46 protein-coding genes and 1 riboswitch (1 of these 47 running past the window's edge) are annotated in these 57,671 nt (G+C 71.9%); of the genes, 24 read left to right on the top strand and 22 right to left on the bottom strand.

Annotated elements, in window-relative coordinates; genetic code table 11:
- On the bottom strand, positions 1 to 321 hold the 5' end (the start) of the coding sequence (locus tag Ade02nite_RS26040; protein WP_203769183.1) for a CBM96 family carbohydrate-binding protein. Its footprint begins 1,227 nt before the window's first position; the window shows 321 of its 1,548 coding nt (coding positions 1-321); its start codon is at positions 319 to 321; its stop codon lies beyond the left edge, outside the window.
- Positions 322 to 497: 176 nt separating this feature from the next.
- Here Ade02nite_RS26040 and Ade02nite_RS26035 point away from each other — a divergent pair, with 176 nt between their 5' ends.
- The gene (locus Ade02nite_RS26035) at positions 498 to 1,673 is read left to right on the top strand and encodes a dipeptidase (RefSeq protein WP_203769169.1); all 1,176 of its coding nucleotides are present in this window, start codon (positions 498 to 500) and stop codon (positions 1,671 to 1,673) included.
- Positions 1,674 to 1,914: 241 nt separating this feature from the next.
- On the opposite strand, the gene Ade02nite_RS26030 is transcribed toward Ade02nite_RS26035, so the two are convergent.
- The 4 genes from Ade02nite_RS26030 to Ade02nite_RS26020 form a co-directional block, all read right to left on the bottom strand.
- Positions 1,915 to 2,580: a pyridoxamine 5'-phosphate oxidase family protein gene (locus tag Ade02nite_RS26030; protein ID WP_239169056.1), complete on the bottom strand. Its 666-nt coding sequence runs from the start codon at positions 2,578 to 2,580 to the stop codon at positions 1,915 to 1,917.
- Between the two features lie 342 nt (positions 2,581 to 2,922).
- Positions 2,923 to 3,618, bottom strand: a complete 696-nt coding sequence (locus Ade02nite_RS26025; protein ID WP_275409943.1) for a response regulator transcription factor — start codon at positions 3,616 to 3,618, stop codon at positions 2,923 to 2,925.
- 107 nt (positions 3,619 to 3,725) lie between these two features.
- Positions 3,726 to 4,052, bottom strand: coding sequence for a hypothetical protein (locus Ade02nite_RS50770; RefSeq protein ID WP_369076670.1), 327 nt, complete (start codon positions 4,050 to 4,052; stop codon positions 3,726 to 3,728).
- 142 nt (positions 4,053 to 4,194) lie between these two features.
- A complete protein-coding gene (locus Ade02nite_RS26020; protein WP_239169055.1) occupies positions 4,195 to 5,427 on the bottom strand; it encodes a sensor histidine kinase in 1,233 nt (410 codons plus the stop codon).
- 130 nt (positions 5,428 to 5,557) lie between these two features.
- Between Ade02nite_RS26020 and Ade02nite_RS26015 the strand changes: the two genes are divergently transcribed.
- The 4 genes from Ade02nite_RS26015 to Ade02nite_RS26000 all read left to right on the top strand — a co-directional run bounded on the left by Ade02nite_RS26015 (position 5,558) and on the right by Ade02nite_RS26000 (position 9,765).
- Positions 5,558 to 6,457, top strand: coding sequence for an ABC transporter ATP-binding protein (locus tag Ade02nite_RS26015; protein WP_203769168.1), 900 nt, complete (start codon positions 5,558 to 5,560; stop codon positions 6,455 to 6,457).
- Positions 6,454 to 7,236 (top strand): ABC transporter permease, encoded by a 783-nt coding sequence (locus Ade02nite_RS26010; RefSeq protein WP_203769163.1) that lies wholly within the window; start codon positions 6,454 to 6,456, stop codon positions 7,234 to 7,236. Before Ade02nite_RS26015 ends, Ade02nite_RS26010 begins: the two co-directional genes overlap by 4 nt.
- A gap of 33 nt (positions 7,237 to 7,269) precedes the next feature.
- Entirely contained in the window at positions 7,270 to 7,536 is a 267-nt protein-coding gene (locus tag Ade02nite_RS26005) for a hypothetical protein (RefSeq protein WP_203769161.1), read from the top strand.
- Positions 7,537 to 7,665: 129 nt separating this feature from the next.
- Positions 7,666 to 9,765, top strand: a complete 2,100-nt coding sequence (locus Ade02nite_RS26000) for a M6 family metallopeptidase (protein ID WP_239169054.1) — start codon at positions 7,666 to 7,668, stop codon at positions 9,763 to 9,765.
- Here Ade02nite_RS26000 and Ade02nite_RS25995 read toward each other — a convergent pair.
- Positions 9,738 to 10,472: a cyclase family protein gene (locus Ade02nite_RS25995; protein WP_203769151.1), complete on the bottom strand. Its 735-nt coding sequence runs from the start codon at positions 10,470 to 10,472 to the stop codon at positions 9,738 to 9,740. The genes Ade02nite_RS26000 and Ade02nite_RS25995 overlap by 28 nt on opposite strands.
- Positions 10,473 to 10,518: 46 nt before the next feature.
- Here Ade02nite_RS25995 and Ade02nite_RS25990 point away from each other — a divergent pair, with 46 nt between their 5' ends.
- The 4 genes from Ade02nite_RS25990 (at position 10,519) to Ade02nite_RS25975 (ending at position 16,855) form a co-directional block, all read left to right on the top strand.
- Complete coding sequence (locus tag Ade02nite_RS25990; RefSeq protein ID WP_203769149.1) at positions 10,519 to 11,142, top strand: MerR family transcriptional regulator; 624 nt, start codon at positions 10,519 to 10,521, stop codon at positions 11,140 to 11,142.
- Positions 11,139 to 13,577: a VIT domain-containing protein gene (locus Ade02nite_RS25985; protein WP_203769147.1), complete on the top strand. Its 2,439-nt coding sequence runs from the start codon at positions 11,139 to 11,141 to the stop codon at positions 13,575 to 13,577. Before Ade02nite_RS25990 ends, Ade02nite_RS25985 begins: the two co-directional genes overlap by 4 nt.
- A gap of 696 nt (positions 13,578 to 14,273) precedes the next feature.
- Positions 14,274 to 15,368, top strand: coding sequence for a ricin-type beta-trefoil lectin domain protein (locus tag Ade02nite_RS25980; protein WP_203769145.1), 1,095 nt, complete (start codon positions 14,274 to 14,276; stop codon positions 15,366 to 15,368).
- 782 nt (positions 15,369 to 16,150) lie between these two features.
- Complete coding sequence (locus Ade02nite_RS25975) at positions 16,151 to 16,855, top strand: hypothetical protein (protein ID WP_203769143.1); 705 nt, start codon at positions 16,151 to 16,153, stop codon at positions 16,853 to 16,855.
- 37 nt (positions 16,856 to 16,892) lie between these two features.
- Here Ade02nite_RS25975 and Ade02nite_RS25970 read toward each other — a convergent pair whose 3' ends face one another.
- On the bottom strand, positions 16,893 to 18,554 hold the full coding sequence (locus Ade02nite_RS25970; RefSeq protein ID WP_203769141.1) for an FAD-binding dehydrogenase: 1,662 nt from the start codon (positions 18,552 to 18,554) through the stop codon (positions 16,893 to 16,895).
- Positions 18,555 to 18,758: 204 nt separating this feature from the next.
- Between Ade02nite_RS25970 and Ade02nite_RS25965 the strand changes: the two genes are divergently transcribed.
- From Ade02nite_RS25965 to Ade02nite_RS25945, 5 genes are all read left to right on the top strand, one after another.
- Positions 18,759 to 19,934, top strand: a complete 1,176-nt coding sequence (locus tag Ade02nite_RS25965; protein WP_203769139.1) for an alginate lyase family protein — start codon at positions 18,759 to 18,761, stop codon at positions 19,932 to 19,934.
- Positions 19,935 to 19,942: 8 nt separating this feature from the next.
- The gene (locus Ade02nite_RS25960) at positions 19,943 to 22,093 is read left to right on the top strand and encodes an RICIN domain-containing protein (RefSeq protein WP_239169053.1); all 2,151 of its coding nucleotides are present in this window, start codon (positions 19,943 to 19,945) and stop codon (positions 22,091 to 22,093) included.
- Positions 22,094 to 22,540: 447 nt separating this feature from the next.
- The gene (locus Ade02nite_RS25955; RefSeq protein WP_203769135.1) at positions 22,541 to 23,983 is read left to right on the top strand and encodes a hypothetical protein; all 1,443 of its coding nucleotides are present in this window, start codon (positions 22,541 to 22,543) and stop codon (positions 23,981 to 23,983) included.
- Positions 23,984 to 24,023: 40 nt separating this feature from the next.
- Positions 24,024 to 24,806, top strand: a complete 783-nt coding sequence (locus tag Ade02nite_RS25950) for an FAD binding domain-containing protein (protein WP_203769133.1) — start codon at positions 24,024 to 24,026, stop codon at positions 24,804 to 24,806.
- A complete protein-coding gene (locus tag Ade02nite_RS25945) occupies positions 24,803 to 27,343 on the top strand; it encodes a molybdopterin-dependent oxidoreductase (protein WP_203769131.1) in 2,541 nt (846 codons plus the stop codon). The genes Ade02nite_RS25950 and Ade02nite_RS25945 overlap by 4 nt, the downstream gene beginning before the upstream one ends.
- Here the strand turns inward: Ade02nite_RS25945 and Ade02nite_RS25940 are convergent.
- The 3 genes from Ade02nite_RS25940 to Ade02nite_RS25930 all read right to left on the bottom strand — a co-directional run bounded on the left by Ade02nite_RS25940 (position 27,297) and on the right by Ade02nite_RS25930 (position 32,662).
- On the bottom strand, positions 27,297 to 29,264 hold the full coding sequence (locus tag Ade02nite_RS25940) for an ATP-binding protein (RefSeq protein WP_203769126.1): 1,968 nt from the start codon (positions 29,262 to 29,264) through the stop codon (positions 27,297 to 27,299). The genes Ade02nite_RS25945 and Ade02nite_RS25940 overlap by 47 nt on opposite strands.
- On the bottom strand, positions 29,261 to 30,526 hold the full coding sequence (locus tag Ade02nite_RS25935; RefSeq protein ID WP_203769125.1) for a sensor histidine kinase: 1,266 nt from the start codon (positions 30,524 to 30,526) through the stop codon (positions 29,261 to 29,263). The genes Ade02nite_RS25940 and Ade02nite_RS25935 overlap by 4 nt, the downstream gene beginning before the upstream one ends.
- 66 nt (positions 30,527 to 30,592) lie before the next feature.
- Positions 30,593 to 32,662: a transglycosylase domain-containing protein gene (locus Ade02nite_RS25930; RefSeq protein ID WP_203769124.1), complete on the bottom strand. Its 2,070-nt coding sequence runs from the start codon at positions 32,660 to 32,662 to the stop codon at positions 30,593 to 30,595.
- A gap of 330 nt (positions 32,663 to 32,992) precedes the next feature.
- Between Ade02nite_RS25930 and Ade02nite_RS25925 the strand changes: the two genes are divergently transcribed.
- Complete coding sequence (locus tag Ade02nite_RS25925; protein WP_203769122.1) at positions 32,993 to 33,637, top strand: DUF6230 family protein; 645 nt, start codon at positions 32,993 to 32,995, stop codon at positions 33,635 to 33,637.
- Positions 33,638 to 33,721: 84 nt separating this feature from the next.
- Positions 33,722 to 35,368, top strand: a complete 1,647-nt coding sequence (locus Ade02nite_RS25920) for a DUF6114 domain-containing protein (protein ID WP_203769120.1) — start codon at positions 33,722 to 33,724, stop codon at positions 35,366 to 35,368.
- On the opposite strand, the gene Ade02nite_RS25915 is transcribed toward Ade02nite_RS25920, so the two are convergent.
- Both Ade02nite_RS25915 and Ade02nite_RS49560 read right to left on the bottom strand, forming a co-directional pair.
- Positions 35,357 to 35,749, bottom strand: coding sequence for a DnaJ family domain-containing protein (locus Ade02nite_RS25915; protein ID WP_203769118.1), 393 nt, complete (start codon positions 35,747 to 35,749; stop codon positions 35,357 to 35,359). The two genes, Ade02nite_RS25920 and Ade02nite_RS25915, sit on opposite strands and share 12 nt — an antisense overlap.
- 10 nt (positions 35,750 to 35,759) lie before the next feature.
- Positions 35,760 to 36,650 (bottom strand): isocitrate lyase/PEP mutase family protein, encoded by an 891-nt coding sequence (locus Ade02nite_RS49560; protein ID WP_239169052.1) that lies wholly within the window; start codon positions 36,648 to 36,650, stop codon positions 35,760 to 35,762.
- Positions 36,651 to 36,755: 105 nt separating this feature from the next.
- Here Ade02nite_RS49560 and Ade02nite_RS25905 point away from each other — a divergent pair, with 105 nt between their 5' ends.
- Positions 36,756 to 37,025: a DUF2277 domain-containing protein gene (locus tag Ade02nite_RS25905; protein ID WP_203769116.1), complete on the top strand. Its 270-nt coding sequence runs from the start codon at positions 36,756 to 36,758 to the stop codon at positions 37,023 to 37,025.
- 580 nt (positions 37,026 to 37,605) lie between these two features.
- Here the strand turns inward: Ade02nite_RS25905 and Ade02nite_RS25900 are convergent.
- From Ade02nite_RS25900 to Ade02nite_RS25880, 5 genes are all read right to left on the bottom strand, one after another.
- Entirely contained in the window at positions 37,606 to 38,370 is a 765-nt protein-coding gene (locus tag Ade02nite_RS25900) for a class I SAM-dependent methyltransferase (protein ID WP_203769114.1), read from the bottom strand.
- Between the two features lie 248 nt (positions 38,371 to 38,618).
- Positions 38,619 to 39,335: a GntR family transcriptional regulator gene (locus Ade02nite_RS25895; RefSeq protein WP_239169051.1), complete on the bottom strand. Its 717-nt coding sequence runs from the start codon at positions 39,333 to 39,335 to the stop codon at positions 38,619 to 38,621.
- Positions 39,322 to 40,098, bottom strand: coding sequence for a tryptophan synthase subunit alpha (trpA, locus tag Ade02nite_RS25890; RefSeq protein ID WP_203769112.1), 777 nt, complete (start codon positions 40,096 to 40,098; stop codon positions 39,322 to 39,324). Before trpA ends, Ade02nite_RS25895 begins: the two co-directional genes overlap by 14 nt.
- A complete protein-coding gene (trpB, locus tag Ade02nite_RS25885) occupies positions 40,095 to 41,249 on the bottom strand; it encodes a tryptophan synthase subunit beta (protein WP_203769110.1) in 1,155 nt (384 codons plus the stop codon). Before trpB ends, trpA begins: the two co-directional genes overlap by 4 nt.
- 66 nt (positions 41,250 to 41,315) lie before the next feature.
- Positions 41,316 to 42,431, bottom strand: a complete 1,116-nt coding sequence (locus Ade02nite_RS25880; protein WP_203769108.1) for a LolA family protein — start codon at positions 42,429 to 42,431, stop codon at positions 41,316 to 41,318.
- A gap of 104 nt (positions 42,432 to 42,535) precedes the next feature.
- On the opposite strand from Ade02nite_RS25880, the gene Ade02nite_RS25875 reads away from it, so the two are divergent.
- The 4 genes from Ade02nite_RS25875 to Ade02nite_RS25860 all read left to right on the top strand — a co-directional run bounded on the left by Ade02nite_RS25875 (position 42,536) and on the right by Ade02nite_RS25860 (position 46,433).
- The gene (locus Ade02nite_RS25875; protein WP_203769106.1) at positions 42,536 to 43,204 is read left to right on the top strand and encodes a response regulator transcription factor; all 669 of its coding nucleotides are present in this window, start codon (positions 42,536 to 42,538) and stop codon (positions 43,202 to 43,204) included.
- The gene (locus Ade02nite_RS25870) at positions 43,204 to 44,559 is read left to right on the top strand and encodes a sensor histidine kinase (RefSeq protein ID WP_203769104.1); all 1,356 of its coding nucleotides are present in this window, start codon (positions 43,204 to 43,206) and stop codon (positions 44,557 to 44,559) included. Before Ade02nite_RS25875 ends, Ade02nite_RS25870 begins: the two co-directional genes overlap by 1 nt.
- A gap of 384 nt (positions 44,560 to 44,943) precedes the next feature.
- Positions 44,944 to 45,681: a YcnI family copper-binding membrane protein gene (locus tag Ade02nite_RS25865; protein ID WP_203769102.1), complete on the top strand. Its 738-nt coding sequence runs from the start codon at positions 44,944 to 44,946 to the stop codon at positions 45,679 to 45,681.
- 77 nt (positions 45,682 to 45,758) lie between these two features.
- Complete coding sequence (locus tag Ade02nite_RS25860) at positions 45,759 to 46,433, top strand: Pr6Pr family membrane protein (RefSeq protein WP_203769100.1); 675 nt, start codon at positions 45,759 to 45,761, stop codon at positions 46,431 to 46,433.
- Positions 46,434 to 46,547: 114 nt separating this feature from the next.
- On the opposite strand, the gene Ade02nite_RS25855 is transcribed toward Ade02nite_RS25860, so the two are convergent.
- The 5 genes from Ade02nite_RS25855 to Ade02nite_RS25835 all read right to left on the bottom strand — a co-directional run bounded on the left by Ade02nite_RS25855 (position 46,548) and on the right by Ade02nite_RS25835 (position 51,937).
- Positions 46,548 to 47,882, bottom strand: coding sequence for a tetratricopeptide repeat protein (locus tag Ade02nite_RS25855; protein WP_203769098.1), 1,335 nt, complete (start codon positions 47,880 to 47,882; stop codon positions 46,548 to 46,550).
- 96 nt (positions 47,883 to 47,978) lie between these two features.
- Positions 47,979 to 49,223, bottom strand: a complete 1,245-nt coding sequence (locus Ade02nite_RS25850; protein WP_203769096.1) for an AAA family ATPase — start codon at positions 49,221 to 49,223, stop codon at positions 47,979 to 47,981.
- Positions 49,224 to 49,411: 188 nt separating this feature from the next.
- Complete coding sequence (locus tag Ade02nite_RS25845; RefSeq protein WP_203769089.1) at positions 49,412 to 50,407, bottom strand: C40 family peptidase; 996 nt, start codon at positions 50,405 to 50,407, stop codon at positions 49,412 to 49,414.
- A gap of 15 nt (positions 50,408 to 50,422) precedes the next feature.
- Positions 50,423 to 50,562, bottom strand: a riboswitch (cyclic di-AMP (ydaO/yuaA leader).
- 122 nt (positions 50,563 to 50,684) lie between these two features.
- Positions 50,685 to 51,593 carry a M56 family metallopeptidase gene (locus tag Ade02nite_RS25840; protein ID WP_203769087.1) on the bottom strand — a complete coding sequence of 303 codons (909 nt, stop codon included), beginning with the start codon at positions 51,591 to 51,593 and terminating at the stop codon, positions 50,685 to 50,687.
- Positions 51,590 to 51,937, bottom strand: a complete 348-nt coding sequence (locus tag Ade02nite_RS25835) for a BlaI/MecI/CopY family transcriptional regulator (protein WP_203769085.1) — start codon at positions 51,935 to 51,937, stop codon at positions 51,590 to 51,592. Before Ade02nite_RS25835 ends, Ade02nite_RS25840 begins: the two co-directional genes overlap by 4 nt.
- An 85-nt stretch (positions 51,938 to 52,022) precedes the next feature.
- Here Ade02nite_RS25835 and Ade02nite_RS25830 point away from each other — a divergent pair, with 85 nt between their 5' ends.
- The 3 genes from Ade02nite_RS25830 to Ade02nite_RS25820 form a co-directional block, all read left to right on the top strand.
- On the top strand, positions 52,023 to 53,387 hold the full coding sequence (locus tag Ade02nite_RS25830; RefSeq protein ID WP_203769083.1) for a cytochrome ubiquinol oxidase subunit I: 1,365 nt from the start codon (positions 52,023 to 52,025) through the stop codon (positions 53,385 to 53,387).
- A 9-nt stretch (positions 53,388 to 53,396) separates the two neighbouring features.
- Positions 53,397 to 54,377, top strand: coding sequence for a cytochrome d ubiquinol oxidase subunit II (gene cydB / locus Ade02nite_RS25825; RefSeq protein WP_203769081.1), 981 nt, complete (start codon positions 53,397 to 53,399; stop codon positions 54,375 to 54,377).
- Between the two features lie 128 nt (positions 54,378 to 54,505).
- Positions 54,506 to 57,671: ABC transporter transmembrane domain-containing protein (locus tag Ade02nite_RS25820; RefSeq protein WP_239169050.1), on the top strand; the 3,166-nt coding region annotated here is incomplete at its 3' end.

Here is a 57,671-nt window from a genome sequence, read left to right as displayed (position 1 = left end):
GAGCTGGCCGGTGGCCTTCGCCTGCGCCGTGAGGGTCAGGCGGGCGGACGCCACCTTGGTGCCGGCCGGCACGGCGAACTTGAGGAACGAGGTCTTCACCTCGGTGCCGAGCTTGCCCGTGACCAGCTTCGCCTCGGTGCCGAAGACGGCGCCGGTGCGCGTGCTGGAGACGTACGTGTCGTCACCGGCCGCCAGCTTGATCGTCTTGCTGGCGCCGGCCGTGGTCGCGGCGCCGGCCGTGGTCGCGGTGAGAGCGGTGACGCTCACGCCCGCGAGGGCGGCGGTCAGGACCGTGTACCTGTGCAGCTTCGAACGACGCAACTTGAGAACATCCCCCCGCTGTGTCCGGCACCGTTGTGGCCGGGCATGCGAAAGAGATTCCGGGGCCGGCGGTGCGCGGCGGGTGCCCGTGCCGGTGCGGTCAGGTTGCGGCGCTCGTTTTCCTCAACTCTCGTTCCGACTTGCGTTCTGGTTGCCTGCTCGGGTAGCCAGTGAGCATGATGCCGATCATCGACGGGCACAACGACCTGCCCATGCAGCTGCGCGGACGCTACGGTTACGACGTCTCGGGCCTGGACGAGCCGCGCCCGGAGCTGCACACGGACATCCCGAGGCTGCGCGCCGGCGGGGTGGGCGGGCAGTTCTGGTCGGTGTACGTGCCCGGCGACCTGGACGAGCCGTCCGCGGTGGTGGCGACGATGGAGCAGATCGACGCCGTGTACCGGATGGCGGCGGCGTATCCGGACGACTTCGCGATCGCCTACAGCGCCGACGACGTGACCCGCGCCCTCGAAGCGGGCCGGATCGCGTCGCTGATCGGCATCGAGGGCGGGCACAGCCTGGCGACGTCGCTGGGCGTGCTGCGATCGTTCGCCCGCCTCGGCGTGCGGTATGTGACCCTCACGCACAACGAGAACCTGTCGTGGGCCGACTCGGCGGTCCGGGAGCCCCGGGTGGGCGGCCTCAACGACGAGGGCCGAGCGGTCGTACGCGAGATGCAGCGCATCGGCGTGCTGGTCGACCTGTCGCACGTCGCCCCCGTGACGATGCACGCGGCCCTGGACACGGCCTTCGCCCCGGTGATCTTCAGCCATTCCGGCGTCCGCGCCCTGCACGACCACCCGCGCAACGTCCCCGACGACGTGCTGACCCGCCTGCGCGACAACGGCGGCGTGATCCAGCTGACGTTCGTGGCCCCGTTCGTCTCGGCCGAGGCCCGGGCGTGGTCGGTGGCCGCCGAGGAGGAGCTGGAACGCTTGGGCGTGCCGACGTCGGAGGGCTGGCCGCGGGCTCCCCGCCCCGGCGAGGACCCGTCCACGGTGCAGACCTGGCCCGGCGCCGACCCGCTGGCCGCCCCGTCGTTCGCCGCGTGGCTGGAGGCGAACCCGCGCCCACCGGTCACGGCCGCCCAGGTGGCCGACCACGTGGACCACGCCCGCGACGTGGCCGGCGTCGACCACGTCGGCCTGGGCGGCGACTTCGACGGCACCACCGACCTACCGGACGACATGCGCGACGTGGCGTCCTACCCCCGCCTCCTGGCCGAGCTGTCAGCCCGAGGCTGGTCCGAGGCCGACCTGGACAAACTGGCCGGCGCCAACATCCTCCGCGTCCTCCGCGAATCGGAACGCCTGGCCCAGGAGCCCCTCTGGCCCCTGTCCCCGGCCCGCTGAAGTCCCTGCCCGGCCGCTAAGTCCTTGCCCGGCCCGCTGAAGTCAGGGCGGCAGCGCCCGCCGGGGCGCCGCCGCCCTTGCGGCCCTGCCTTCGCCGCGCTCGAGCGCTGTCCACCTGCACCGCGCTCTGCGCCCACGCACCCAATCCTGCGGCGACCCATTCCCTGCCGCGCGGTGTCGCCCGCGCACCCTCCCCCTCCGCGCCTTCACCCCTGCCACCGCGCTCCTGCCGAGGCCCGCGCTATTCGCGGTGTTCGCAGGCCGTTTCGAGCGCTTTGTCGGCTTTACCATCGCAGGCGGTGAGTCCGCGGGGCGGCGCCGGCACGAAGTAGTCGCTCTTCTTGGGCTGCTCGACGGCGAGGTCCCGGCCGCGCTGCCGCGGGATCCGGATCATGCGCGGGATGCGCTTCGCGCAGTGGATGTATGCCTCCTGCACCCGCGCCACGACCCACAGCTGCGCGCGCTGCCCCGGCGGCACATCCGCCTGCACGCCCGGATCCTCGACGATCTCGGCCGTGCCGTTCACGTGCAGCCCGATCACGTCACGGAAGTCGATGAACAGCAGCCCGACATGCCCGTTCTCGGTGATGTTGCCCAGGCTCGCCATGACCCCGTTGCCCCGGTATTCCGGCCAGCTCAGGTGCTCGTCGTCCAGCACCCGCACGAACCCGGGCGGCCCCGCCCGGAAGGTGCTGTCACAGCCACCCCCGGCGTCCGCCGTGGCCAGGAACATCATCTCCTGCCGCCCGATGAACCGCCGCATCCTGTCGTTGAGGCGGTCCAGGGTCTGCCTGCCGGCGAAGGCGTCGGCCCGCTCCCGAGTGCCAAGCCTGTCCTGCAGTTGCCGCTCACCGTGGTTCATGATGGCCCTCCAGCTCCGGAAACCTCCCGTGCGCGACAGTTTCACACCGTGTTCACGTGATCGCACCGAGTGACCCCGCCTCCGACAGTCGCCCGCCGAATGCCCGGATCATCACCGTTGACCCAGCTCAGAGCACCTGCTCCCCGATCACACATGGTGACCACCCGTCACTCGATCGGGTGACATGAGAGAACCGCTCACCCCCAAGGCGCCTCCCACGCACGGCCCCATGATCCGAACGGCCGCTACAGCCGTCGGGCTCCGTGCCTCGCTCACCCCACCATCGCCGACCAGGCACGACTCCCGCCCACCGTGGACGTCCGGACCCGGGCGATCCGGCTCGGCTCGGCCGTGCACTCGCGGCCATCGCGCGGCCGCGGTCCTGCGTCAGGCGAGGCCGGCGTCGTGGACGAGGAGGGCGACCTGCACGCGGTTGTTCAGCTCCAGCTTGATCAGCAGCCGGGAGACGTGGGCCTTCACCGTGGCGACGGACATGTGCAGGTCGGTGGAGATCTCCGCGTTGGACCGCCCCTGCCCGAGCGCCAGGGCGACCTCGCGCTCCCGCTCGCTGAGCCGGCCGAGCCGCTCGAGGGCGCGCAGTTGTGACGGCTGCGCCGGCGCCGCCACATGCGCGATCAGCCGGCGCGTCACCGTAGGCGACAGCATCGCCTCTCCCTGCGCGACCCGCCGAACCGCCCGCAGAATCTCCGCCGGCGGCGTGTCCTTGAGCAGGAACCCGCTGGCCCCCGCCCGCAAAGCCCGCAGCACATACTCGTCGGCGTCGAACGTCGTCAGCACGATCACCTCGGGCGCCCCCGCACGCGACCGCAAGGTCTCGGTAGCCGCCAGCCCATCGACCTTCGGCATCCGAATGTCCATCAGCACCACGTCAGGCCGATGCGCAGCCACCGCCCCAGGCACTTCCGCCCCATCGGACGCCTCGCCCACCACGACCACGTCAGCCGCCGCCGACAAAATCATCGTGAGACCCGCCCGCACAAGCGCGTCGTCATCGACGATCAACACCCGAACCGGCCCGGACCACTCCCCCGCCGGTGTCTCCGACCCCGCATCCGTACTCACCGATGCCGCTCCCCCACACCCGCACCGCAGCCAAGAACCTCCCCCACCCTAGGAGCCAGTCGCTTCAACCACCGCACCCGTCCCGCCACGCCGACACACCGGCACCCTCAGCTGCACGGGCCAAGCCAACCCCGCCGCACCAAATCACGCCGGACCCGACCAGACCGGGCCGGAACAGACCGGACCCGAACCGGCCGGACCCGAACCGGCCGCACCCCAACCGGCCACACCCCAACCGGCCACACCCCAACCGGCCACACCCCAACCAGCCGCACCCCAACCGGCCGCCGCTCCACACAGCGCCATTCCAACCGGCGCCACTCCAATCGGAGGCACCCTAACCAGCCCAACCCAATCGGCGCCGCCCCAACCAGCCGCGCCCCAACCAGCCGCGCCCCAACCAGCCGCGCCCCAACCAGCCGCGCCCCAACCAGCCGCGCCCCAATCGGCCCCGCAGCAACCAGCGCCGCCCGAACCAGCCCCGCCCAGCCGGCCCCACCCCAACCGGCGGGCCGGAGCCGGCCTCAGATTCGGGACCGGACCGCGGGCCGGGTCCGGATCGGGGTCGGTCGCGGCTCAGGGCGGCCAGGGGAGCCAGGCGGTCAGGGCGAACTGGTTGTCGGCGGTGCGGCCGTGTTTCAGGCGGCCGCCGGCCAGAGTGGCGCGCTCGGTGAGGCCGATCAAGCCGGTGCCGGTGCCGGGGATGGCCACCGGCGGGTTGATGATGGGCCACGGGTTGCGGATGTCGATGGTGAGGCCGTCGCCGGCGGATCCGTCGACCGCCACCTCGACGGTTGCGCCGGGCGCGTGCTTGCGGGCGTTGGTCAGGCCCTCCTGGACGATGCGGTAGGCCGTGCGGCCCGTGCCGTCGGGCACGCTCGTAGGCTCGATGCGGACGTCGAGGCGGACCTTGACGCCGGCCGAGCGTGACTCGTCGGCCAGGGCGGGCAGGGCGCCGAGCGTCGGCTGCGGCGGCTCGGGCGCACCCTCCGGCCCGTCGGCGCGCAGGACGCCGATCACCTCGCGGAGGTCCTGCAGCGCCTGATGTGCGCTGGCCCGGATGACGCCGGCCGCGGTCGCCACGTCCTGCGGCGCCGCGTCGGGGCGGATCTCCAGCGCGCCCGCGTGCAGGCTGAGCAGCGAGATGCGGTGGGCGAGCACGTCGTGCATCTCGCGGGCGATGCGGTTGCGCTCGAGGGAGCGCGCCTGGGCGACGCGCAGCTGCTGCTCCGACTCGGCCCGCTCGGCGCGGTCGCGCAGCGACAGCACGAGCTGACGCCGGGAACGGACCACCATGCCCCACAGGCAGACGATCACGATGAAGACCGTGCCCCACGCCATCGTCTCCCAGTAGGGCCTCTCGCCCTCGGGCCGGATCAACGGGAAAACGGCGTTGGTGACCATCGCCCCACCGGCGAACACGACCATGACCGCGAACCGCCGGTGCACCGCCACCGTGAACAGAACGATCAGGCACGTGATCCCGGCGGCGACCGCGAACAGCGAGACAAGGGTGCAGAAGACGGCCAGCGGGACAAGCCATCGGCCGCGCCGCCACCACAGCCCGAGCGCCGCGACCGTGCCCACGGCGAAGTCGAGCCAGATCAACCAGGCGGGCGCGCCCTCCCACTCGGGCACCACCGTCGGGTGGGGCCGCAACAGGTCGATCGTGGCAAGCAGCGTGAAACCGTAGCCGAGCACGAAGCAGATCACGTCGATGACCCAGTCGCGGGTCGACCGCCGTTTCGGAGCGACCGAGTCCAGCGCCGCAGGCAACAGCCACTGGTACTCCGGCTTCAGCTTTCCCACGGATCCGACTCTACGAGCGGCCCCGGTCCGGCCGATACCGACCAAAGTAGGTGTTGGCCATATACCAAGGTTCTCCGCCGGCGACCTCCGGCCGAAGCGCGTACCCACTCGGCACCGCGACGCTGGAAGCATGATCACGGTCGAACATCTCACGAAGAGGTACGGCAACCATCCCGCCGTCGACAACGTGTCCTTCACCTGCGAACCCGGCACGGTGACCGGCTTCCTCGGCCCGAACGGCGCCGGCAAGTCGACCACCATGCGAATGATCTGCGGGCTCACCCCGCCCACGGCCGGCACGGCAACCGTCAGCGGTGTCCCGTACCGGCGTCTCGGGAATCCCGGCCGCCACGTCGGCGTGCTGCTGGACGCCTCGGCCCAGCACGCCGGGCGGACCGGCCGCGAGGTGCTCAGCCTCGCCGCGCTCACCATGGGCATCGACACCCGCGAGGTGCCCAAGGCGCTGGACCGGGTGGGCCTCAACGCGACCGCGGCCAAGCGCCGGGTACGGGCGTACTCGCTCGGCATGCGGCAGCGGCTGGGCCTGGCCCTGGCCCTGCTGGGCGACCCGGCCGTGCTGATCCTGGACGAGCCGGCGAACGGCCTCGACCCGGAGGGCATCTTCTGGATGCGCGGCCTGCTGCGCGACTTCGCCGACCGCGGCGGCACGGTGCTGCTCTCCTCCCACCTGCTGCGCGAGGTGGAGGCGGTGGCCGACCAGCTGGTGGTGATCGGCGGCGGCCGCGTCGTCGCCCAGGGAAGCAAGGCGGAGCTGCTCGCCGCCTCGGGCACCCTGGTCCGCGCACTCGACGCGGCCGCGCTCGAGCTGGTGCTCAAGCGCGCCGGCCTGTCCGGCACGAAGACAACCGACGGGGGCGTCGTCGTGCAGGCGAGCGCGGAGACCATCGGCCGGGCCGCGGCCGACGCCGGGCTCGTCCTGGTCGAGCTGCGCCCGGCCGGCGGTGGCGGGCTCGAGCAGATGTTCCTCACCCTGACCGCCGGCGATTCCGTGAAGGAGGCCGTCCGATGACCGCCGTGCTGGAGACCCCGCCGCAGATCGAGCGCGCCGGCACCCGCGCGGTGCCGATGACCCGCCTCACCCTGATCGAGCTGCGCAAGCTCGCCGACACCCGGGCCGGCCTGTGGCTGCTCATCGTGATCGGCTTCGCCACGGTGGCGACCTCGGCCATCATGATCGGCTGGGCCCCGGACGACGAGCAGACGCTCCAGGGCTTCTTCCAGTTCGGCCTGCTCCCGTCGTCGGTGCTCCTGCCCGTGCTGGGCATCCTGTCGATGACCGGGGAGTGGTCGCAGCGCACCGCGCTCACCACCTTCACCCTGGTGCCGGCCCGCGGCCGGATCATCGTCGCCAAGCTGGCCGCCGGGGTGCTGATCGCGATCGCGTCGACGGCGGCGGCGCTGGCGCTGAGCGCCGGGGCGAACCTGATCGGCGCCGCGCTCGGCGGCGACGGCTCCTGGGACATCGCCGGCTCGCTGATCTGGCAGGGCGTCGCGTTGCAGGTGCTCTTCGTCCTGATGGGCATCGGCTTCGGCGCCCTGCTGCTCAACACGCCGCTGGCGATCGTCACCTATTTCGCCCTGCCGATGGTCTGGTCGATCCTCGGCGGCACGATCAAGGCGCTGAAGACGGCGGCCGAGTGGCTCGACATGAACGTCACGACGACCGCCATGTCGGAGCCGGGCATGACCTCGGGCGAGTGGGCCCGGGTGGGCGTCTCCGCCGCGGTGTGGGTGGTGCTGCCCCTCGCGCTCGGGGTGTGGCGCGTCCTGCGGCGCGAGGTCTCGTAGTTCGCCGCCGGCCGGGCGGAGGTACCGTTGTACATGCCTATCGGTGCCCAGCCGCCCGGCCGCCGCGGCACGGTCGACCAGCCGTACAGCGCGCTCAATCTGCGGCTCGTCCTCGCCGCCTTCGGCTTCGTCGTCTGCACGGTGCTCGCGGTCCTGCTGTTCCGCTCCGGCTGGACCGTGCCCGGCTGGCTGCTGCTGGCCTGGGCGGTCGTCGCCGTGGTCGACATGATCGTCGTCCAGTTGCGCCGCCGGGCCCGCCGCCGCGCCGAGGGCGACCGGGACCACTCGATCTTCGAATAGGTCCTGCCACCCGGGCTCGTCGAATCGCCGCATGTTGGCCGCCCTGCCGTCGTGCGCAGGGTAGCGTCCCTTTTCATGGACCGCGCCCGATTCGCAGCCTTTGCGGTAATAGTTGCGCTTGTTCCCTTGATGGCCGCGCCCGCGGCGGCTTCCGCCGAGGCCCAGCTTGCGACGGCCACGACGGTGGCTACCCCGGTGCGCGGGCACGCGGAGGACGCCCGCGACCTCGGCCGCACCCGCTTCACGCTGGACGGCCGCCGGCTCCCGGAAGGGCAGCGCTATCGGCCCGATGCCGCGCCGGGCGTGCGATCGCGGGCGGCGAAGGAGCCGAAACCGACTCCCCCGGCCGGCACCGTCCGGGAATGGCTCGGTCTCGACGACACGACGGGCAAGTTCTATCGCAAGAAGTACACGCTGCGCGCGGTCGGCCGGCACATCGAGGTGTGGGTGGCGCACGACATCGCCTTTCCGGCGAAGGACTGCCGGAAGGGCTCCGTGGAGGTCACGGACGCGCAGGTGGCCGAGCTGATCAGCGAGTTCGACCGGAAGATCTACCCGCGGGAGACGGCCGTCTTCAGCACGCCGCCCGACCGCGACGGCACCAAGGCCACCACGCCCGGCGATTTCACCGGCGACGGCGACAAGACCGTCACCCTGGTGGACAACGTCCGCGACGCGAACTACTTCACCTTTCCCAAGGCGGTCACCTACACGTCCGGTTTCTTCACGCCCCAGCTCAACGAGCTCTTCGACCGCAACGTGATGACCATCGACGCGTACGACTGGAAGCACCGCCTCGGCGCGGCACCGGCCGACGACCCGACCGACGACCTGTGCACGAGCCGCCCGGCCCGGCCCCGCATGTACGAGTCGACCTTCGCCCACGAGTGGCAGCACCTGCTCGAGTACTACGCCGACCCGGACGAGGCCACCTGGCTGAACGAGGGCCTGGCCGATTTTGCCCAGACGCTCGTCGGCTATGTGGACGGCCGGGTCACCGTCGACCAGCCCGGCAACGACACCCACCTCGTGTGCTACCAGGGCTTCGGGACGGTCAAGACGCGCTACAACGCGAACCCGCGCGACTGCGGCGGCCCGCAGAACTCGCCGAACCTGTGGAACGAGGGAACGCCCAGCGAGGTGCTGGCCGACTACGGCCTCGCCTATCAGCTCATGCTCTACCTGCGGGACCGCTTCGGTCTGAAGACCATCACGGTGCTGCACCGCGACGGCATCCGGCAGGGCATGGGCGCCGTGCAGGCCGCACTGCCCACCGGCGTGCCCCTCTATGAGGTGCTGCACGACTTCCAGACGATGACGCTGGTGGACCGGATCGCCGGCGAGCCGGGCGCCGAGGTGATCGGGGCGGCGGCGGACAGGGTCACCGCCAAGAGCCTGCGTTCCACGGTCAACCTCGACAACGACTCCTCGTACGCCGAGCCGGGCGCGGCACCGAACGGCGCCGACTACGTGCCGTTGCCCACGCCCGTCCGGTCGCTCCACTTCGCCGGGGCGGCACACCTGCCGCCGCTGCCCACCGGCTGGAAGGTGGTCGAGAAGACGCTGTTCTCGGGCAACACCGACGACCTCGACTCGCACGCCGTGCGGCAGGTCACCGTCCCGGCGGGCAAACCGGTCCTCACCCTCGAGACCTCGTACGCGCTGGAGGACCGCTACGACTACGGCTACGTGACAGTGTCGACGGACGGCGGGCGCACCTATACCGCGCTGAGCGGCGACCGCACGAGAGTCGGGCCGCTCGGCTTCGGGATCACGGGGGCGAGCAAGGGCGTGGTCACCGCGTCGTACGACCTCACCTCGTACGAGGGAAAGAAGGTCTTGCTCGGCCTGCGTTTCGTCAGCGACGGCGCGGAGGCCGAGGGCGGCTGGCGCATCGGCACGATCAAGCTGAGCGGCACGACGCTGAGCGACGGCTCCACGCTGGACGGATGGACCTCGCCCACCTCGATCAGGCCGACGCCCGTGCACAACTGGCACGTGCGGCTCGTCGGGATGGGCAAGGAGCGGGTCGAGATCGTGCCCCCGGAGAAGTTCGCGCGGCTCAGCGGCTATCCGAAGGTCGTCGCCATCGTGTCCTACGACGAGCCGACCGAGGCGGTGAAGCAGTACGCACCGTACCGCCTCGTGGTCAACGGCGTGCTGCAACCGGGCGGAGGCACGCCCCGGACCGGCGAACGACCTCAGCCGGCGGGCGGCAGCAAGCCGTAGATGAGCGCGGTGGATCCCGACCCCGCCTTGTTGATCTGGCCGCCGCAGAGCACGAACGCGCCCGCCGGCGGCAGCGCGGCGAGGTTGGCCAGCACCTCCAGGCTGATCCGATGGCGCCGATAGACCAGCCGGGAGACCGCGTAGCTGTCGTCGCGGCCCGGGTCGGGGCCGAACGTGTCCGTCCCCGTGCCGCCCCGACGGCCGAGCCGGCCCGTGTCGACGAGCCAGCGCACCGTCTCGAGGGCGAAGCCCGGCTGGTGCATCACCCCGCGGTCGTCCCGGTTGAGGAAGGCCTCGGTGCCCCAGCGCGCGTCCCAGCCCGTCCAGATGATCACCATCGCCTCGTCCGGGATGCGGCCGTGGCGCCGCTCCCACCGCTGGAGGTCGGCGATCGTCACCTCGTAATCCGGGTCGGCGGCGCACTGCTCGCGCACGTCGATCCGTACCGCCGGAAGGCATAGGTCCTCCACGTCGAGCTCGTCGGCCAGCGGCTGGCCGGGGTTGAAGTGGCCGGGCGCACCCCAATGGGTGCCGGTGTGCTCGCCCTCGCGCACGAAGCGCAGGTAATAGCCCTGCTGCTCGACGGTGGCCACCGTCTCGAGCTCGAAGGCCGGGTCGCCGGGATAGACCAGCGTGGTCGCGGGGTCGTTGAGATGGGACAGGCTGATCAGTCGTGGCCGAGCCCATCGGCCGGCGGCTGGGGTCATGCGGACACATTGACACTGTCACGATGACAGTGTCAAACTTGTTGGCATGTGGACGATCGACGAGCTGGTGGAACGGGTACGTGAGGCCCTGGCGGCCGAGTACCCGGGAGCGCCCAACGGCCGCGTCCGCGACGTGCCCGATCGCCGGGCGATCCGCTGGTACACGACGATCGGCCTGGTCGACAAGCCGCTGGGCATGCGCGGGCGCACCGCCCTCTACGGACCTCGCCACCTGCAACAGCTGGTGGCCATCAAGCGCCGCCAGGCGCTCGGCGAGAGCCTCTCGAAGATCCAGACGGACTTCGCCTGGCTCTCCCCCGAAGCGCTGAGCGACCTCGCCCAGGTGCCCGACCGCCTGCTCGAGGGCGGCGGCTGGGAGATAACCACACCCGATGCCTCCGCGTCCCGCCTCCGCTTCTGGGCCGATCCGCCCGCCATCGCGGAGAGTTCCTGCGAACCACCGTCATCGCCGGACAGACAACCGGCCACCCCGGCGCCGCGGCACGACGTGACCACCCAGACGCTGACCGGCGTCACCCTCGGGGGCGGCGTCCTGCTGCTGGTTCCGCAGACCCTGACCGAGCGCGATCGCGACGAGATCGCCGCGGCCGCCGCACCCCTGATCGACCTGCTTGCCGCGCGTGGCCTTACTGATGGGAGCTCGTCATGACCTTCTCCGTCGCCCCGATGGGTCCCGGCGAGATCAGCCGGATCCGGATCCTGCCCGATGCCGGCTTCGGCTGCCTCCGCACCGACCGAGGCGCCCTTCCGCTCGACGTCCTCGACGTGCGGGCGCACCTCAGCGGCCTGGTCGCCCGCACGGTGGTGCTGACCGAATTCGTCAATGTGCACGAGGTCGCGCTCGAGGCGACCTACGTCTTCCCCCTGCCCGACCGCGCCGCCGTGATCGGCATGACGATGACCGCCGACGACCGCACGGTCGAGGCGGAGCTCCAGGAGCGGGCCGCCGCCCGCGAGACGTACGACAAGGCCGTCGCGTCCGGCCGGCGCGCGTCCATCGCCGAGGAGGAGCGGCCGGATGTCTTCACCATGCGGGTGGGCAACATCCTGCCCGGCGAGCGGGTGACGATCCGGCTCAGCCTCGTCGGCCCGCTGCCGTTCGAGGACGGCGCCGCCACGTTCCGCTTCCCGCTGGTGGTCGCCCCGCGCTACATCCCCGGCACGCCGCTGGCCGGGCCCCCGGCCGGCGACGGGCAGGCACAGGACACCGACGCGGTGCCCGACGCCTCCCGCATCACTCCTCCGGTGCTGCTGCCCGGCTTCCCCAACCCGCTGCGGCTGTCGATCGGCGTCGACATCGACCCGGCCGGCCTCACCCTCGGCGAGGTCAAGTCCAGTCTGCACGCGGTCACCGACCACGACGGCACGCTCACCATCGCGCCCGGCGAGCGGGCCGACCGCGACTTCATCCTGCGCCTGCCGTACGAGGGCGGCGGCGAAACGGCGATCGCCGTGCCCGACGAGAGCGGCGACCAGGCCGGCGGCGTCTACCAGCTGGTGGTGCTCCCACCGGCCGGCACGGCCGCCGCCCGGCCCAAGGACGTCGTGCTGCTGCTCGACCGCTCGGGCAGCATGGGCGGCTGGAAGATGGTGGCCGCCCGGCGTGCCGCCGCCCGGGTCGTCGACACGCTGACCAGCGACGACCGCTTCGCCGTGCTCACCTTCGACCACCAGGTCGACCACCCTGCCGACCTCGGCGAGGGCCTGGTCGAGGCGTCCGACCGCAACCGGTTCCGCGCGGTGGAGCACCTCGCCCACGCCACCGCCCGCGGCGGCACCGAGTTGCTCAGCCCGCTGACGCAAGGGCTCGGCCTGTTGCGCGCGAGCGAGGACCGCGACCGGGTGCTCGTGCTGGTCACCGACGGGCAGGTCGGTAATGAGGACCAGATCGTTCACGACATCACGCCGCTGATCGGCACGACCCGGGTCCACACGATCGGCATCGACCGGGCCGTCAACGCGGGCTTCCTGGGCAGGCTGGCGGCACTGGGCGCCGGCCGGGCCGAGCTCGTGGAGAGCGAGGACAGGCTCGACGAGGCGATGGAACACATCCACCGCCGGATCGGCGCTCCGGTCGTCACCGGCCTGCGCGTCACCGCCGACGGCCCGACCCTGCTCGACGACGAGCGCACCCCGGCCCGTCTGCCCGGCCTCTACCCGGGCGTGCCGCTGGTGGTGAGCGGCCGCTACACCGGCTCCGCCACCGGTGGCGGGCTCACCGTGACCGGCCGCACCCGCGACGACCGCGAGTTCACCACGACGGTCGCGCTGCAGGAACGGCCGGAGCCGGCGATCACCGCGCAGTGGGCACGGGCACGGCTGCGCGACCTCGAGGACGCGTACGCCGCCGGCGACCACACTCTCGAGAAGCGCATCGTGGACACCTCCCTGCGATACGGGGTGCTGTGCCGGTTCACCGCGTTCGTCGCGGTGGACAGCCGCGTCGTCAACGAGGGCGGCAGCACCCGCCGGGTGACCCAGCCGGTCGAGCTGCCCCAGGGCTGGGAGGCGCCGGGCAACGTCGCGCCGGCGATGATCCAGATGGCGTCCGCCTCCATCGCTCCTCCCGCACCGCCGGCCGCGCCCGGCGCACCGTCCCTGATGAGCTTCGACGGCACCGCGGAGTCCCAGGCCGGTGCCGGGCCCGCTGTCGGAGGCCGCCGGACGGGCGCCTTCTCCACCTTCGCCGCACCGCGCGCTCGCACCATGCTGTCCAAGGTGGCCGGATCGGCCGGCGCACCCCCGTCCGTCGACGAGATGCGCGTCCTGGCGGCCACCGAGGCCCAGCGCCTCCGCGACGCGGCCGGACTCCCGGTGTGGGAACGGCGCGAGCTCCTCGACGACCTCGCCAGCCGCCTGGACGTCCTGATCGGCTCGGCCACCGACGAGGCCTTCCGGCCACTGATCGACCTGCTGGCCCGGCTGCGCGCCGACACGCCGGTCGACGAGCGCTGGGAGGGGGCACTCCAGACCCTGACCGCCTTCGCCGGCCCGGCGACGCCGCCCGGCCCGGGCGCCGAACCCACCCCGCCTGCCGCCGGGCCCGGCCAGGTTCCCACCCGCAAGGCCTTCTGGAAACGGTGACCCACCACCTGGCCCCGTCCCTCAGTTCGCGGGACGGGGCCGGGACAGACCTCAACGGCAGCTCACCGCGGGCAGGCGTCGCCGCAGGCAACGGCCACTGCAGGCAGGCGTCGCCGCAGGGAACCACCACCACAGGCAACCGCCACTGCAGGCAACCGCCACTGCGGGCAACCGCCACTGCGGGCAACCGCCACTGCGGGCAACCGTCGCCGCGGGCAGCCGTCGTCGCGGGCAGCCGTCGCCGCGGGCAGCAGTCACCGCGGGCAGCCGTCACCGCGGGCAGCCGTCACCGCGGGCAGCAGTCACCGCGGGCAGCAGTCACCGCGGGCAGCAGTTGCGGCGGGCAGGCCTGGCTGTGGCGCGCGGAGTGGGGCCAGCGCGGTGGTCAGGGCAGTCCAGCGATGGACGGCCGTGTCGATGGGTGGCGTGGTCCTGGCCGTTCGGGCGGGTGGTGCCGGGCGTGAGGCGAGTGTCGGGGGTGGAGGGTAGGGAGGTAAGTTCTTGGCGATCTTGCTGGGTGGGTGGGGAGTGACGAGCCTTGGGCGTGTCGGCTTGCCGACGGAAGCTGTTCGTTCCCTGCCTCGACGGGCGCATCGTGCGGAAAGTCGGATGTTCGGCGGGCGGTGTGAGCGCGATCAACGCGGGTAGGTTGGTCGGTCGTTCGGCTCTTGACGGCTCGATGGCGGCGGGTGTTCTGTGACTGGCGACGAGATGGGCGACGAGCGGGATCCCCTGCTCGTCCGGCCGTTCGTGCTTGGCGACGCCGAACAGCCGGGCTCCGACGCGGCCGGCAGTGCCGCGCCGGACGAACAGGGCGGCGCGGCCTCGTCAGGCGAGCGGGGCAGCTCGGCGCAGACGTGGCCCGCGGCGGCGACCGCGGAAGGCGGATCACGGCGAGCCGCGGAAGGCGGGTCGTCGCGAGCCGCGGATCGGGCCGATGACGCCACGGCCGTCCTGGTTCTGCCGGGTGCGCGCCGGACGCATGGACGGCGCAGGCTGATCGTCGTGGCGGCGGCCGCGGCGGCGGTGCTGGTCGGCGCCGCGGCGGCGGGTTATGCGGCCCTGCGCTCCGATGTTCGGCCGGCGGTGTCCACGGGGCTGGACGGACCGTTGCCGCCTGCCACCGGGCCCGCGGCGACCAGCGCCTCGGTGCCGGCCGGGGTGGGCGCGTCGTCGGCAGGGGCCGCCGCGACCGGATCGGGCTCGGGCGCCAAGGCGGGCTCCGGCGTGGTGCCGGGTGCTGCCACGACGTCGGCGGCGCCGGCGGCCACCGCCACGTCGAAACCCACGCCGACCACCGGGGCCAGCGGGGCGCCGGCGATCGCCACCTCGCCGGCTTCGCCGCCGGCGAGTGCGACGAGTGCGCCGGGCGAGACCTCGACGCCGACCGCGCCGGCCGGCATCGCCCCCGTGCCGCCGTCGGCCGACCGGGTGGGCGTGATCCGCGGGCAGAACGCGCTCTGCCTCGACCTGAACGGGGGTGTGCCGTTCGACGGCAACCACGTGCAGGTGTACGAGTGCAACGGCACCTGGGCACAGACCTGGACGATCGCCACGGACGGGACGCTGCGCGTGGCCGGCAAGTGCGCGCTGCTGGTCGGCGACGGCTCCGTCGAGATCGTCAGCTGCGACGGCCGCACCCCGGCCAAATGGCGCACCTACGGCCAGCTGCTGATCAACGTCGCGAGCAACGGCTGCCTCACCGATCCGTCGGGCGGCCGCCGCGCCGGCACCGGCGTCGTCGTCACCACGTGCGACGGCTCCGCCCGGCAGCGCTGGTCCTTGCCGTAACGGGCGGCGCATCGTTGCCGTGACGATCGGTGCATCGTTGCCGTAGCGAGCGGCGCATCCTCGCCTTGGCGAACGGCGCATCCTCGCCCTGGCGAACGGCGCATCCTCGCCCTGGCGAACGGCGCATCCTCGCCCTGGCGAACGACGCATCCTCGCCCTGGCGAACGACGGATCCTCGCCGCAGCGAGCGGCGCAGCAGCTCCCGGCCCGGTGATCGCGACCGGGAAGGTGGCAGGCAGATTCGCGACGCCGGGAGAGCCGGCTGGCGCCGCTGCCGGATGGGCGGGCGGGAGAGCTTCGCCGCGGCGACGCGGTGGGACGGTCACGCGGTGACAGAGTCGGACGGTGACGCGGTGACACGGTCGGACGGTGACGCGGTGACACGGTCGGGCGCGGACACGGTGGGACGGTGACACGGTGACACGGTGACACGGTGACGGGGTCGGACGGTGACACGGTCGGGCGGTGACGCGGTGACGCTCGGGCGGTGACACGGCCATGCGGTGACACGGCCATGCGGTGACACGGCCATGCGGTGACACGGCCGGGCGGTGACGCGGTCGGGTGGGTGGCTTGACCGCGTACAGTCGGGCTCGGGTTTGCATGATCGCGCCTTGACGCCGGTGGAGGCGCGCTGGTCGGAGAAGGTCGGGCGGGGCGCTGTGAGTCTGCTTGTCGCGGCGCTTGCTGCTGTGGCGTACGCAATCGGATCGGTGTTGCAAGCGGCGGCGGCGCGAGGGGCTGGGACGGCGCTCGCGCTCGCGTTGTCTCCGCTTTATCTGGTGGGGCTTGCCGGGGACGGTGGCGGGTGGCTGCTGTCGCTGTGGGCGTTGCGCGGGTTGCCGGTGTACGTGGTTCAGGCCGTGCTTGCCGGATCGCTCGCGGTGACCGTGCTGCTGGCTCGTGCCGTGCTGCGGACGCCCCTGCGTGGCCGGGACTACGGGGCGGTCGCGGTCATGGTGGGTGCGCTGGCCGTGGTGGGGTTGTCCAGCGACGAGCAGCCGGCCTCGGTGCCGGGGCACGGGACGACGGTGGTGCTGGCCGTGGCGGGGTTCGCAGTCGCGGCGATCACCGGGGCGGCGGTGCTGGTGGCAGGGCGTACCGATCGGCGGGGGTTGCTTCTCGCGGGTCTCGGTGGGGTGGCCTACTCGGCTACGGCGCTCGCGGGCCGGGCGGTGGAGATCCGCACGCCGGTTCTCGCGACGCTGGCGGAGCCCTTGCTGTGGGTGGTGATCTGCACGGGGGTGGCGGGCACGGCGGCGTACGCGGCGGCGCTGCGGCGGGGCACGGTCGCGGCGGTCACCGGGCTGCTCTGGGCGGTCGAGGTCATCGTGCCGGCCCTGGTGGCCGTGCCGCTGCTCGGCGACGAGATCCGGCACGGCTGGGCGGCGCCGGCGGTCCTCGGAGTCATGGCCGTGGTGGGCGCGGCGGCTGTGCTGGCCCGTTCGTCAGGCACCGCAGCGACCGCGGAACAGCAACCGGCCTAGGCGCCGGGGTCGGCGGCCTCGGCCCCCGGCCTCGGCGTCAGAGGGCCTGCGCCAACGCCCGACCGGCAGCCCGTCCGCTGAACAGGCACCCGCCCAGGAACGTGCCCTCCAGGGCGTTGTACCCGTGCACCCCTCCCCCGCCGAAGCCGGCCACCTCGCCCACCGCGTAGAGGCCCGGCACCGGCTCGCCCGACGGGCCGATTGCTCGGGAGCTCAGGTCCGTCTGGATGCCGCCCAGCGTCTTGCGGGTGAGGATGTGCAGCTTGACGGCGATCAGCGGGCCTGCGGCCGGGTCGAGGATGCGGTGCGGGGTGGCCGTACGGCCGATCTTGTCGCCCAGGTAGCGGCGGGAGTTGCGGATGCCCTGGACCTGGGCGTCCTTGCTGTACGGGTTGTCCATCTGGCGGTCGCGGGCCTCGATCTGGGTGCGCAGGACGGCCGCGTCGAGCAGGGGCTTGTCGGTCAGGGCGTTCATGCCGTCGACCAGTTCGTCCAGGGTCGCGGCGACCACGAAGTCGGCGCCGTGGCGCTTGAACGCCTCCACCGGTGCGGGGGCGCCCTTGCCGAAGATGCGCTCCTTCAGGAACGCGCGGCGATCGCTCGCCGTGATGTCGGGGTTCTGCTCCGAGCCGGAGAGGGCGAACTCCTTCTCGATGATCCTCTGGGTGAGGATGAACCAGGAGTGGTCGTGCTCCACCAGGTCGGGCGTCGTGCGCAGGTGGCGCAGCGTGCTCATCGTGTCGTAGCCGGGCAGGCACGGCGCGGGCAGGCGGCGGCCGAGCGCGTCGAACCACATCGACGACGGGGCGGGCAGGATGCGGATGCCGTGGCCGGGCCAGATCGGGTCCCAGTTGCGGATGCCCTCGGTGTAGTGCCACATGCGGTCGCGGTTGACCAGGCGGGCGCCGGCGGTCTCGGAGATGCCGAGCATGCGGCCGTCGACGTGGGCGGGCACGCCGGTGGTCATCGAACGAGGGGCCGTTCCGAGCGACGGGGGCCAGTATCGCCGTACGAGATCGTGGTTGGCTCCGATGCCGCCGGAAGCGACGACGACGGCCTGGGCCGTCAGCGAGAAGTCGCCGATCGGGTCGCGGGGTGACGGGACGCCGCGGGCGCCGTCGAAGGGCGCGAGCCGAACGCCGCGGACGCCGGTCACCACGCCATCGGTGACGATCAGCTCGTCGACGCGGTGGCGGAAGTAGAAGTCGACCAGGTTCGAGGACTGCACCGAGCGGGCGAACGGCGCCACCACGCCCGTGCCCGTCCCCCAGGTCACGTGGAACCGGGGCACCGAGTTGCCGTGCCCGTCCGCGCGCAGGTCGCCGCGTTCCGCCCAGCCCACCGTCGGCAGCCAGCTCAGGCCGAGCGACGACAGCCACGCGCGCTTCTCGCCGGCGGCGAACTCCACGTACGCCCGCGCCCAGCGCAGCGCCCACGAGTCCTCGTCGTCGAGGCGGTCGAACGCCGCGCTGCCCTGCCAGTCGCTCCAGGCCAGGTCGAACGAGTCGGCGACGCGCAGGCGGCGCTGCTCGGGGGTGTCGACGAGGAAGAGCCCGCCGAACGACCAGAACGCCTGGCCACCGAGGTTGGCGGCATTTTCCTGGTCGACCAGGGCGACCCGCTTGCCGGCGGCGACAAGCTCGTGGGCGGCGGCGAGCCCGGCGAGGCCCGCGCCGACGACGATGACGTCAGCGTTCATGGTCCGGCAATGTACCGGAGATATTGAGAATTTTTCAGGTTCCGTCGGCACGGTTTTCCGCGGAGCACTTCAACTAAGGATCGAACTAAGGCAACGAAACGGTCACGGGAAACTTAAGTCGGTCGATGCCTTCTTGACCGGGCGCGGGGCCGCAGGAACTGTTAAGTCACTTTCCGGTTCCCCACCCCCACCCGGGAGATCCCCATGCGCAGACGCGCCCTTCTAGCCGCGTTCACGGCTTTGGTCGCGGCGACCGCCACGTTCGGCGTCCGCCTCGTGACCGCCGACGCCGCGCCGATCACGTTCACCCACCCCGGTGTCCTGGTCAGCCGGCCGCAGCTCGACTTCGTGAAGAGCAAGGTCAACGCGGGCGCCCAGCCGTGGCTGAGCGCCTACAACCAGATGATGGCCAGCCGCTACGCCTCGCTCTCGCGCGTCCCCGCGCCGCGGGCGACCGTCGAGTGCGGTTCCTACTCCAACCCCAACAACGGGTGTACGGACGAGCGCGAGGACGCGATCGCCGCGTACACCGACGCGCTCGCGTGGTACATCACCGGCAACGCCGCGTACGCCCAGAAGTCGATCGCCCTGATGGACGCGTGGTCCGCGACGATCACGTCGCACACCAACAGCAACGCCCCGCTGCAGACCGGCTGGGCGGGGTCGGTGTGGCCGCGCGCCGCCGAGATCATCAAGTACACGTACTCCAGCTGGCCCAACCAGGCCCGGTTCGCCACCATGCTGCGCACCGTCTACCTGCCCGTGGTCATCCAGGGCAGCGCCAGCAACGGCAACTGGGAGCTGTCGATGATGGAGGCCGCGGTCGGAATCTCGGTCTTCCTCGACGACAAGGCGAGCTACGACCGGGCGATCGCGCGCTTCAAGGCGCGCGCCGAGGCGTACGTCTATGTCACCGCCGACGGCAGCCAGCCGAAGTATCCGCCGGTGGGCGGCGTCGACACCCGCGCCGAGCTGATCAGCTACTGGCAGGGGCAGAGCACCTTCGTGGACGGTCTGTCCCAGGAGACGTGCCGGGACTTCACCCACACCGGGTACGGCCTCTCGGCGATCAGCCACATCGCGGAGACCAGCCGCATCCAGGGCGAGGACCTGTGGCCGTCGCTCGCCGACCGGGAACGGCACGCGCTCGGCTTGCACACCAAGTTCGAGAACGGCACCGCGGTGCCCTCCACCATCTGCGGCGGGTCGGTCGTCAAGGGGCTCGGCCCGGTCACCGAGGTCGCCTACAACGCGCTCGCCAACCGCCTCGGCTACGCGATGAGCAACACCCGGACGTACACCGAGGCGAAGCGGCCGCAGGGCACGAACAACCTCTTCGTGGCCTGGGAAACGCTGACGCACGCCAACAACCCGGCCTGAGGAACGTGATGAAGAGAAGACTCCTGACCGGCGCCGTCCTGGGCGTCGTTGTGGCCGGGCTCGGCGCCGTGGGTGTCACCGAAGCGCTCGCGGCCACCACCGGCACCCTCGTCAGCTCGGCCAACGGCAAGTGCCTCGACGTGACGGACGGCAGCACGGCCAACGGCAACCAGCCGCAGATGTGGTCCTGCTCGGCCGGGCCCAACCAGACGTGGACCTTCGCCGACGACGGCTCGGTGCGCGGCCTCGGCAAGTGCCTCGACGTGGCCAACGGCGCCACCACCGACGGCGCGGTCGTGCACATGTGGGACTGCTACGCCGGGCTGACCAGCCAGCAGTGGACGCTCAACGCGGCCAAGGACCTGGTCAACGTCAAGGCCGGCAAGTGCCTCGACATCAAGGACAACAACCTCGCCGACGGCGCGAAGCTGCAGCTGTGGACGTGCGGCGGCGGGGCCAACCAGAAGTGGGCCTACTCGGGGACGCCGACCGTGCCGACCAATCCCGCCAACCCCGACCTGGGGCCGAACGTCACCATCTTCGACCCGTCGATGTCCGCGGCGACGATCCAGGCGAAGCTGAACAGCGTCTTCAGCAGCCAGGTCACCAACCAGTTCGGCAACGCGCGCTACGCGCTGCTCTTCAAGCCGGGCAGCTACAACGTGGACGCGAACGTCGGCTTCTTCACCCAGGTGGCCGGCCTCGGTCTCACCCCGGACCAGGTGACCATCAACGGGCACGTGCACGTCGAGGCGGACTGGTGGCCGGACGGCTCGCAGAACGCCACGCAGAACTTCTGGCGCTCGGCCGAGGGTCTGTCGGTGACGCCGCAGGACGGGCTCGACCGCTGGTCCGTGTCGCAGGCGGCCCCGTACCGCCGCATGCACGTCCGCGGCAACCTCGCGCTGTCGGACGGCGGCTGGTCGTCGGGCGGCTTCATCGCCGACTCGAAGATCGACGGGCAGATCCAGTCGGGCTCGCAGCAGCAGTTCCTGACCCGCAACTCGCAGATGGGCAGCTGGACCGGCTCCAACTGGAACCAGGTCTTCGTCGGCAGCCCCGGGGCACCGGCGCAGAGCTTCCCGACGCCGCCGTACACGACGATCGGCTCCTCCCCGACGATCGCCGAGAAGCCTTACCTGTACGTGGACAGCGCCGGCGCGTACCAGGTCTTCGTCCCCGCCCTGCGGAGCAACGCGAGCGGCACCACGTGGGCCTCCGGCAACCCGGCGGGCACGTCGCTGCCGATCAGCACCTTCGCTGTGATCAAGCCCGGTGACACCGCGACGACGATCAACGCGGCGCTCGCGGCGGGCAAGAACCTGCTGGTCACGCCCGGCGTCTACAGCCTCGACCAGACGCTGAACGTGAACCGCGCGGGCACCGTGATCCTGGGCCTGGGCTTGGCGACCTTCGTCCCGGTCGGCGGCGTGGACGCCATGCACATCGCGGACGTGGACGGCGTACGGCTGGCGGGTGTGCTCTTCGACGCCGGAACGACGAACTCGAACACCCTGCTCCAGGTGGGCCCGCCCGGCTCGTCGGCGTCCCACGCGGCGAACCCGACGGTGCTGTCGGACGTCTTCATCCGCGTCGGCGGCGCCATCGCCGGCAAGGCCACGGTCAGCATGCAGATCAACAGCAACAACGTGATCGGCGACCACGCCTGGATCTGGCGAGCCGACCACGGCAACAGCGGCACGGTCGGCTGGACCGTCAACACGGGCCGCAACGGCCTGATCGTCGACGGCGACAACGTGACGTTCTACGGCCTCTTCGTCGAGCACTACCAGCAATACCAGACGATCTGGAACGGCGAGGCGGGCCGCACGTACTTCTACCAGAACGAGATGCCGTACGACCCGCCGAGCCAGGCCGCGTACATGAACGGCTCGACGCGGGGCTGGGCGGCGTACAAGGTCGCCGACTCGGTCACCACGCACGAGGCGTGGGGCCTGGGCAGCTACTGCTACTTCAACGTCAACCCGTCGGTGGTGAACGCGCGGGCCTTCGAGGTGCCGGTCAAGTCGGGGGTGCGCTTCCGCGACATGGTGACGGTCTCGCTGGGCGGCACGGGCACCATCACGAACGTCATCAACACGACGGGGGCGGCGGTGAACAGCGGTCATCAGGTGACGAGCCTGGTCAGCGGGCCGTAGCAGCGGCGGTTCCGGCTGCGGGAACTCGGCTGGGGCGCCTGGTGGCGAACCCCGGCCGAGCGGGCCGGGCAGCGGCCGAGCGGGCCGGGCGGCGGCCGAGCGGCCCGGCCAACCGCCGAGCGGCCCGGCCAACCGCCGAGCGGCCCGGCCAACCGCCGATCGGGCCGGGCAAGGGGCTGTACTGAGCGCCGGTCGTCGGCGGCCTTCTCAGGCCGTCGGCGGCCGGCTTCCGTCGCGTGCCGTTTTCCACAGTGCGGCTTTTCCACAAGTGCGGGTCTTCCACAGTGCGGGTTTTCCACAGGACGGCGGCGTGATCATGCGCTGTTTTGCGAGGATGCGTGGTGAGGATGGGGGCCCCCTTGGGAGGGCGGGTGCTGTGGGTCGGCTGACGCCGCGGGTTGGCGCGTTCCCGCCCCTCACCGCCGCCCGTTCGCCGACCATGAAAGCATGCGTGTCCTGCTGCGTGTCGAAAGCGTCGTAGCAGCCGCCGCCCTGACCGCGTTCCTCCTGCTCTTCGGCATCCTGGGCGGCGTCTCCGATCCCGCTCCCGCGGCCCGCTGGCTGGCCCTCGGCGTCCTCGTGGCGCCCGCGCTCATGGCCTACGCGCACAAGCCCGCGGCCGCCTGGGCCGCTCTTCTCGGCGCCGTGCTCTGGACCCCGCTGGCGACGGGTTACGCCGCGGTCCTGGTCGTCTGGGCGTACGCGGGCGTCTGCGTGCTGGTGGCCCGGCGGGAACGACCCCCGGCCGCCCTGCCCGTCCCGCACCGCAAGCCCCCGCCGCCTTATGCGCTTCCGCATGTCGGGGCGCCCGCCGAGGCGGCCGGCTTCTCCCTGCTCCTGCTGTCGGCCGCGGGGGTCGTCTGGGTGGCCGTCGACGACGGCGCCGTTCCCTGGCTGGCGGCCACGGTCGCGGCGTTCGGGCTGGCTTGTGCGCTGCTGGCCCGCGCCGTGCGGGAGCAGTCGGCGCTGCGGCGGCTTTTCAACCATCCGCAGCCGGTGCACGCCGTGCGGGCCGTGGAGCAGGAGGGCTACGTGCATGTGCTCCTCCCGGCCACCGACGATCAGACGGCGCTGGAGTTCGCCTTCGACGTCGCGGAGCCGCGGCCGCGGGACGAGGACGACGACGCGCACACCGTTCCGGGGGTTCTCTACGGCACGCCGCGCCAGGGCGAGTGGTGCGTGCTGGAGGTCGGCGACCGCCTGCACGTGCCGGTCGGGCCGGTCGGCGAGGTGATCACCGTGCCGTACGACGTGGTGCACGGGCTGCCGCGGGAGGTGGAGGACGACGAGGAGCAGCTGGTCGACCCGGAGGCGCTGCGGCCGGCGGATCGGGACGCCGGCGCTTTTCAGGCTCGGGAGCATCGGATCGCGCCGGTGCGGGCCTGGGTCACCACCGTCACGATCGGGGCCGGTGGTGCGCTCGGGGCCGGCGAGATCGGGCACGTCGCGGGGCTGCCGGCCGCCGGGGTGCTCGCCGTGGTGGCGGTGGCCGCGGCGGCGGGCTTCGAGTTCGGGTGGCGGTCGCAGCTGCGGCAGCGGCTGCGGTGGCACGCGGGCGGGGTCGCGGCGGTCGGCTTCCGGGGGCGTGACCGTCAGCCGTGGGCGACGGACAGTGCCATCGTGTACGACGACGGCAACAGCATCGTGCTGACCGCTGGCGAGTCGGTGATGACGGTGCCCGTTCCGATGCCGTGGCCGAAGCCGCAGGCCGGTGCGGGCCGGCAGCGCACGCCGGAGGAGCTGGTGGCCGCCCTGCGGGACGCGCGCACCAGGTCGCTGGCGTTGAGCCCGCTGCCGCCGCCGCCCGAGATCCAGGTGCCGCGGCGGCCGGTGGCGCTCTATCTGGCGTGGGCCGCGGTGACGGCCGGAAGTGCATTCATCTTGATCTGACGGATCGTGATCCGAAACACGGGGCGCGTAGCGTACGAACGTGGATCTGAACACTGTCGCCGAAGTGATCAGCCCCGCCGAGGTGGGCCAGTGGCGCCCGGGCGACGCCTGGCTCGGCGGCGGGACGGCCCTGTTCGCCGAGCCCCGGCCGCATCTGACCCGGCTGCTCGACCTGACGGCCGCGGGCTGGCCGGCGCTCACCGAGATCCCCGACGGGCTGGAGATCGCCGCCACCTGCACGATCGCGGAGCTGGCGGCGAGCGGGCACGCGCTGGTCGAGAAGTGCTGTCACGCCTTCCTGGCCTCGTTCAAGATCTGGAACGTGGCGACGGTGGGCGGCAACCTGTGCGCGGCGCTGCCGGCCGGGCCGATGATCGCGATGGGGGCCGCGCTGGACGGGACGTGCCTGGTGCAGGGGCCGGAGGGCGAGCGCACGGTGCCGGTCAAGGACTTCGTCACCGGCGAGGGCACCACCGTGCTGCGCGACGGCGAGCTGCTGCGCTCGGTGTGGCTGCCCGCGGCGTCGCTGACGGCCGTCACCTCGTACCGCCAAGGCTCCTTGCACGCGCACGGACGGTCGGGGGTGTTGCTGATCGGGCGCCGGGACGACGAGGGGGGCATGACGCTGACGGTGACCGCCGCGACCAGGCGGCCGTTCGTGCTGACCTTCACCGACTGCCCGGACGAGGAGCGGCTGCAGGTGGCGCTCGCCGAGCGGATCCCGGACGACGCCTACGTCGACGACGTGCACGGGCTTCCGGCGTGGCGGCGGCACATGACCCGGCTCTACGCCGAACAGATCCGGCGGGAGCTGGCGTCATGAGGATCAACGGGACCGAGCACGAGCGAGCGCCACGCCCGGGACAGTGCTTGCGCACGTACCTTCGTGAGGAGGGCTGCTTCGGCGTCAAGAAGGGCTGCGACACCGGCGACTGCGGCGCCTGCACGGTGCACGTCGACGGCGTTCCCGTGCACTCGTGCGTCTATCCCGCGTTCCGCGCCGCCGGCCGCAGCGTCACGACCGTCGAGGGCCTGGACCATCCGGTGCAGCGCGCCTTCGTCGACGCGCAGGGCTTCCAGTGCGGTTTCTGCACGGCCGGCTTCCTCATGACCGCGGCCGCGCTCACCGACGACCAGCGCACCGACCTGCCACGCGCGTTCAAGGGCAACCTTTGCAGGTGTACGGGGTACCGCGCCATCGCCGACGCCATGGACGGCGTGGTGCACGTGTCCGAGCCGGCGGAGGGCAAGGCCGTCGGCTCGGGGCTCGGCGCGCCGGCCGGGCCGGACGTGGTGACCGGGCGCGCCCGCTACACGTTCGACCTGGACGTGCCCGGCCTGCTGCATCTGAAGGTGCTGCGCTCGCCGCACGCGCACGCCCGCGTCGTGGCGATCCGCACCGAGGCGGCGCTGGCCGTGCCGGGGGTCGAGCTGGTGCTGACGCACGCCGACGATCCCGGCCGGCTCTTCTCGACGGCCCAGCACGAGAACGTCACCGAGGATCCCGCGGACACTCGGGTGCTCGACGACGTCGTCCGCTTCGCCGGCCAGCGCGTCGCCGCCGTGGTCGCCACCTCGGAGGCCGCCGCCGAACAGGGCTGCCGGGCGCTCGCCGTCGACTATGAGGTGCTTCCCCACGTGCTGACGGCGCGGGAGGCGATGGCCGCGGACGCGCCGCGCGTGCATCCCGGCGGCAACGTCGTCGGCGAGCTGCACGCCACGCTCGGCGACGTGGACGCCGGCTTCGCCGAGGCCGACGAGGTGTACGAGGGCACGTTCCGCACCCCGCGCGTGCAGCACGCGAGCCTCGAGACGCACGGCGCGGTCGGCTGGCTCGACGGCGACGGCCGGCTGGTGATCCGGTCGAGCACGCAGACGCCGTTTCTGACCCGCCGGGCCCTGGCGTCGCTCTTCGGCCTGCCGCACGAGCGGGTCCGGGTGATCGCGGGCCGGGTCGGCGGCGGCTTCGGCGGCAAGCAGGAGATGCTCGCCGAGGATCTGGTGGCGCTGGCCGTGCTGCGGTCGGGGCGGCCGGTCAAGCACGAGTTCACCCGGGCCGAGCAGTTCACCAGCGCGACGACGCGCCACCCGTTCGAGGTGACGGTCAGGGCGGGGGCCAGGTCCGACGGCACGCTCACGGCGCTGCGGCTCGAGGTCGTGTCCGACACCGGGGCGTACGGCAACCACGGGCCCGCGGTGATGTACCACAGCTGCCACGAGTCGATCGCCGTCTACCGGTGCGCGAACATGCGTACCGATGCCTGGTCCGTCTACACGAACACCGTCCCGGCGGGCGCGTTCCGCGGCTACGGCCTGGGACAGGTGTCGTTCGCCGTCGAGTCGGCGATCGACGAGCTGGCCCGGCGGCTCGGCATCGACCCGGTCGAGATGCGCCTGCTCAACGTGGTGGGCCCGGGCGACGACCTCACCGCCCCGGGCGACCACGCGGGCGACCTGACGATCGCGAGCTACGGGCTCGACCAGTGCCTCGCCCACATGCGCAAGGCCTCCGCGGAGCCGGACGAGGTGCCGCAGGGGTGGCTCGCCGGCGAGGGCATGGCGATCGCGATGATCGCGGCGGGGCCGCCGGGCGGGCACCACGCCGACGCGACGGTGACCCGGCTCGGCGACGGGCGGTTCGAGGTGGCGGTGGGCACCGCCGAGTTCGGCAACGGCAGTTCGACGGTGCACTGCCAGATCGCGGCGGACGCGCTCGGCGTCACCCCGGACCGCATCGTGTTGCGGCAGTCCGACACCGATGCGGTACGCCACGACACCGGCGCCTTCGCGTCGACCGGCGTGGTGGTGGCCGGCAAGGCGGTGCTGCACGCCGCCCGGGCGTTGAGGGCGCAGATCGACGCCGGATCCGAGGTGACGAGCGCCGAGGGGCACTGGGGCGGCAGCCCGCGCTCGGTGGCGTTCAACGCGCAGTGGTTCCGCGTGGCCGTCGACCCGGCCACCGGCGAGCTGCGGATCCTGCGCAGCGTGCACAGCGCCGACGCGGGCACCGTGATGAACCCGGTGCAGCTGCGCGGTCAGATCGAGGGCGGGGTCGCCCAGGCGCTCGGCGCGACGCTCGCCGAGCACGTCGACCTCGACGGCGAGGGGCGGGTCACCACGACCGGCTTCCGGCAATATCACCTTCCGACGTACGCGGACGTGCCGCGCACGGAGGTGCTGTTCGCCGACACCGACGACGCGATCGGGCCGCTCGGCGCCAAGTCGATGAGCGAGAGCCCGTTCAACCCGGTCGCCCCGGCGCTCGCGAACGCGCTGCGCGACGCGACCGGCGTACGGCTGACGGAGCTGCCCTTCACCCGGGACCGGATCTGGTCGGCTCTGCGAGAGGCTGCTGACTGAGCGGCAGTTTGATCGTGAAGGTGCTGCCCTTGCCCAGGTCGGAGCGGGCGGTGACGGTGCCGCCGTGCTCGCTGACGATGGTGCGCACGATCGCCAGGCCCAGGCCGGATCCCTGCACCGCCTGGTGCATCGCGTTGGACGCCCGGTGGAACGGGGTGAACAGGCCGGGCAGGTCGTCCGGCGGGATGCCGATGCCGGTGTCGGTGATCTCGACGTGCACCTCGCCGTTCGCGGCGCTGACCCGGCATTCGAGGCGGCCGCCCTGGTCGGTGAACTTGATCGCGTTCTGCAGCAGGTTGCGCAGCGCACGCTCGAGCTGACCGGCGTCGCCCAGCACCCAGGCGGGCTCGGTCGTCACGTCCCAGCGCAGGTCCTTCGCGCGCGCCGCGGTGCCCAGGCTCTCGTAGAGGTTGTCCACCACGCCGGCGAGGTCGACCGGCACGGCCTCGGCGCCGACCCGCTCGTTGGAGCGGTCCAGCAGCAGCAGGTCGGTGACGGTCTCCTGGAGGCGGTTGGCGTTGCGCAGGATCGCGTCGAGCCCGCGCTTCTGGATCGGCGACAAGTCGTCGCCCTCGTCCTCCACCAGCATCTCGGTGTAGCCGAGGATGCTGGTCAGCGGCGTGCGCAGCTCGTGGGTGACGGTCGAGACGAAGACGTCCTTCTGCTCGTCGAGCACCCGCAGCTCGCTGATCAGCCGGGCCTGGCGCAGCCGGAGCCGGAACTGGTGCACGGTGTGGTCGATCTCGCGGGCGAGCGAGGCCAGCAGCCGCCGTTCCTCGGGCTGCCACTCGGGCCGGGCGGAGCGCACCACGCAGATCATGCCGGGCGGGCAGCCGGAGTCGCCGCTCAGCGCTACGGCGAGCCCGCCGGGCAGCGACGCGGGGGTGACGGCCTGCCCGGGAACGGCGTTCGCCATCTCCTCGGCCACCTTCGGGTCGAGCGTGGCGGCGTTCGGCGGCCAGTGCACCTCCAGCCGATCGCCCGGCTGGAAGGTCACCTGGCCGTGGACGGCGTCGGCGCCCATCGCGTTGCCGATCAGCATCGCCATCCGCCAGCCGATCTCCCGGGGGTCGCCCTCGGAGCGCAGCTCGGCGGCGATGGCCTGGCGCAGCTCGCTGCGGGCGGCGCGGGCCCGCTCGGCGGTGATCAGCCGCTCGGTCTCGGCGGCGAGGTCGTTGACCGTGCCGGCCACGGCCTTGAGCTCGCCCGGCCCGACCGGGCGGCAGCGGGCGCCGAGGTCGCCGTCGGCGAGCCGGCGCAGCGTGCCGCGGATGTCCTCCAGCGGGGCGAGCAGGTGCCGCTGGTGCAGCAGGGCCAGGCCCATCCCGGCGAGCACGACGATCACGGCCAGCGAGCCGAAGAGCAGCCCGGCGGCGCGGGTGTCCGCCCGCTCGTCGCGCGCCAGGGCGTCGCCGTACGCGCCGATCGCGGCGGCCACGTCGGCGTTCGCGGCGCGCAGCTCGTCGAAGAGCGCCTTGCCGCGGGCGAGCCGGCCGGCGTCGGCATCCGCCTCGCCGGCGTTGACGATCGGGATGGCGTACGCGTGCAGCCAGTTCTCGGCGGTCTCGCGCTCGGCCTGGACCAGGCGGCTCACCTCGGGGTCGTCGACGATCGCGGCGAGGGCGTCCAGCGCCTCGAACGCGGCGGCGCGCCCGCTGTCGTACGGCTCCAGGAACGCCTCGTCGCCGGTGAGCTGGAAACCCCGTACGCCGGTCTCGGCATTGGTCATCTGCTGGAGCACGGCCTGGTTGGTGTCGTGCAGGACGTCGACGTGCTCGGTGTGCCCGATATGCTCGACGCGCAGGCGGTCGCTGACCACGAACTGCCCGATGATCAGCACGAGGAAGAGGGCGAGCAGGCCCGCGAAGCCGCCGGCGACGCGGTAGCGCAGCGACGAGAACACGCTCCGGTCGATCCTCATGACGGCGGCCTGCCGGGGGCGGGCAGGGTGAACGAGATCGTGGTGCCACCGCCCGGCGTCTGCTCGGCGTGGATCTCGCCGTGGTGGCGGTCCACGATCCGCTGGCAGGTGGACAGGCCCACGCCGTGCCCGCTCCCGGCGGCGGGGTCGACCTGGGCGAACATCTCGAAGACGCGCGCACGCTGCTCCTGCGGGATGCCGGGGCCGTTGTCGGCCACCCGGACACGCCGGCGGCCGTCCGGCGCCGGCTCCGCGGTGATCTCGACGCGGCAGGGGCGCTCCGCGCTGCGGTACTTGAGGGCGTTGCCGATCAGGTTCTGCAGCAGCTGGCGGACGAGGACGGGATCGCCCTCGATCACCGGCAGGTCGTCCTGCACGACCACGGTCGCGCCGTCGACAGTGCCCCGCAGGTCGGTCAGCGCCAGGTCGACCAGCTCACCGAGCGCGACCGGCTCGGGGCGGCAGGGCGCGTTGCCGGCGCGGGCGTAGCTGAGCAGCGACGTGATCAGCCGCTGCATCCGGCCGGCCGCCCGGGAGGCCGACGCGATCCACTTCGCTGACTGCGGATCGGCGTCACCGGCCTCCTCCGCCAGCAGCTCCAGATAGCCGCTGATCACGCTGAGCGGGGCGGCCAGGTCGTGGCTGACCACCCCGGCGAACTGCTCCAGCTCGGTGTTGGAGCGGCGCAGCTCGGCGATCGTGGCGGCGCGGGCCGCGTGCGCGAGCTCCAGCTCGGCGTGCTGCGCCTGCACCTCGGCGGCGAGAGCGCCGTTCACCCGGGCCTGCCGGCGGCGCTCGAAGAGGGCCAGGATCACCTGGGCCAGGTCGCGGAGGCGGTCCAGCTGCTCGGTGCTCAGCTCGTGGCGCTCGTGGTGAAAGACGCAGAGCGAGCCCAGCGCGTAGCCCTGCGGCGTCACGAGGGGGACCGAGACGTAGAACCGGACGCCGGCGAACCTGCCGGTCACCCAGGGGTTGCCGGCGTACGCCGGGTCGAGCCGCGCGTCGGGCAGGTAGGTGAGCTTGCCGGACTCGAAGCGGACCGCGCACATCGAGTCGTCGCGGGTCGTGGTGCTGCCCTCGAAACCGGTGGTGGTGAGCTGACACTGCCGGTTCTCGTCGATCAGGTTGAGGGTCGCGGTGGGCACCCCGGCCACGGTGGCGGCCACCCGGACGACGGCCTCGAGCTCGTCACCGGCGGGGGCGTCGAGCAGGCCGTACTCGTGCAGCGCCGCCAGGCGGCGCTGCTCGTGGGCGGTCCTCACTTGGTTTATGTCGGCAGGCAACCGCCCTTACCTGAGCTGTTGTCTGTTTCATCCCCTTTCCGGCCCTCAGCCGCCGAAGGCCAGGGCCGAGCTCGGCGGGGTGAAGTCCCGGGAGTCGTCACCGACCGCGTACCGCAGGGTCCTCGCGACCGCCGTGACCACCTGGGACTCGACCGCCGAGCCGACGTGGTCGGAGGGGTTGACCGGGTCGTTCGCGATGCCGGCCGCGGCCATCGTGGGCGTGAAGCCGACGAAGGTCTCGGTCCGGTTGTCCTCGGTGCTGCCCGTCTTGCCGGCCACCTGGACGCCGCCGAAGATGCTCGCCACCTGGGTGCCGGTGCCGCCGTTGCACTTGCCGTACGTGCTCTGCTGGCCCACCGGGCAGCGGGCCGCGTCGGTCGCCGCGCGGGCCACCTCGGTGTCGAGGACCTTCTTGCAGCTGCCGGCCACGGGCAGCTTCTCGCCGCCCGAGTTCGTGATCGACGAGACGGGCAGCGGGGCGCAGTACGTGCCCTCGGCGGCCACCGTCGCGTACGCGGAAGCGAGCTCGAGCGGGGTGGTGTCGACGACGCCGAGCGTGAAGGATCCCCAGGTGCCCGCGCCGGTCTGCGCCTGCTTCTTGTCGGCCGGGTTGGCGAAGCTGATGCCCAGCCGCTGCGCCATCTCGACCACGGCGGCGGGGCCGACCTGCTCCTCGAGCCGCACGAAGTACGTGTTCACCGAGCGGCCGAAGCCGTCCCACATGGTGCGGTAGCCGTCCATCCAGCTCGGGTTGTCGTTGCCCGGGCAGTACTTGCCGTCGCAGTTGCCCGGCCCCCAGTCGGTCCACTCGGTGACCTCGGGCGACTTCGTCTCGTAGCCGGTGTTCAGCGGCAGGCCCTTCTCGAGGGCGGCCAGCATGGTGAACATCTTGAACGTCGAGCCGGACGGGTAACCGTACAGCCCCTCGCCGCCACTGATCAGCGGGTTCACCGTGTCGACGGTCTTCTCGGCGCTGCCGTAGTGCCGGTTGACGGCGAGCGCGAGCACCTTGCCGGTGCCGGGCTGCACCACGGCGATGGGCAGCGTCTTGGAGCTCTTCAGGCCGTAGACGCTGCGCGACTCGGCCGCCGCCTTCTTCTGGATGTCCGGGTCGAGCGTGGTGACCACGGTGTAGCCGCCGCGGCGCAGCGCGTCGTCGCGCTCCTGCACGGTCGAGCCGAACTGCGGCTGCTGATCCCACCAGCGCTGGAGGTAGTCGCAGAAGAAGCCCCAGCCGTCGGTCTCGCCGCCGGCGTCGACGCAGCCGTTGGGCTGGGTCTTGCCCGAGTAGGTGAGCTTCTCCTTGGCGGCGGCGTCGCTCTGCGCCTGGGTGATCATGCCGGCCTTCACCATCGCGGCGAGCACGTAGAGCTGGCGCTCGCGGGCCTTGGCCTTGGAGCCGCCGATCGGGTTGTCGACGTCCGGCGACTGCACGATGCCGGCGATCAGCGCGGACTGCGCCAGGTCGAGCTTGGCCGGGGTGGTGCCGAAGATGCGGCGGGCCGCGGCCTCGATCCCGTACGCGCCGTTGCCGAAGTAGACGAGGTTCAGGTAGTTCTGCAGGATCTGCTTCTTGCTGAGCTTGGTCTCGAGCTGGATCGCGTACTCGATCTCGCGGAGCTTGCGGGCCGGGGTGTCCTCGGTCGCCGCGGCGCGCTCCTCGGGAGTCAGCGTCGGGTCCTCCTTGAGGACGTTGCGCACCAGCTGCATGGTCAGCGTCGAGGCGCCCTGGGCGGCCTCGCCGCTGCTCGCGTCCTTGACGAAGGCGCGGGCCAGGCCCTTGAGGTCGACGCCGCCGTGGTCGTAGAAGCGGGTGTCCTCGGCCGCCACGATCGCGTCCTGCATCACCGGGGCGATCTGGGCCAGCGTCACGTCGTGCCGGTCCTCGTCGTAGAACGTGGTGATCAGCGTCTTGCCGTCGTTGGCGTAGATGCGGGTGACCTGGGACGCGGACGGGCTCAGCAGCTGCGCGGGCAGCTCGTCGGCCTGCTTGTTCTGCCAGTGCGCGCCCGCGCCGAGCACCGCGCCGACCGGAATCGCCGATACCCCGACCAGGGCGCCCACCAGCACCAGGACGCCACCCAGACGGCCCAGGGCACGTCTTTTCTCGGCCATCGGTGTTCCCTTCACTCGCTTGTCGATCAAGCCGTAACACCGATTCCTGAGAACAACCTGGGTTTTGTTACCGATCCGTAACCTTGGCGGAGGCATATACGTGTGGTGACGGTCACAGGCCCTTGGGTCCGCGATTCGCCCGAATTGGTGGCCGCCGTTCGCAATCTTGTCACGCAGAGTTATCAAGATCTGGTGAGCTGGGTTACTGACTAGTAGCCAAGGCTCTTGTAACTCGATGACCTCAGCGGCAACATTTCCCGCACGTTAAACGACGGCATCGACGGACCTCTCTGCGTGCCGCCGGAGCCGTCTCCACCACTAGGAGGATCCGTGAAGGATGCGCAAGGCGATCCGGCGTACGGACGCACGAATTGGCGCCGCTTCGCCGTAGCGGTGGGTGTGCCCACCGTGGTCGCCGGGGGCCTGGTCGTCGCCCTGGCCCAGGGGGCGCTCGCCGCCAGTTTCTCGGTGTCGGGCACCCAGTTCAAGCTCTCCGCCGACCGGCTCGACGGCACGGGCTTCACCCAGTACAGCAAGCAGCTCCCCACCGAGACGGTGCAGAAGCAGACCGGCCAGAAGTTCGTGGTCGCGGCGATGTCGGGCATCAAGTCCGCGGACATCACCAACCTCTGCCAGTCCGTGGCCGTCGGCCCGGTGGTGCTGCGGATCGAGGCGGGCGCCGACCCCGAGAACCCGGTGCACGCCGACGACCTGCTGATCGGCATGTCGGAACTGAGCGGCGACGCGACGTTCAAGGACATCGACATCGGCCAGGACGCCTCGACGCTCAACCGTGACGAGGGTCCCGGCCAGGATCTCGAGCACGGCGACGTCGGCGGCTTCGGCCAGCAGGCCCGCAAGGTCGAGATCGACGGGCTGCGCCAGCAGGCGTACATGACCTCGGCCTCGACCTTCCGCCTGTCCGGCATGAGCCTGAAGCTCTTCTTCGCCCAGAGCGGCAAAGAGTGTTACTAGAGTGACCGGCCCGAGGGCTCGCGGAACGCCTGATCCGCGGGCCCTCACCTGTTCGTTTCTTTACTTCCGGAGAGGGCAGCACACGTGGCAACAGACGACTTCTGGGGCAGGTTCCGGCGGTGGCGGCGCAGCCGGCCGTTCTGGGGCGGGCTCTTCCTGCTGTTGTCCGGCTTCGAGATGTTCCTCAGCGCGAACATGAACCTGGGCAACCTCGAGCTGCACCTCGGGCCGCAGGGCTTCCTCTCCTACCTGCTGCCGCTGATCATGGTGCTCACCGGGATCCTGGTCTGGGCCACGCCGGCGCAGCGCCTGTTCTACGGCATCGTCGGGCTGCTCACCGCGCTCTACTCGTTCCTCGGGCTCAACCTGGGCGGCTTCATCCTCGGCATGATGCTCGGCATCCTCGGCGGTGCGCTGGTGATCGCCTGGGGGCCGCCGCGCGTGAAGCCCACGGCCTCGCCCGATCCTTCACTCTCCGCTCCTTCCACCGACGAGCCGCCCTCCTCCTCCTCCTCCTCGGATTCCTTTCCCGCGGACGACGTCGAGATCGCCGGGCATGACGACCGGCCCACCCAGCCGATCCTGCGGCCCAGCTCGGGCGACACCGAGATCATTCCGGGGATGCCGCCCGAGGAGCCGCGCGGCGGCGTGCACCCGCGAGCCCTCGGCGTGATCCTGCTCGTCGCGGCGGTGACCAGCGGCGTCCTCATCGCCGGCAGCGGCCGCCCGGCGCGGGCCGTGGAGTGCCCCGAGGGACTGCCCTCGCGGTCGGTCGCCACCAGCCCCTCCTCCACCTCGCCGGCGCCGGCCTCCACCGCCCCCGAGACCCCGGCCGAGGCCACCCGGACCGTCCCCCCGGGTGGCCCGGCCGACACCAGCCAGCCGGCGGCGGGCGGGACCAGTGCCCCCGAGAGTTCCGCCTCGCCGCCGGCAACCACCACCGCGTCCTCATCTCCCTCCGCGCCGGCCGCCGCCGCGGAGGGGGACGAGGGCAGCAACCCCGTCGAGGAGTTCTTCGACGGCCTCGGCAACCTGCTCGGCATCGGCGACGCGTCGCCCTCGGCCTCCGCCACCGCGGAACCGTCCGCTCCGAGCACGTCGCCGGCGTCGTCGCAGCCCACCACCCCGGCCGCCACGTCCGCACCCGCCACCTCCGCGCCCCCCACGTCCGCACCCGCGTCCTCCGCCGCGGCCACCACCACCTCGGCTCCGGCCACCACGAAGCCGGCCGCCTCGGCCACCTCCCCCACCGCCGAGGAGATCCCCTGCCTCGGGCCGCGCGTCATGGGCAAGGTGGCCGGCGCCGACGACGTCCCGCGGGTGGCGCTCAAGCCGGGCGTCATGGAGGTCGACTCGCTCACCATGTACGACTCCACGTACGACGGTGTGGTCGACCTGCCGACCGCGACCGGCAGCTTCAAGGCGCTGAAGTTCAGCATGTCCAAGGCGGTGAACAAGCCGTTCACGCTGACCATCGACGAGCGCGGCAACGCCCAGACGGTGATCAAGAGCAACGAGCTGGTCACCGACGGGAACGTGCGCTTCTACACGCCGCAGTTCAAGGGCAAGCTCTTCGGCCTGATCCCGGTGACCTTCACTCCGGAGCAGCCGCCGCCGCTGACCCTGCCGGTGCTGTGGTTCACCGACGTGACGATCCAGCTGGCCTACGTGCGCTGCGACACGCTGACCGCGGACCCGCTGAACATCCAGGAGATCGTCTCAGCGTCCTGAGCGCCTGTCCGCCCAGCCCGCCACCACGGCGTCGGCATCGAGCGGCCGGAGAATCACCGGCGGCCCGTCCATCAGCCCGACGTTGGCCTTGCGGATCCGCTCGTTGAGCCCGTCGACCCGTTCACGCACGGCCCGCTCGGTGGTGAGCCGGTCGACGATCTGCTCGAGGTCCTCGGTCTCGCGCCGCAGCGCCAGCGTGGGCGGAACGACACCGGCGGTGGCGTTCTCCCGCTTCAGCCAGTCCTTGACCCACCAGTCGTCGTCGTACTCCTGCCCGGAATCGGCGAACGGCTTGCCCGCACCCGGAAGGTTGTCGAACTCGCCGCGCTCGGTGGCCTCCCGCAACTGCCGATCGATCGACGACTCGTACCAGTGCGTCATGCAGCCGATTCTACCGAGCCAATCGATCAGTCTCGGCGTACGACCGCACGCCCTCAGGGGCCGGAGCCCCCTCCTGAACGGCCACCGCCGTGACAAGAGCCGCATCGAGAGCGACCCGATAAAGCAGCGAGCCCATGCTGATCCGCGCCACTCCCCACTCCGCGAGCCGGGACACCGTCATCCCCGGCAGCAGCAGCACATTGAGCGGGGCCGGGAGGGCACGGATGTCGGCCTCGTCCCGTACACCCGGCACAAAGATCCCATCAGCACCGGCGGCGAGATAGGCGTGGGCGCGCTTCAGGGTCTCCTCCCATCGCGCAGTCCTGTTCTCCCGCGCGGCGCTGTTCTCCCGCGCGGCGCTGTTCTCCCGCGCGGCGCTGTTCTCCCGCCTCGCGGCCTCAGCCTTGCGCCGGCCGCTCGGCTGCGGCGCGCCGTCGCCCTGACTCGGGCCACTCTCCTGCCTCGTGGATTCCCACCCGGTGTCGAGCCAGTAGGTGTCGATCCGCGCGTTGACGAACAGTCCCGGCACTCGGGCCTTGATGGCGCCGATCAGCTCCGCCTGCTCCGCGACAGGCGTCAGGCTCCCGTCGGCCCGCCCGTCCTCCACGTTGATCCCCGCCGCGCCCTCCCGGAACAGGGCCGCCGCGAACTCCGGTCCGGCACTCTCCACGTCCACGGTCAGCGGCACCGGCAGCTTCTTGAGCCGCTTGACGAGCTCCAGCGTCTGCTCCTGCGCCAGCCCGAGCCCGTCCGGCACTCCCGCCGCCGCCGCGACACCCAGACTCGTCGTCCCCACCGCCGCGAACCCGGCCCCGGCCAGCGCAACGGCCGAGGCGACGTCCCAGGCGTTCGGCAGAAGAAGCGGCCGCCCCGGCCGATGAAGCCCACGAAAATCACTCATGCCACGAACGCTAGAACGCCGACACTTCGGCGCTCCCCGAACTTGTCGCACCCCCGGCGTAGGTTGGCCAGTGGCCGACACCACCCCTTCGGAAGGACACCGCAGATGTGCCGCAACATCCACCAGCTGCACAACTTCGAACCACCCGCCACCCCCGACGAGATCCACGCCGCCGCCCTGCAATACGTCCGCAAGGTCGCCGGCACCACCCGCCCTTCCCAGGCAAACCAGGAGGCTTTCGACCGCGCCGTAGCCGCCGTCACCCAGGCCACCGCCGAGCTTTTGAGCGAGCTGACCACCACCGCCCCACCCAAGAACCGAGAGACAGAAGCCGCCAAGGCCCGAGCCCGCGCCGAACGCCGCTACGCTTCCTGACACCCACCTCCGCGCCCGCCACCCCAAGCCCTACGACCACGCCGCTCAGACCACCTCGCCGGGCGCTCCGTCACCCCGCCACCGGCGCCGACCGACGTGGCCCGACCCCTCACACGTCCCGTCCGTAACCACGACGTGCCGGGCGATCGCTCTACAGACTTGCACGCGTCCTTATCCACAACGTGCCGGCCCCGGCCGCGCCGGGGGATCGCCACACAAACCCGCACGCGCCCGCATCCACAACGTGCCGGCCCCGGGCGCGCGCCAGGCGATCGCCACAAACCCGCACGCGTCCGCATCCACAACGTGCCGGCCCCGGGCGCGCGCCAGGCGATCGCCACACAACCCGCACGCGTCCAACTGCACCGCCGCGACGGCACCCGCGACACCGACGACCTCCGCCGGCTGCGCATCCACAACGTGCCGGCCCCGGCGCGCCGGGTCACCGCCACACAAACCCGCACGCGCCTGGATCGGCTGCCTGCTGCCGCGCGCCGCGTGATCAGGGCACGGACCCGGACGCCTCCTGCTGCCTCGCGCGCCCGGTCGTTAGGGGCAAACCTGGACGCGGTGAGCCGGGTCAGCGGGTCGCGGTGATCAGCTCGGTGTGTTTGTGGACGCGGAAGTGCCCGTCCGCGTCGATCCGCGCCTGGACGAGGTCTCGGGCCGCCGCGAGCTGCTCGGGTGCGAGGGGCTCGCCGGAGAGGCTGGCCAGATAGGCGACGACCGGTTCGGCTGCGGGGATCTCCAGACTGCTCGGATACGCCTCGCTGACCACATCGCGGAAGTGCCGCCCGATGTACTCCGGCGCTTCCTCGGCCAGGAAGTTGCTCCGCGCCGGCGTCCCGCCCACGTCCGCCTTGCCAACGGCCGTCGCAACCGCGAACAGCTCTTCCATGTGCCCACGCCCGTTGGTGGCCACGAAGAGCCGCCCGCCCGGCCGCAGCACCCGCGCGAACTCCCGCAGCACCGCATCCGGATCATCGACGTGATAGAGCATGTGGTTGGCGATCACCGCATCGAACCGCCCCTCCGCGAATGGCAATTCCGCCGCATCGCACTGCCGCACGTCGGCCCCCGGAACCTCCCGAAGCCGCTCACACATGGCCGCCGAGAAGTCCACCAACGTCAACCGCAGCCCCGCCCGGCGCGGATCGAGATGCCGCCACAGCTCTCCCGTCCCCGCTCCCACTTCGAGCACGTCCCCGCCGTCTGGTAGCCGCTCCCCCAGCCACGAGAACCACCCTTGCGGATTGGTGCCATAGGCATGAATGGCAATCCGCGCACTCAGGTTGTCAGTAGTCCTCGCATACTGCTGCTCAGCATCAGCCGACGGCATCCTCATACCCGAACGCTACCGACGCCGATCAAGCAACCCACCCATCGACAGTCCTCAGAACGACGCTGCATCGCCACCCCGCATCGCCACCCCGCATAGCGCGCCACAGCCGGGAACCAGCGCGCCGCCGCCCACGTTTCGCGTGCCGTCCCCCACGCCCCCACCACGCCTCCCGCGCCGACAGCACTACGCACCCGGCCCGCGTCGTGCTAGCGGGCCTGCGTCGTGTGCGGCGGGCGGCGGGCGGGCTTTGGCTACGGCTTGGGGGACGGCGAGCGGGTCCACTGCATGGACAGGCCGGTGCGGGCTCGGTCTGTGCGGATCTCCATGGCTGAGCCGAGGATGGTGGCGCGGTCCACGACGACGGCGGTGTTGTCGGTGTCGTAGGTGACTCGTTCGGAGACGAAGACGGGGGTGCCGGGCGGCTGCCGGAGCAGCTCGGCGGTGGGGTCGTCGAGCACGCCGGGGCGGATCGACTCGCGGGCGCTGACGACGGTGACGCCGTGGGCTGCCAGCGCCGCGTACAGGGAAGTCTCGCCGAGGTCCGTGTCCGCCAGCTCGACGCCGCGGACGTAGGACAGCTGATGAACGGCCGGACGGCCGGACAGCAACCGGAGACGTTCAAGGCGCACGGTGGGAGCGCTGTAGCCCAGCAGCGCCACCGCCCAGGCCGGCGGATCGGCGACGCTCTGCTCCAGCACGTACGTGGCTACGGTCTGGCCCTGTTCGACCAGGTCCTCGGCGAAGCTGCGCATCGAGTGCAACATGTACGACGGGCGCTGCTCCGTTACGAAGGTGCCCCTGCCGGGCTGCTGAGACAGCAGACCGTCGTCCTCCAAACGCCGCAAGGCCTGACGCAACGTCGCGAGAGTCACCCCGTACGAGGCGCTGAGCTCGCGCTGCGGGGGCAGCGCCGCGCCCGGCGGCAGCTCGCCGTCGCGGATCTTCGTGGTCAGGTCATCGGCGATCACCTGATACTTCGGCGTACGCGTAGTCAGCGGAGACCTCCAGTGCAGCTGCGAAGCCCGCGACGGTCTCCCGAATCTCCGCCGGCGTGGCTCCGTCAAGAACCCTACGCATCAGTGCGGACGCCACCACCACCCCATCCCCGGCGCGTCCCGCCTCGGCCGCCTGCTCCGGCGACGAGACACCGAAGCCGATCAGCACCGGCCTATCGGTGACCGCCTTGACGCGGGCGGCCAGCCCAGCCGCTGAGCTGCCGAGAGTCGCGCGCTCGCCGGTCGTGCCCATCACGCTGACCGCGTAGATGTAGCCGCTGCCGAGCGCCGCGATCTGCTCCAGGCGGTCGTCGGGGGTGACCGGCGCGACGAGCGGGATCAGGTCGATGCCGGCCTCGGCGGCCGCCCTGGCTACCGGCTTTGCCTCGTCGACGGGCAAGTCGGGAACGATCAGCCCGCTGATGCCCGCGTCGGCGAGTTCTCGGCAGAACCCCTCCGGGGTGCGGTGGAACACCAGGTTGGCGTACGTCATGACGATCAGCGGCACGCGCAGCCGGCCCCGTACGCGGTCGAGGTCTTGCAGGATCGAGACCACGGTGGCTCCGCGCGACAGGGCCCGGTCGGACGCCTGCTGGATGGTGACGCCGTCGAGCATCGGGTCGGAGAAGGGCAGCCCGATCTCGATCGCCGTCGCGCCCGCCTCTTGATAGGCGAGCAGGTAGTCGGTCCAGTCCGCGGAGATGCCGCCGGTGACGTAGGGAACGAGGGCGGTCACGACGCACCCCCGAGCAGCGTCGCCATGTCCTTGTCGCCGCGGCCCGACAGGGTGAGGACGACCCGGGACCCGGTCGGCAGCTCCGGTGTGCCCGCTGCGCGCAGCACCCAGGCGACCGCGTGCGCCGACTCAAGTGCGCAGATGATGCCCTCGGAGCGGGCCAGGCGGCGCACCGCCTCGACGACCTCGTCGTCCTTGACCGTGTGATATTCGGCTCGGCCGATGGCGCCGAGATGGGCGTGCTCAGGGCCGATGCCCGGGTAGTCGAGGCCGGCCGCGACGGACTCCGCCTCGGCCACCTGGCCGTCGGCGTCCTGGAGGACCATCGAGCGGGCGCCGTGCACGACGCCGGGCGACCCGTTCGTCATCGCCGCTCCCCCGGCCGCCTCGACGCCGACGAGCCTCGCGCTGGTGTCGGCGAAGCCGGCGAACGTGCCCGCGGAGTTGGAGCCGCCGCCGACGCACGCGACCACCACGTCGGGAACGGTCCGGCTCTGCCGGCGTGCCTCCACGCCGATCACGCGCTGAAGCTCGCGGACCATCCAGGGATACGGGTGCGGGCCGCCGACCGAGCCCAGCAGGAAGTGTGCGCGGTCCACGTCGGAAACCCAGGCACGCATCGCCTCGTTCGTCGCGTCCTTGAGGGTGCGGCTGCCGCTGCCGACGGGGACGACCTCGGCGCCGAGCGTGGTCATCCGCAGGACGTTGAGCTGCTGGCGCTCGATGTCGCGCTCGCCCATGTAGACCGTGGCCTCGAGCCCGAGCAGCGCCGCCGCGGTCGCTGTGGCGACGCCGTGCTGGCCGGCGCCCGTCTCGGCGATCAGGCGGCCCTTGCCCATGCGGCGCGCGAGCAGCGCCTGGCCGAGCACATTGTTGATCTTGTGAGAGCCGGTGTGGGCGAGGTCTTCGCGCTTGAGCAGCAGCTCGATGCCGAGGTCGGCGGAGAGGTTGCGCGCGGGAGTGAGAGGCGTCGGCCGGCCGGCGTAGACGACGAGCAACTCGTCGAGCTCCGCCCGGAAGGCGGGGTCGGCCCAGGCCTCACGGAAGGCAGCGGCCAGAGCATCACAGGCCGGGACCAGGGACTCGGGGACGAACCGGCCGCCGAAGTCGCCGAAGCGACCGGCGGCCGGCTCTGTCATCAGGGTAGACATCAGTGGCTCCAAAAGTTGTAGAACTCTCTGCCGAAGTCTTGCACAACTCGGCGGAGAGTTCTAGAACTATTTGGCAGCCGCCTTGTACAGCGTCTCCGGGGCCACGGCTCCGGCGAAGACCCGGCCGTCGTCCGTCACCAGCACACTGAAGAGCGAACCGGAGAAGAGATGTCCGCTACCCCAGCTTCCGCTCACCTTCGGCAGCATGTCGATCACGCCGTCGAGCTGCTTGGCCTCGTCACCGCTGGCCTTCGGCAGCTTCGCCGTCACCACCGACGCCCAGCCCTCACCGATCACCGTCGGCTGCTCGGCCCCGGCCGGCGCCGGCTTGCTCGACTCGGCGGCCTTGTGCTCCTTGTCGAGCTCGGCTTCGAGCTTGCCCGCGGTCGACTCGTTCACCTTCGTACCCGGCGGCGGGTTGAAGGTGAACTGCTGCGCGTCCGGCGTGTCGAAGCTGATCTGCTGGAACGCGACCCGGATCGCCGGGTTCACCGCGTTCTTGCCATAGACGTCGACGCGCAGCGGGATCTTCTTCTCCGCGTCGATCGCCAGGCGCACCTGGCCGATCAGCGACTCGCTCGCCCGCGGGCTGAGCACCAGCTCATAGGCGTCCCGGCCGGCGACCTTCGCGGCGCCGGTGGTCGAGACCTCCGTGGTGGGGTCGATGGCGTCCAGCGCCTGCTCGGCCGCGTCCTGCGGCGTCGAGGGGACCCCCGTCGGCAGTGCGGCGGGCTTCTTGCCCTCCGCGTCGGCCGGCAGCGTGAGGTGCGTGGCGGTCTTGGCCTTGCTCTGCCAGAACCAGACGTCGTCGCCGTTGCGGATGACGTCCGTCTCGCCGAGCGTGCCCATGAGCGCCAGCCGGGCCTTGTCCTCACCGGCGTACCAGACGCGGGCGGTGTTGCTGCCCGCGACCAGGTTCACCAGGTCGGCGCCGCCCGAGTCGGCCGTCAGCCCGGCAATCTTGGGCAGCCCCAGGTCGGCGCTCTGCACGATGGTGCCGGACAGGCCGTCGACCTTGGCGTTCTGCAGGTCGACCAGAAGTTCGGCCGCGCTGCGGTCGGGCAGCGAGGGATCCGCGCTCGCGACGATCGTTCCCGCCGCGGCGCCGCCCCCGATCACGACCACCGCCGCGGCGGATGGCACGAGCCAGCGAAGAGCCGGCCTCGATCTGAACACGGACACGATGTCCACCTCCCGTTGATCTGCCACCAAGAGTGCGCCGTGGCCGCTGTGACCGGGCTGAGAGCCGCCCCTAAGGGTTGCCCCTCCCATGCCAAGGTAAGGGGGTGCGGTTGCTGGTGGTGGAAGATGAGGCGCGGCTCGCGGCTGCGCTGCAGCGCGGATTGCAGGCCGAGGGCTTCGCCGTGGACGTATCCGGTGACGGGCAGGACGGGCTCGAGATGGCTCGTCACGGCGGGTACGACGCGATGATTCTGGACGTGATGCTGCCGCGGCTCAGCGGCTACCGCGTCGTGCGGCAGTTGCGCGCCGAGGGCAACTGGGTGCCGGTGCTGATGCTGTCGGCCAAGGACGGGGAGTACGACCAGGCCGACGGGCTCGACTGCGGCGCGGACGACTACCTGACCAAGCCGTTTTCCTACATCGTGCTGCTCGCCCGGCTGCGCGCGCTGCTGCGGCGCGGGGTGCACGAACGGCCCACGGTGCTCAGCCACGGCGACGTCGAGCTCGATCCGGCCGAGCGTCGGGTCATGGTCGCCGGAGCCGAGGTGACGCTGACCGCCCGGGAGTTCGCGTTGCTCGAGTACCTCATGCGCCGGCCCGGCGAGGTGGTCAGCAAGATCGAACTTCTCGACCACGTCTGGGACGCGGCCGTCGAGACGGCGCCGAACGCGGTCGAGGTCTACGTCGGCTATCTCCGCCGCAAGATCGGGCGAGACCGGCTCGAGACCGTGCGCGGCGCGGGCTATCGGCTCGCGGCCGTGACGGGAGACTGATGCGCCGGCCGCGCGAGCTCAGCCTGCGCGCCCGGCTGGTGCTCACGTCCGTTCTGGCGCTGACCGCCGGCCTGGCAGCGGGTGGCGTGCTGCTCGTCGCCGTGCTCAACTTCGCGCTGCTGCGGGCGGTCAACGCCGAGGCCCTCGACACAGCGCGGGGCGTGGCCAAACTCGTCGACCAGGGTCAGCTCGCCGAGCCGATCCCGGTCAACGCGGCCATGCAGGTGCAGGTCATCGACGCGCAGAGCCGAGTGCTCTCGATCTCAGCGGGTGCCGACCGACTCGTTCCGATGCTCCACGCGGACGAGCTACGCGGCATGGCGGACGGCAACGTGCGCGAGATCCCCGGCAGCCGCATCGGACTCGACGGCGACGCCCGGGTCGTCATGGTGACCGCGGGGCCGCCGACCGATCCGGTGCGCGTGCTGGTCGCGCGGTCCACGAATGACCTGACGCAGGGCGTACACATCCTGCGAATAACGCTGCTGATCATGTTCCCGGTGTTGGTTGGTGGGCTGGCGCTGGTGTTGTGGCGGGTGCTCGGCGCGGCGCTCAGTCCCGTCGACGCGCTGCGCTCGGGGGCCGAGGACATCACGGGGGGTACGCGTGCGGGACGGCTGCCGGTGCCCGAGTCGCGCGACGAGATCCACCGGCTCGCGGTCACGCTCAACGGCATGCTCCATCGGCTCGACGCGGCGCAGGCGAGACAGCGGGCCTTCGTCGCCGACGCGGCACACGAGCTGCGCAGCCCGTTGACCAACATGCGCACGGAATTGGAGGTCTCGCAGAGGCTGCCCGACACCGACTGGAACGCGCTCGCGGACGACCTGCTCACCGACGTCGACCGGCTCAGCCGGCTCGTCGACGACATGCTGCTGCTCGCCCGCGCCGACGACGCGGCGCCCGGGCGTACGATCGCGGCGCCGTTCCGCGAGGTCGACCTGGGCGCGGTGGTCGGCGACGTGGCGGCTCGCTATCCCGCGGTCGGTTACGTACGGCCCGGGGCGCCGATCACGATCACCGGCGAGCCCGACGCGCTCGGCCGTGTGGTGGCAAACCTGCTGGACAACGCTGCACGGCATGCCAAGTCGACGGTCTGCGTCGAGGTGCGGGCCGACGCCGCGTACCGGTGGATCACCGTGACCGACGACGGCCCGGGCATTCCGGAGGCCGACCGCGAGCGCGTGTTCGACCGGTTCACCCGGCTCGACGACGCCCGCGCCCGCGACGCGGGCGGTTCCGGCCTGGGCTTGGCCATCGTGCGCGAGTTGGTACGCCGCCACGGTGGCACCGTCACCTTGGGCGACGCCGGCCCCGGCCTCCGAGTCGACGTCCGCCTTCCGGCAAACCACTGACACCCCCAACGACTGGCGACCGGTCGGCGGGGAACGCGAGTGCCACCTGGTTGAACGCACCGGTAGAGAACGGAGGGGTGGGCCGGCGGCAGGGCTGCGAAGGCCGGAGGCCGCGATGGTTGCAACGGGGTTCGTGGAGCCCACGCGGGTGGTGAGGCGGCGCGGCGGCGCGGCTGTGCGACGCGGCACCGTAGCGCGGCCCGCGGGCGGCGCGGTTCCGCGGCGTGGGCGGCGTGCGATGGAGAGGTGTGAGGGTAGGCGGCTCTGAGTTGTGGGGGCCTGGCGAAAAAGTTGGGGAGGGCGGGAACTTTTGTTGGGTGAGTGGCGACCAACGCGGAGTGCCCGGCAACGGGCTGTCCCCCATGCGGAAGGTTGACGACTTCGATGTCACTGCTCAAGCGCTCGGCCCTGGTGGCCGCGACCGTCGCTGGTCTTACCGTGGCGTTGGCCGCGCCGGCCTCCGCTCATGTCACGGTGAACCCCGACACGGCGACCGCGGGCGGGTACGCCAAGGTGACCTTCCGGGTGCCGAACGAGTCTGACACGGCCTCCACGACCAAGGTCGAAGTGAACCTGCCCGCCGACAACCCGGTCGCGTCGGTGTCCGTCAAGCCGGTCACCGGGTGGGACGTCGCCACCACGGTCTCCAAGCTGTCCAAGCCGCTCGAGGCGCACGGTGCGCAGATCACCGAGTCGATCTCGAAGATCACGTGGACTGCCAAGTCGGGCTCCGACATCAAGCCCGGGCAGTTCCAGGAGTTCGACGTGTCGCTCGGTCCGCTGCCCGAGTCCGGGCAGATGATCTTCAAGGCGCTGCAGACGTACTCGGACGGCACGATCGTTCGCTGGATCGACGAGCCCGCCACCGACGGCTCGGAGCCGGAGCACCCGGCGCCGGTGCTGAAGCTCGCCGCGGCCGGAGCCACCGACACTGCCGCCGCGGCGCCCACGGCCACGGCCACCGCTGTTGCCGAGCCTGCCGTCGACGACAGCTCGGACGGTCCGGACGCGTTCGGCATCGCGGGCCTGATCGCCGGCGTGATCGCGCTGATCCTGGCGCTTCTCGCGTACGCCAAGGCGGGCCGTCGCCCCGCCGAGGAGAGCACGACGACGAAGTCCTGAACCATCGCACCGTACGAGGCCGGCCGCGGGAGTGGCCGGCCTCGCGCTTTTGTGGATCACGGGTTTAACTACCGGACGTGAATCGCGTTCGTACGGCCTCCCGGGTCTGGCACACGCTGCTCTTCGCTGTGGTGCTCGCGTCACTGGTCATCCAGGTCACCCTCAGCGCGCAGGGGGACGACGCGCCGGCGGCCACGCGGTTCGTGCGGCTGTTCAGCTACTTCACGATCCAGAGCAACATCCTGGTGCTGATCGTGGCGGGCAGCCTCGTGCGCGACCCGGGACGCGACGGGTCGCTCTGGCGGATCCTGCACCTCGACGCGCTGCTGGGCATCGTCGTGACCGGCATCGTGTACGCGACGATCCTGGCCGGAACGGCGGACCCGCACGGCGCCGGATGGTGGTCGAACATGGGGTTCCACTACGTCGCTCCGTGGGCCGCGCTCGCCGGATGGCTGGTCTTCGGGCCGCGGCCACGGATCGATCGGCGGACCGTCGCCTGGGCGTTCGCCTGGCCGGCCGCGTGGATCGGTTACACGCTGGCGCACGGGGCGGTGACCGGCTGGTTTCCCTATCCGTTCGCGGACGCGGACGCGATCGGCTATCCCGCCGCAACCCGGAACATGCTCATGGTCGTCGTGTTGGCCGCCCTGCTCGCCACGGCCCTGTGGGCCCTCGACCGGCGCCTGCCACACAGGACCACCGTGGAGCCGGCCACCGTATCGGCGCCGGCGGGCGGGGACCAGGGATAAGGGGTCGGCCCCTGCGCTGCCAAGGCCGGCCGGCAGGCGCATGAGGCCAGTCGGCGCATAAGGGCCGTCGGCGCATGAGGGGCCCGTCGCTGCTGGAGGCCGGGAGGTGTTGCGTCAGCGCTCGTTCGTCGAGGGCGGGTGCTCGTTGTCTGTGGCCGACGGATCGGGGCGGACCGGTTGGTCGAGTGGGGGCCGCGGATCCAGGGAGGTCGGCTCGGAAGGCGGGCCGGGAGTGGGCGACACGGGCGGCGGGGTGGGAAGGTACGAGCCCGGGTGGGGTGACGCGGACGGCGAAGGCGGCGTGGTCTGGGTGGGCTGGGGGTTGGTCCAGGCTTCGCGGAGGTCCTTCTTCGTGGTGGTCCACCAGTCGCGGAACTCGGCTGCCAGGTCGGTCAAGGCGTGGCGCATGCCGGGGTCGTCGAGGCCGGCGCCGACGAGCTCGGCCAAACCCAGCAGCCACAAGAACGGGGTGGCGGCCAGCGCCAGGGCGGGGAGTGGCCACCAGGCCGTGGCGGCGTACAGGAAGAGCAAGGTTATGGCTGTCGCGGTCAGGGACAGGGCGGCGATGTCGGCGCGGCGCATCAGGCGGGGCAGCAGGCGCAGGCAGCGCCACGGGAGGCGGCCGGCGGGGAGCAGGACGCGGGCGGCGAAGCCGGTCATGACGGCGGCCAGGACCGCGGACATGATGCGGCCGAAAGGTCCGGCGGTGGGCCACCACCAGAGGGCGATCAGCTGGAGTACGCAGATGAGGGCGGCGCTGGCGGCGAGGCCCCGGCGGAGGCCGTTGAGGACGCCGCGGATCGGCCAGGTCATCGAGACCACGTCGGCTCGGGCGGGGTGGTCGCGGGCGACGTCGCGCAGGGCGCGCATCGAGCGGCGGACGCGGAGGCGTTCGGCGTCGAGCATGGCGATCAGCCATCGGCCGTACGGGTTGCCGGGTGAGATGGCGAGCGCGGCCCGGGCGGCGGCCACGGCGGCGTCGCGGTTGCCGGCGTCGCGCTCCACGTCGGCGACCGTGAGCAGTCCCTCGACGGAGTTCGGGGCGAGCGAGCGGCCGTGCGCGGCGACCAAGCGGGCCTTCGGGTAGTCCTTGGCGGCGGCCAGTGCGCGGGCGAGCACGAAATGCCCGCTCGGCTCGCCGGGGTCGAGCTGGACGGCCTGGGTGGCGGCGGCTACCGCGTCCCGGGCGCGGATCATGACGATGAGGTTCTCGGCGCGCTCGGCGTGGGCGTCGGCGAACTGCGGGGCGGCGGCCACCGCGGCTTCGGCTGTCGCGAGGGCGGCGGCGTAGTCACGCCGCAGGCGCAGCACCGAGGCGAGCAGGGTCAGCAGGCGCGCGTTGCCCGGGTCGGTGGCGAGGCCGGCGCGGGCCTCCTTCTCCGCTTCCTCGTAGCGGCCCACCTGCGCCAGGCGGTGCGCCCGCCAGTAGGCGTCGGCACGCTCACTCATCGAACGTCCCAGCAAGCGATTCGAACGGCCCACCAAGCGATTCGAACGGCCCAGCAAGCGATTCGAACGGCCCAGCAAGCGATGCTTGGAGCGGGGTCAACGGATCTTGCGCTTCTTGAGGTAGGCGGCCAGGTCGTCGTATTCGCCGGACTCGTTGGCGAACAGGGCGACGTTGCGGGCGGTGGCGAACCAGCCGTCCGTGGACGGGCGGATCTCGCGGACGGCGGCCATCATGTCCTGTTGGTTGATCATGCGGATGTCGCCGGTGGCGATCGAGTCGCGCATGGCGAACTCGGCGGCCGTCTCGCAGACGTGGGCCAGGTCGGCGCCCGAGTAGTGGTCGGTGGCGTCGGCGACGCGGGACAGGTCGATGTTGGCTACCGGGCGGTCGCGCAGGTGGTATTGCAGGATGGCGGCGCGCGCGGGCTTGTCGGGCGGCAGGACCAGCACGGTGCGGTCGAGGCGGCCGGGGCGGCGCAGGGCCGAGTCGATGTCCCACGGGGCGTTGGTGGCGGCCAGGACGAAGACGCCGTCGTTGTTGCCGTCCACGCCGTCGAGCTCGGTGAGCAGCTGGTTGACGACGGTGCGCATGGAGCTCGAGTTGAGCTGGCTGCGCTTGTGGCCGAGCGCGTCGATCTCGTCGAGGAAGAGCACGCAGGGGGCGTGGCCGCGGGCCGAGTCGAACAGGTCGTGCAGGTTGCGCTCGGAACTGCCCACCCACATGTTGAGCACGTCGGTGATCGACAGGGAGATGAACGAGGCGCCCATCTCGCCGGCGACCGCGCGGGCCAGGAAGGTCTTGCCGCAGCCGGGCGGGCCGTAGAGGAGCAGGCCGCCGCGCAGGCTCTTGCCGAACAGGCTGCGCAGCTTGGGGTTGCGCAGCGGGCCGAGGAAGGAGATCTCGAGGCGCTTCTTGACCTCCTCCATGCCGCCCACGTCGGCCAGGGTGATCGTCGACGTCTCGATGTCGAACGTGCGGTCCTCGTGGCCGCGCACGGGCTCCACCGCCTCGTCGGAGCGGGCGAAGCGCGGCGGGACGATGTCGCCGAGCTCCTCCTCCATGGCTGCCCAGTCGACGCCATCTTCATGAGTGGACGGCGCGGCAGGAGCAGGGGGCGCGGCAGGAGCAGGGGGCGCGGCCGGGTTGAGGGCCGCGCCCATCAACCGCTGAGCGGCGGCGTTGCCGGGCTCGCGGGCCAGGACCTGAGCGGCGTGCCCGATCGCCTCCGGACCGCGTCCCGCGGCCACGAGCAACTCCGCCAGGTGCAGCCGCAGCGGCAGGTCGTCGGGGCGGGCCTCCACCGCTGCGGCGAGGCTGTCGATCAAGGGCGAGTCGCTCATGACACCGAATTATGCCCGCGTCCGGCGAAGGGAACCTGTGGCCTACCGGACGTGATCGACGGCCGTGACCACCGCCACCCGGGAGCCGGTGAGCGGCGGGCCTGCGGTCGGGGGCGGCGCACGCCCGTACGGCTGGAAAAGCGTGAGGCCGCCGGGGAGATCTCCCCGACGGCCTCGTGCAAGCGGAACTAGCCGGGACGCCGGAAGCCCGCGATGGGCATCCGGTCGATCTCCGCCATCCGCACGTGGTCGCCCGTGTGCGGGGCGTGGACCATCAGCCCGCCACCGATGTAGATGCCTACGTGGTGGAGGCTGCCCGGGAAGAAGAACACCAGGTCACCTGGCTGCAACTCGTCCCGCGACACCGGCTTTCCCTCGCCCCACTGGTCTTTCGTGTAGTGGTCGAGGTGCACACCGACGCTGGCCCAGGCCTCCTGGGTCAGACCGGAACAGTCGTAACTGCTCGGACCGGCCGCACCGAAGACGTACGGCTTGCCGATCAGGTCACATGCGCGCTGTGCGGCGCGCCCGCCCTTGTCGTTGGTGTACGTCACCGGACAGGCACCCAGGCGCAGGGGCCCGTCCGAGGCGTCCGCCGTGCCGTACGCCTGGATCCGCAGCTTCTGCAGCGAAGCGATCTTCGCCTCGATGGCCTTCTTGCGGGTGGCCAGGTCCTTGTCGCGCGCGGCGACGGACTTGGTCACGATGTCCAGGTCGGACTTGGTCGCGGCGAGCTTGTCGCGGAGCGCCGCCACACCCGAGATCTGCTCCTGCTGATGCCGGGACAGCTGATCGAGATAGGTCAGCTTGTCGGTGAGCCCGGTCGGCGAGCCACTAATGATCATGGCGTTGAGAGCGTTCGGGGCACCCTGCTTGTACGCGTCGATGGCCAGGCCTCGGACCTGCTCCATCGCCGTGTTCACCTTCACCTCGAGCGGGGTGAGCTGGGCGGCGAGCTTCTTCTGCTGAGTCCGGTTCTTGAGCAGCTGGTTGTGCACGTCGTTGTACTGCTCGATGACCGGCTCGAGTTCGTTCCACTGCTTGTCGATCTGGGCCTCGACCGAGGAGGGCGAGGGTGTGGCGTGCGCGACGGCTGGTCCCGTGACAACGACCCCGACCGCCGCGAGTGCGCAGACGAGCCCGCGCAGAACTGCGGCGCGACCCCGCGCCCCAATCCGTTTCACGTTGGGTGTGATGTCCTTTCTTCCCTCGAGCCGCCGACCGGGTTAGCTGACGGGTTCGGACGGGAAGACGCGCCCGGCCGCGACGGATCGCGGCTTCACCCCAACTGCTCGGGTCCCCGGTTCGCCCGTACACGGCGATTAGGCGGTGGTCCGTCAGATCGGCCGGGTGGACGATGGGGGGCTGCCGAACCGGGGACCACCGTACTCCCGATCATGTGGAGAACTGAAGCCGACGCGTACGGGAAACTGCTTGCTCAGGACGGCATACGCACAGTGATCAGAGCGGCCAGTGGTCCAGCGCGCGGTCGAGCCAGGGCACCACGAGAATCACCGTGGGTAACACCAGGAGCCCGGCCGCGGCGAGCCCGGCGGCGACGTTCCGGCCGACGGACACCGTGTGCGGCATGGCGAGCCGGGCGAGCCTGCGACGCCGGGCGTCACCCGTCGGGTCGGGTCGCGCGTCCTCCGCGAGGGGGACGGCGTCGGTCAGCCTTTCGAGCGCCGCCCGCAGCGGCTCGGCGCCGACCTTCCGCCGCGCCACGTCATCAGAGATCATTTCCAACAGCAGGTGTACGGCGTCGAGCGGCACCCGGCTCCGCAGCGGCCGCGGCACCGCCTGATAGAAGGCCGTGAACGACTCCATCACCACCTCGTGCCGGTGGCGCAGGTGGGTCTGCTCGTGCGCGAGGACCGCGTCGACCTGCTCGCGGTCGAGCACCTGGAGCACCCCGTTGCTGAGCACCACCCGGGGCTCGCGGCCGGGCACGCAGTAGGCCAGCGGCAGCGCACCGTCGAGCACGCGCAGGTTGTCGGGCCCGAGCTCGCGATGCTGTTCGGCGCGGTCGAGCAGGTCGACGAGCATGCGGTGCCGGGCCCGGCGCGCGCGGGAGCGGCGGGTGACCCCGACCAGCGAGATCACCAGCCGCAGGATGATCACCCCAGCGACCACGAGGGCGCCGATGAGGGCGGCCGCGGCGACCGGCTTGCCCGAGCCGGCGGCCCGGGTCACCTCGTACGGGGCGGAGAGCACGACGCCGAGCGCGGAGAGCACCGCGCTCAGCGTGATCGACTGCCAGAGCAGGACGGCGGCGACCGGGGCGCGGTCGGTCCATCGCGCCCGTGCGAGCGGGCCCGGCACGACCAGCGACAGGGTCAGGCCGAGCGCGCCGAGCAGGAGCGCGGTCACGTCCTCTTGGAGGCTGCGATGGCCGCGGCGAGCGCCTCGGGCGAGAGCCGGCCGACGAAGTAGGCGAGGGCGGCGTCCTGGTCGCCGCTGGCGGTGAGCGCGTCGAGCATGACCGAGGCGGTCATCTCCTCGCGGGACTGCACGGGGGCGTACTTGTAGGCGCGGTCCTCGTTCTGCTGGGTGACCATGTGCTTCTTTGCCAAGCGGTTGAGCACGGTCATGACGGTCGTGTAGGCCAGGTCGCGCTCGCGGCTCAGGCGCTCGTGCACCTGCCGCACGGTGAGCGGCTCGCCCGCCTCCCACAACTGCTCCATGACCTCGCGTTCCAGGTCCCCGAGTGCCATGTCGCCCATATTACAGGTCCTACTGCGCAGCGTCGTACTACGCGACGTAGTATCTACTACGAGACGTCGTAGAGGGGGCTTACCCATGGACGTGCTGGACCTGACCCGGCTCCAGTTCGCGGTGGTGACGATCTATCACTACTTCTTCGTGCCGCTGTCGATCAGCCTGGCCGCGGCCGCCGCCGGCCTGCAGATCGCGTGGCTGCGCACCAAGCGCGACGAGTACCTGCATCTCACGAAGTTCGTCGGCAAGATCTTGATCGTCACGTTCGCGGTCGGTGTCGTGACGGGCCTCGTCCAGGAGTTCCAGTTCGGGCTCGGCTGGAGCGGCTTCGCCACGTTCTACGGCGACGTGTTCGGGCCGACGCTGGCGATCGAGGGGATGCTCGCGTTCTTCCTCGAGGCCACGTTCCTCGCGCTCTGGTATTTCGGATGGGACCGGCTGCCGAGGCTCGTGCACACGGCCACGATCGTCATCGTCGCGATCGGCACCCTGCTCTCCGCCTTCATCATCCTGGCCGCCAACTCGTTCATGCAGAACCCGGTGGCCTACACGCTCGACCCGGTGACCGGGCGCGCGCGGCTGACGTCCTTCACCGAGCTGCTGCTCAACAAGGTCAACCTGGCCGCCTTCCCGCACACGATGGCGGGCGCGGTCATGGTCGGCGGCGCGCTGCTGCTGGCGCTGGGCGTGTGGCGGCTCGCCGCCGACGGCACCTTCCGGATCATGGCGAGGCTGGGCGCGTGGATGACCCTGGCCGGCGGGGCACTGACCGCGCTGACCGGCGACCACCTCGGCAAGGTGATGACCGAGGTGCAGCCGATGAAGATGGCGGCGGCGGAGGCGCTGTACGAGACCACGAAGGGCGCACCGTTCTCGATCTTCACGAGCGGCCCGCCGCTGCCGTCGTTCTCGCTCGACATCCCGTGGCTGCTGTCGATCCTGGCCAAGGGCAACCCGAACGCGACGGTGCAGGGCATCGACGAGCTCCAGGCGCAGTACGCGGCCCAGTTCGGCCCCGGCAACTACACCCCGATGATCCCGGTGGCCTTCTGGACGTTCCGCGCGATGATCGGCGCCGGCATGCTGGCGGCGGCGATCGCCGCTTACTACCTCTGGCGTACGAGGAAGCACCGCGACGCGCCGCGCTGGCTCACCCGGTGGCTGCCACTGATCCCGATCCTGCCCGCGGCCGCCAACACGTTCGGCTGGATCTTCACCGAGACGGCGCGGCAGCCCTGGATCGCGTTCGGCATCTCGAAGGTCGCGGACGGCATCTCCCCCGGCCTCACCAGTTCGGAGGTCATCGCCTCCCTGGCGGGATTCACCGTCGTGTACGGGATTCTGGCCGTCGTCTGGTACCGCCTGATCCGCCACCTGTCCCGGCAGCCGCTGGCGCCCCCGGCCACGGTCGCCGCCGACACCCCCGAGCCCGCTCCCGTCTACTGAGGACAAGCCATGATCACCTTCTGGTTCGCCGTCGTCGTGCTCGCCTGGGTGCTCTTCTTCGTGCTGGAGGGCTTCGACTTCGGCGTCGGCCTGCTGGGCCCGCTGCTCGGCCGCGACGACCACGAGCGAGGCGCCGCGGTACGCACGATCGGCCCGTTCTGGGACGGCAACGAGGTGTGGCTGGTGGCGGCGATCGGCGTCACGTTCGCCGCGTTCCCGGCCTGGTACTCGGCGCTGCTGTCGGGCCTGTACCTGCCGATGGTCGTGCTGCTGCTCCTGCTGGCGGTGCGCGGTGTGGCCCTGGAGTTCCGCGGCAAGGGCGACGGCGCCGCCTATCGTCGCAGGGCCGACATCGCGCTGGCGCTGAGCTCGCTCGGCATCGTGCTGGTGTGGGGCGCGCTGCTGGCGGCGTTCGTGCGCGGCCTGGCGCTGGACGCGTCGGGTTCGGTGACGGGCGGCGGGCTGTCCCGCACGCTGGGGCCGGTCTTCACCCTCGAGGCCGGGCTGGGCGCGCTGGCGGCACTGTTCGCGGCGCTGCTGCTGGGCGCGACGTTCCTGAGCCTGCGCACCAGCGGCCCCCTGCGCGGCCGGGCCCGCACGCTGGCGAGGTGGCTGGGCACGGGCGGGGCGGTCGCGCTCCTGGTCATCGGCTTCGGTACGGGCTCACGGCTGGCCCTGGCCGCCGCGGCCCTGAGCCTGCTGGCCGGCATCCTGGCCCGCTCCGGCCGCGAGGCCCTGGCCTTCGCGGCAACGGCGGTGGGAGTGGCCGGTGCCGTGGTGGCCGTGTTCACGACCCACGGCGACGTGGTGCTGCGCAGCACGCTGAACCCGCAGTGGTCCCTGACCATGGACTCGGCCGCGGCGACACCCCAGGCGCTGTCGCTGCTGACCTGGGCCGGGGTGCTGATCCTGCCGGGCGTGCTGGCTTACCAGGCCTTCTCGTACTGGATCTTCCGCCGCCGCGTCGCGAGCGAGCGGGTGCCGTCGTGAGCGGGTCGTCCACAGCCGCCGCCGCGTCCACAGGGACAAATCGGGCCGCGTCCGGGCCATCCACAGACCTTGCCACCGCCGAGCCGAAGCGGTCCTCGTCAGCCCGGGGGCCGCTGGATCCCCGGCTGGTGCGGCACGCCCGCACCAGCCGGGCCGGCATCGCCCTGCTCGCGCTCCTCGGCGCGGGCCAGGCCGCCGCCACCCTGACCGTCGCGATCGCCCTGGCCTTGCTGGTGGCCGGCGACCACCGCTGGGCGACCGCCCTGCTCGCCGGCGCTTTCGTCGCACGCGCCGGCTTCTCCTGGGGCGAGCAGGTCGTGGCCCAGCGCACCGCCGCCCGCGTCACCGACGAGCTCCGCCGCTCCATGCTCATCGCCGTCCTGCGCCGCGGCCCCGCCTGGGCCGCCTCGTTCGGCGCCGGGCGGCTCACCGCCGTACTGACAAATGGCCTCGACGCCCTGCGCCCTTGGTTCAGCGGATATCTGCCCGCCCTCGTGCTGGGCGTGGCCCTGCCCCCGCTGGTCGTGCTCACCATGGCCTTCGTCGACCCCGCGTCGGCGATCGTCGCCCTGGTCACGCTGCCGTTGATCCCCGTCCTCGGTGCCCTGATCGGCTGGGCCACCCAGGCCCGCGCCCGCCGCCGCTGGGAGGCCGACGCCCGCCTGGCCGGCCACTTCTTGGACGTCGTGCGCGGCCTGCCCACCCTGCGCGTCTTCGGCCGCGCCGAGCGCCAGACCGCCGTCGTCGAGGACCTGACGGACAAGCACCGCTCCGCCACCTTGCGCGTGCTGCGCGTCGCCTTCCTGTCCTCCACCGCGCTCGACCTCGTCGGCACCCTCTCGGTCGGTCTCATCGCCGTCGAGGCGGGCCTGCGGGTGGCCGCCGGCAACCTCGCCCTCGGCCCGGCCCTGCTGGTCATCCTCCTGGCGCCCGAGGCCTATCGCCCACTACGCGAGATGGCCGCCAAGTACCACGCCGCCACCGACGCCACGGCCGTCATCAGCGACGTCGACGAGATCCTCACACCGGCGATCCCCGCACCCGCGATCCCCGCACCCGCGCCGCCTGCACACGCGAGGCCCGCACCCGCGATCCCCGCACCCGCGCCGCCTGCACCCGCGAGGCCCGCACCCGCGACGCCTGCACCCGCGAGGCCCGCACCCGCGACGCCTGCACCCGCGAGGCCCGCACCCGCGATCCCCGCACCCGCGATCCCCGCACCCGCGACGCCCGCACCGGCGACGCTCACACCCGCGACGCCCACACCCGCGGCGGGTGCCGGGACGCGGGATCTGGCTGGGGTGGGAGCGTTCGGGCTTCGGGTGCGCTATCCCGGCGCCACCCGGGACGCCCTCGTCCTCGACGAGCTGAGTGTGCGGGCCGGCGAGATCGTCGCCCTGCGTGGACCGTCGGGCGCGGGCAAGACGACGGCGCTGCGGGTGCTCGCGGGACTGCACGCCCCCGACGCGGGCGTCGCGGTCGCGGACAACGCGCTCTATCTGCCGCAGCGGCCCACGCTCCCCCACGCGCGCCGGGTAGCCGACCTCTTCCCCGCCGGGACCACCACCGAGCAGATCGACGAAGCCCTGCGCACGGTAGGACTCGACCTCACCCCCGACACAGCCCTCGGCGAACGAGGCGCCGGGGTCTCGGCAGGCCAGCGGCACCGGCTCGCGCTCGCCGCCCTGCTGCACCGCGCCGGCAGCAACCCGGTGACCCTTCTGCTCGACGAGCCGACCGCCCACCTGGACGCCACCACCGAGCAGCTCGTCATCGACCGCCTGCGGCGGGCCGCCCGCCGAGGCAGCGCCGTCCTCGTCGTGGCCCACCGTCCGGCTCTCCTCGAAGCCGCCGACCGCATCGTCACCATAACCGCGCCGGTGGAGGTCTCCCCCACTCGCGCGGCCGGACCGATCAGCAGCGAAGGCACCGTCCCCACAACGGCCACTTCCTCTGCGAGTGCGGCCTCCTCCACAGCCCGATTTGTCCCGTTCAAGAACCGCTCGTCCACAGCCCGAATTGTCGGCCAGGGTGATGCCTCATCCACAGCCCGACTTGTCCCGGGTGGCGACGCTGCGTCCACAGCCCGAAATGTCGACCAGTGCGACGCTGCGCCCACAGCCCGAAATGTCGACCCGGGCGATGCTGCGTCCACAGCCCGAAATGTCGACCCGGGCGATGCCGCGTCCGCAGCCCGAAATGTCGACCCGGGTGACGCCTCGTCCACAGCCCGGCTCGTCCCAGGTAGCGACGCCGCGCCCACAGCCCGAAATGTCCCAGGCCACGGCACCGCATCCACAGCCCGGAATGTCGCGGGCGGCGATGTGCCGTCCACAGCCCGAGATGTCCGTGACGGTCGGGTGTCCTCCACAGCCCGAAATGTCGGTGGGTCGGTCTGGCGGCGTCCTTGGGCGGCGGTTGCGCTGGGCACGGGGTCGTCGCTTGCGGGGATCGTGCTCACCGGGGCGGCTGCCTGGCTGCTCGTGCGGGCGTCCACACTGCCGCCGGTGTTGTCGCTTTCGGCGGCTGTGGTGCTGGTTCGGGGTAGTGCTGTGGCGCGGCCGCTGCTGCGGTACGTGGAGCGGCTCGTGGCGCACGATGTCGCGTTCGCCCGGCTGGGAACGTGGCGGGCTCGGATCTATGGGGCGCTCGTTCCGCGGGTGCCGGGGGCACGGCTGCGGCGGCGCGGGGATCTGCTCACCAAGGTAGTGGACGACGTGGACGCTCGGGTGGACGGGCTGCTTCGCGGGCGCCTTCCGGCCGTAGCGGCCTGGGCCACGCTTGCGGTTGCCTCGGGTGTGGCGGTCTTCCTCTCGCCCGCTGTTGCCGTGCCGCTGGTTGCGGGGCTGGTGATTGCCGGGGTGGTGGCGCCGCTCGTCGCGGCGCGGCAGGCGGCTCGGGCGGAAGTGGCCACGGGTGCGGCCCGGGCCGCGCTGCGTGACGCCATGGTGGAGACGGTGGACGGGATCGAGGAGCTGACCGGTTCGGAAACCGTGCCGGAGCAGCGCAGCCGCGACCTCGCCCGGCTGGAACAGGGCGCGGCGCGGGCGGCCGGATGGGCTGCGGCGCTGGGGCACCTCGGGTGGGGCATCGCGGTGGTGGGCACGGCCTTCGCGCTCGGCGGGCTCAGCCACGAGTGGGCCGCCGTTCTCCTGCTCGGCATCGTGGTCCTCGGCGACCAGGTCATGACGCTCCCCGACGCCGCCGTGGCCCGCCGGCACGCGGCCGGCGCCGACCAGCGCCTCGCCGCCCTGCTCGCCGAACCACCGGCCGTCACGTTCACCGCCGCCAGAG

The organism is Paractinoplanes deccanensis (assembly GCF_016862115.1).
GTDB lineage: Bacteria > Actinomycetota > Actinomycetes > Mycobacteriales > Micromonosporaceae > Actinoplanes > Actinoplanes deccanensis.
This window is presented reverse-complemented; position numbering and strand designations above follow the sequence as displayed.

Bases quoted from the DNA above. Each gene is read 5' to 3' on its own strand.
- Ade02nite_RS26005 (WP_203769161.1), top strand. From the start codon at position 7,270: ATGCCTATCGGTGCCCAGCCGCCCGGCCGCCGCGGCACGGTCGACCAG.
- Ade02nite_RS26015 (WP_203769168.1), top strand. From the start codon at position 5,558: ATGATCACGGTCGAACATCTCACGAAGAGGTACGGCAACCATCCCGCC.
- Ade02nite_RS25850 (WP_203769096.1), bottom strand. From the start codon at position 49,223: ATGAGCGACTCGCCCTTGATCGACAGCCTCGCCGCAGCGGTGGAGGCC.
- Ade02nite_RS25855 (WP_203769098.1), bottom strand. From the start codon at position 47,882: ATGAGTGAGCGTGCCGACGCCTACTGGCGGGCGCACCGCCTGGCGCAG.
- Ade02nite_RS25905 (WP_203769116.1), top strand. From the start codon at position 36,756: ATGTGCCGCAACATCCACCAGCTGCACAACTTCGAACCACCCGCCACC.
- Ade02nite_RS25900 (WP_203769114.1), bottom strand. From the start codon at position 38,370: ATGAGGATGCCGTCGGCTGATGCTGAGCAGCAGTATGCGAGGACTACT.
- Ade02nite_RS25865 (WP_203769102.1), top strand. From the start codon at position 44,944: ATGTCACTGCTCAAGCGCTCGGCCCTGGTGGCCGCGACCGTCGCTGGT.
- Ade02nite_RS25960 (WP_239169053.1), top strand. From the start codon at position 19,943: ATGAAGAGAAGACTCCTGACCGGCGCCGTCCTGGGCGTCGTTGTGGCC.
- Ade02nite_RS26035 (WP_203769169.1), top strand. From the start codon at position 498: ATGATGCCGATCATCGACGGGCACAACGACCTGCCCATGCAGCTGCGC.
- Ade02nite_RS25915 (WP_203769118.1), bottom strand. From the start codon at position 35,749: ATGACGCACTGGTACGAGTCGTCGATCGATCGGCAGTTGCGGGAGGCC.
- Ade02nite_RS25990 (WP_203769149.1), top strand. From the start codon at position 10,519: ATGTGGACGATCGACGAGCTGGTGGAACGGGTACGTGAGGCCCTGGCG.
- Ade02nite_RS25870 (WP_203769104.1), top strand. From the start codon at position 43,204: ATGCGCCGGCCGCGCGAGCTCAGCCTGCGCGCCCGGCTGGTGCTCACG.
- Ade02nite_RS25835 (WP_203769085.1), bottom strand. From the start codon at position 51,937: ATGGCACTCGGGGACCTGGAACGCGAGGTCATGGAGCAGTTGTGGGAG.
- Ade02nite_RS25955 (WP_203769135.1), top strand. From the start codon at position 22,541: ATGCGTGTCCTGCTGCGTGTCGAAAGCGTCGTAGCAGCCGCCGCCCTG.
- Ade02nite_RS25985 (WP_203769147.1), top strand. From the start codon at position 11,139: ATGACCTTCTCCGTCGCCCCGATGGGTCCCGGCGAGATCAGCCGGATC.
- Ade02nite_RS25930 (WP_203769124.1), bottom strand. From the start codon at position 32,662: ATGGCCGAGAAAAGACGTGCCCTGGGCCGTCTGGGTGGCGTCCTGGTG.
- Ade02nite_RS25940 (WP_203769126.1), bottom strand. From the start codon at position 29,264: ATGAGGATCGACCGGAGCGTGTTCTCGTCGCTGCGCTACCGCGTCGCC.
- trpB (WP_203769110.1), bottom strand. From the start codon at position 41,249: ATGTCTACCCTGATGACAGAGCCGGCCGCCGGTCGCTTCGGCGACTTC.
- Ade02nite_RS26000 (WP_239169054.1), top strand. From the start codon at position 7,666: ATGGCCGCGCCCGCGGCGGCTTCCGCCGAGGCCCAGCTTGCGACGGCC.
- Ade02nite_RS26010 (WP_203769163.1), top strand. From the start codon at position 6,454: ATGACCGCCGTGCTGGAGACCCCGCCGCAGATCGAGCGCGCCGGCACC.
- Ade02nite_RS25830 (WP_203769083.1), top strand. From the start codon at position 52,023: ATGGACGTGCTGGACCTGACCCGGCTCCAGTTCGCGGTGGTGACGATC.
- Ade02nite_RS25945 (WP_203769131.1), top strand. From the start codon at position 24,803: ATGAGGATCAACGGGACCGAGCACGAGCGAGCGCCACGCCCGGGACAG.
- Ade02nite_RS49560 (WP_239169052.1), bottom strand. From the start codon at position 36,650: ATGAGTGATTTTCGTGGGCTTCATCGGCCGGGGCGGCCGCTTCTTCTG.
- Ade02nite_RS25995 (WP_203769151.1), bottom strand. From the start codon at position 10,472: ATGACCCCAGCCGCCGGCCGATGGGCTCGGCCACGACTGATCAGCCTG.
- cydB (WP_203769081.1), top strand. From the start codon at position 53,397: ATGATCACCTTCTGGTTCGCCGTCGTCGTGCTCGCCTGGGTGCTCTTC.
- Ade02nite_RS25970 (WP_203769141.1), bottom strand. From the start codon at position 18,554: ATGAACGCTGACGTCATCGTCGTCGGCGCGGGCCTCGCCGGGCTCGCC.
- Ade02nite_RS25965 (WP_203769139.1), top strand. From the start codon at position 18,759: ATGCGCAGACGCGCCCTTCTAGCCGCGTTCACGGCTTTGGTCGCGGCG.